Origin of the sequence: Coleofasciculus sp. C1-SOL-03, from assembly GCF_040220555.1 — a bacterium.
GTDB lineage: Bacteria > Cyanobacteriota > Cyanobacteriia > Cyanobacteriales > Coleofasciculaceae > Coleofasciculus.
In genome coordinates, this window is record NZ_JAVJUO010000107.1 from 1 (window position 1) to 57671 (window position 57671).

The following is a 57671-nucleotide window of genomic DNA, read 5'->3' on the forward strand; positions in this document are numbered from 1 at the left end:
CCTAAACGCAATTATCCCACGCTGAATTTAGCCTTATCCACATTTAGCCAGACTCATCTGGGTATTCTTTCCTCCCAATCTCCGTTACACCAGTGGGAACTGGTTGAAAGGGTGGAAGGATTATTCTTTACTCAATCGCCTCTACGGATTAATCGGCGGATTCTTTGTTATCTATTGAGTGAACCTTGCGTAGAGAAGGACTTGGCAGGTATCCTTTTGCCTATACCGCCTTCATCTTCCACTTCTCTCCCCCCTTCGCATCAACAAATTGCTGACAAACTTATCGCTACTTGGTCTAATCCTTTGGTAACTTATGACCATCCCGTTGTTCAGTTATGTGGGTCAGATATAGGGGCGAAGCAATCCATTGCTACTGTCGCCTGTAGCGCATTAGGCTGGAATCTTCAGATGATATCAGCCTCTGTTATTCCCTTTAATCCCAATGAACTGTATCAGTTGATGCAACGGTGTTTCCGGGAAACTTTATTAAACCACAGTTTCTTGTTCCTGAATGCTGATGAGATGACTCAAGGTGATCCTCGGCGAGAGTGGGCAATTGCTGAGTTTGTTGAACAATTAAAAGTGCCGTTAATTTTCAGCACCCAGGAACGACAACCCCAACATCAACGCCCGATGATTACCTTAGAGGTGGGTCAACTGAGCCATGCTGAACAACGAGATATCTGGAAATCCTATCTCGGTTCACTGACGACAGAACTGAATGGGCAAATTGATACCCTAGTCTCCCAATTTAATCTCAACGCCGCCGCGATTCAAGCCGCCTGTTTATCGTTGAATAGTAATGACTATACGCCTACACCAGTCGATGAACAGCCGGATAAGGAACAGAACAATAAAGAACCTGAAAAAACATCTTCATCCTCAACCCGCCGTCGCTCATCGAAAACCCAAAAATCTCAACCTAGAATAGATAATCCCTTATCTCCTCTGCAAACTCATTTATGGGATTTCTGTAAAGTTCAAGCGCGTCCCCGTTTAGATGATTTGGCGCAACGGATTGATGCTGTCGCGACTTGGGAAGAGTTGATTCTACCGGAACGGGAAAAAGCTACATTACATGAAATTTCGACTCATGTGCGACAACGAGCGAAGGTTTATCAAGAATGGGGATTCGCGGGAAAAGGAGGACGAGGATTAGGGATTAGCGCTCTTTTTTCCGGACCCAGTGGAACCGGAAAAACCATGGCGGCGGATGTATTAGCAAAGGAATTACGCCTTGACCTTTATCGGATTGATTTGAGTGCGGTGGTAAGTAAATATATTGGCGAAACGGAGAAGAATTTGCGGCGCATCTTTGATGCAGCAGAAACCAGTGGGGCAATTTTATTGTTTGATGAAGCGGATGCATTGTTTGGTAAACGAACGCAAGTGAAAGATTCTCATGATCGCCATGCAAATGTGGAAGTGAGTTACTTATTGCAACGGATGGAAGCCTATCAGGGATTAGCGATTTTGACGACAAATCTGCTCGATGCTTTAGATCAAGCGTTTATGCGTCGAATTAATTTTTCGGTGAAGTTTCCCTTTCCCAACGCCCCAGAACGAACCGAAATTTGGCAGCGCATTTTTCCCAAAGAGACGCCGACAAAGAAGTTAGATATGAAAAAGTTAGGTAAGCTGAATATGGCGGGGGGAAATATCCGTAATATTGCCTTAAATGCAGCGTTTATCGCGGCGGATGCGGGTGAACCTGTGATGATGAAACATATTTTACAAGCGACGAAAAGCGAATCTCTGAAGTTGGGAAAAATTTTAACGGATTCTGAAATCAGGGGCTGGGTTTAAGAAAGCCCTCAACTAAAGTTGGGGCTAAAAGCTTAAACCCGTTTAAACGGGTTCCAAGGTTTCCTTAGTAAGCTCGATTCTTACTTTAGCTTTGACGCGGAAATTGATGTCCTGGCTATGTAAGTCAACAATATTCAACCTAAAAGAATTAACTCCAAGCGGCGATGCACCCAGAATTCACCATCAGCGATATCCGAGTCATACGACTGTCGATGATTTGATGACGGCGCAGACAAAATGTCAAAAGACGTAATCAGCAGGCTCGGAAAAGTGAAGCAACGGGTCAATTGTAGGGGCGGGTTTAGGAACTAGCGCTAGCTTGTTACTAATCAATGAACAACAAAACCCGCCCTATTCAGAAATAACCTTTCAAAAAAATCTGCACTTGGTCAAAACCGGGGATGCTGGGTAGAATAAGTTACCCTTTTTTAAGGAGCGCATCAATTTTGATTACTGGACTTTTCACGGGCAATGGGTTGGCAAAGCTCACGGTTACTCTGTTTAACATCGGGATTATGATTCAGATAATCTCGCAGCCAATTACAACTTTTGGCTAACAGTTCCTCCAAATCTAAATTCCAAACAATTGCGGTATTACCTTCAGTCCCAACAGCTAAGGCTTGACCATCCTGACTCCAACTGACACTGGTGACACGCCCCTCCTCAGCTTTCCAGGTTTTCACTAAAGTATCATCGAGTCGCCAAATTTGTACCCGATTATCCCAGCTTGTGGTTGCCAGAATATTTCCCAGGGGACTAAACTCAACCCGTGCCACACTATCCGTAGACCCTTTCAGGGTGGTTTGCAGTTCACCCTGACGATTCCAGAGTTTTACCGTATTGTCATAACTGGCTGAGGCTAATAATTGAGAGTCGGCGGAGAAGCTAACATCTAATACCCAATTGCTATGACCGTTTAAGGTTTTCAACAATTGTCCATTTACCGTCCAAAGTTTCACGGTTTGGTCATCACTAGCCGACGCTAAGACCTGACCATCGGGACTAAAACTTACCCCATTGACGCGGGATTGATGTCCTTTTAAGGTTTTAATTAGCACTCCATCCCTTGTCCACAGTTTAATCGTTTTATCTCGACTGGCGGAGACAAGAGTTTGTGAATCGGGACTAAAACTAACATCCAACACCCAATCTTGATGACCGTTTAACACCTTAATCAACTCTCCCTGGCGACTCCACAGCCGAATTGTACCATCTCGACTAGCTGAGGCAATCCGTTCCCCATCAGGACTAAAGCTAACACTATAAATCCGTTCGGTATGTCCCTTTAAACTGTGCAGGAGTTGACCCAGACGATCCCAAATTTTGACGGTTTTATCGTTACTTGCTGTGGCAATTCGTTCTCCATCAGGAGAAAAGGTGACATCTCGCACATCATCGTCATGCCCGCGTAAAATAAGCTGAGACTGTTGGCGCAGTTCCCAAAGTTTGATGGTTTTATCATAGCTGGCAGAGGCGAGAATGACGGGAGTGGCTACTGTGTTTTTGGTTTCTTTTGCCTGTGAAGTAGGGCTAAAGCTGACAGCCGTTACTCTGTCGCTGTGTCCTTTAAAGGTTTTCAGTAACTTACCCTCACGATTCCACAGCCTGACTGTATTATCAGCACTGGCGGCGGCAATTAACTGACTGTCAGCGCTGAAGGTAACGTTCAATACCCAGCGTTCCGGCTGGGAAAAGGTTTTGATTAACTGACCCTGAGTATCCCATAGTTTCACGGTGCGATCATCGCTAGCGGAGGCAATGAATTGACCATCTGGACTAAACGCCACACTGTTAACCTTTCCCTGATGTCCGGTGAGGGTTTGTTTCAGTTGACCCTCTTTTGTCCACAATTTAACGGTTTGATCGCCTCCGGCTGAGGCGACTATCTCTCCATTGGGACTAAAGCTAACCCACTGCGCTCCTTTTTTGTGAGCTGAAAGGGTATGAATTAACTCGCCATCCACTCGCCACAGTCGTACTGTACCATCTGCACCCGTGGAGGCTAAGTGTTCACCGTCAGGACTAAAGCTAACACTATAAACATGACCCTCATGCCCGGTTAATGTGCGAACCAGACTGCCATCCCGACGCCACAGTTTGACAGTGCCATCCCAACTACTCGAAGCAATCAGCCGACTATCTGGACTAAAGGAAACACGGGTAATGCTATCTTGATGCCCTTGTAAGGTAGTGACCAATGTACCATCAGGACGCCACAATTTTACCGTGCGATCGCGGCTGGCGGAGGCAATCAGTTCTCCATCGGGGGAAAAGCTGACATCCCAGACAATATCACTATGTCCTTCTAACCGATTTCGTTCGGTTACCGAGTCTATAGCTTGGGAAAGGGCAGCAATCACTTGCAGATGGGTATCGGGTTTAACCCCTACAGTAACCTGTTTAAGCTGTCTGGCGCCTCGGAGGGCTTCTAGCAGCGCATCAAACTCTTTTCCAGAAGCAAATAGGGCTTCTGAGGAAGCACTAATCGCCGCGAGTTGGGCATTAAATGTGAGAATCCCGGCGCGTCGGCGTTGCACCTCAGCCCGCCATCCTAACCCCCCAGCCGTCACCGCCAGAACTGCCATTGCTGTACCAACTGCGATCGCCCGGAGTCGCTGTTTACGAACTCGTAAGAGTTCCATCTGACTGTGCTTGAGCCGTGTCACCAATGTTTGCTTGCGGCGTTTTTTGTAATGGTGACGGATGGGGGCGACTAAGTAATCATGAACCAACTGATATCGATCCTCGGGTTCGTCGGGTAGGCGAAAGAGTAACCCTGAGCCGACTAAAATCTCCAAAATTAGGGAAAGTGGGGATGATGGATTGGCAATCGCGGCAGAGGAGGTATGTCCCATGTCCAAATCCTTGGTACCTGATTCCAACTCGGTTTGAGTTTTCAAAGGACGAGTCCCTCGGTCATCTGTCAGAGAAAATAAAACCTGCCATACTGTCTCTTCGTGCTCAGATCCACAATCGCTAATGGCGCTTAAAAGCCAACGTTCAACTAACGTGGCTTTAGGATTTGCACCTAGGGCTTGGTATTGCGCCAGAGTGGTAATCTTTTCTCGTTGTAGTTCCATTCCCACCACCTGCAATTCAATCAGCCGCACGCTTTCGGTGGGTGAGGCTAAATCGTGAACCAGGGCATCAATGAGAGCGTCGTCTAACTTAAACTGAGACCCCGAAGCCAGGGTAGAAATGACATTTTTGGCTTCTCGTGGGGAGAGATCCCCCAAGTGGTAACGAAGTTGCCGATCCAGAATATTGTTATTAATCGCGCTCAAATTGGTATAGCGTTCGCATTCGAGCAGATAATGTAGGTAATCTTCCCGCAGCGATAAAATCACTTTGACAAAGGGCAGATTGAGGCAATGTTCCAAAAATTCATAGAACTGGCGTCGCTGTTCTAGTTCTGTACAGACGAAAAAAAATTCTTCAAACTGATCGAAAATTAGCACGATCAGAACATTGTCATCCGTCGCCTGCTGTAACTGATTCACACAGGTTGCCAGTTGGCTCAAAGGTTGGGGATCTAACGCCGTATCCGATAAAGGATTAGGGGTACATCCTAATGCATCACTGAGTTGTCGAGAAAACTCTCCTCGCCAATCGCTGTAGACTTTTTGCACCACGGGGATTACCTCTCTGGCGCTAATCGTGCGACTCTCTAAGGCGGGGACTAATCCGGCGTGAATTAGGGAACTTTTACCCACCCCCGAAGACCCATGAATCACGGTTAATTTGTGATCATTGCGGCTTAAGCGTTCCAAGAGTCGATTCACATCCGGCAATCGCCCAGCCGCTGCTATTTCTAAGGGTGATAATTGGGCTTCATGTCGCCCAGAGAGTAAGGGCGCGGCACCGAGAAAGGTAAAAAAGCCATACTGTTGTTCTAGGGAGCGCTGTTGTTGCTTAAGTTCAAAGGCTCGTAGGTAGTCTTGGTGAGCGAAGTAGAGCGATCGCAGTTCTTGGAGAATGTCCAGGTAAAGTTGGGGAGATTGATGGGGGGCTTTTGGCAGTAACCCCTCTACCCTTAACGCCGCCTCTAAATCCGCGATCGCCGCCGTTGATTCCCCCAGTTGACGCTGGGCTTTGGCACGGATGAGTAAGTACCATCCCTGATGCTGAGGCTGACATAAGTGGGAGTGATCCAAAATATCTAACGCCGTTTGCACGAAGACTTTGGCATCCTCCCAGTTGGATTCTTCTAATGCCACCGCCGCCAAAAACCCATAAGCTTGCGGTAATTGAGGGGCATTGTCTTGGGTTTGAGACTGCGCTAATGACTGAAGTGCCAGGGCTTGTAAATCTGCCCAATTTTGTAGGTTTTGCAGGACTTCACCCAGTTGAATGGTTAAATGGGCAACCCAATCCAAGCGTCCCGCCTTGGTAAAGACGTCAATCCCTGCTTGCCAAAATTCTCTGGCTTTTTCCCAACTTCTATACTTGTGAGTTGGCTGTAATTGAGCTTGACGAGAATAACACCAACCCAGATGACACAGCAGTATCCCAATCCGTTCTTGCTGCTGTTCCGTGATACCTACAGTGATGCCTTCAGTATCAGGATTTGTCTGTTCTGCCCTCTGCCCTCTGTCCTCTGCCGTTCCCGGGGAGACAGCACAGCGAATCTGTTGCCAAACATCTAGACTCCGATGATACTGCTCCAAAGCTACCTCAACCAGGTCATGTTTAAAGGCATCTCTGGCTAAAATAAATTGCCATGTAGCATAGTCGGCAGGGTCTAGACTCACCCCACGCGCCTGCAAATCCCGTAAGGCGGATTCCAGTTCTTGACGACGCCGACATCCTGGCGATAACTTGAGCGCTTCATTGGACAAAAATTCACCCACACTTTTCTCTAAAAGCGTCGTAAATAGGTCTTCAGTGGTTTGCCGCCATAACTCCAACAACTCGGCTGTTGCCAGTTCAAACTTAATCGACGTAGCCGCCCAACTCTTAAAATCAGGAGCAAATCGGGCTAATTTGTGGAGTAATTCATCAGTCACCCATAAAACGATCGGGAAGGTAAAAATTTTGGGAAATTCGTCGCGTACCTGATTGGTAGAGATTAAGACTGGATCAATTGCCGTCACCGATTCCAGACCAAATACGAGCAGGGCAGATACATCCTCGGTCGCGATCGCCTCTAGGATAACCGAATATAAGGTTTGACTCGATTCTTGAAGCACCAACTGTTTCAAGGGGATTCCCGTCAGCCCTTGGAGTTGCTGCCACATCGGTTGTTTGCAGCACTGATAATTGCAGCGGACTAAAATCAGGGCAAATTGTCCTTCCGACAGGGTGATTGCCCGAGCCAGGGTAGATAGGGAACGCTCATTGGCTAAGACGATTTCTTCGGCTCTCTCTTTTTCTTTCTCCTTCATTCCTATCAAAATGTGACTACTCCTAGGTGGCTATCGTCGAGTAAGCTAGTGTTAATAAGGGATTTTCCATACAGAATCTAAAAAACAGAAAATCAACCAATAATACCTCTATTGGCTTCGGCGGCTGGATCTGGTTTTTGGATGACAGATCTTTTATTAAAGCGTATCTTTGATAAGATAAAAGCTATTTATTGAGAAATTCAACCCACTTGTAAGATAAAAACTTAGACGCAGATAATTTAACAATTTTCAATAGAATTAAACAGTGAGAGCAACTGATAAAAATCGTGACAAAATTTTATAGTAAATGTGATTGAGATCACTGATTTGTCCTTCGTCCTTTGCTCCCCCATCTCCCCATCTCCCCATCTCCCCATCTCCCCATCTCCCCATCTCCCCATCTCCCCATCTCCCCATCAAGCACTCTCAGTGGCGACAGATTTAAACCGAGGAGTTTCGGCTAAAGCGGGGTTGACTCCAAACCAGCGACCCAAGTCATCCCGGTATTCATAGACAAACATACTACGTAGCAGGGTTTGATATTCTTTTTCACCGCGAATGAACTGCTGTTGAACAACCTGAAAGAGTAACTGCCATTCTGTATCTTCAACCGCTAACGCCAGATCGTCCCGGTATCCCTTAATCACACTCTCTAAGCATTCGCGAGAAAAGGGTGGATCTTCTTGTTGCAGGCAGTTATACAGCAATCCCAACAAGTTACGGATGTGACCCCCACTAATCCGACAGATGCGATCTAGGGTTTCGGGACTGTCAAAAACCTCTGGAATTAAATTTAAGCGCTCTTCCGGCGGAACCTTAGGAAACGCTCGTGCTAAAACCAGTTGTCGGAGTAAAGCCATCCCTTGCGGAAACTCCCGCCCATCTCGATACCAGATTGGCACCATGGGTAACACTTTAGGAGCCACACCCCCGCCCAAGCGATTCTTCAGGGTTTCGTACTCGTTCGAGAACATCAAGGCTAAGGGGATAGTGTAAACCAGATGACAGCGTAAACGTCGCAATTGAGAGCCGCGATCGATAAACAGGTACTCAGGCTGCGATCGCCCCGCGTGAACCGGTCGGGGATCAACCCGATCCAAGTTGTCTACAATCACGACTAACCCTTGTTTCCCCCGTTGTTTGAGCTTTTTAATCGCAGGTTCTATAATTTCGGTATTAATCGCCTGTAAAATCCCTTGAGTACGAGGTTCTAGGTGCTGTCTGAGCTGTTCGCGCAATTGAGGACTATCTTTAGTTTTGGCAGTGACTTTGGCAATCCCGACAGACAGTTCAGCCGCGACATCCACATCGATAGGCGTCTGTAGGAAATCATTAATCTCGTTGAAGAGTTTGTTAAAGTATCGGGGTTGGAGACGAATCCCGATCGCTTCCAGATTTTCACTCACTGATCGGGCGATACTGAGCAAAATATCGCTAATATCAACATCTGCCATATCCAAGTCTTGAGAGGACTCGAAATAGACAACATGAAATTGTTCCGCCTCTAACTGAGCCTTCAAGCGAAACAATTCCGTAGACTTCCCGCAGCCAATATGTCCCGTGAAAAGCTGACAAGTGGGTTCATCCGGTGAAAGCCGTGCGATCGTGCGTCCTAAGGCTTCGATAATTTTGCCGCCCCGCACGGAAGAAAAATTAATATAGTACTGACGATCCTCTGGATTGCCCATGACTAGAGTTCTAGCTGGGTTACAGGCTTTGAAAAACGTAGGTAGATGCAATTTCATAAAGCAAGACTCTTGAGTCACCTGATTCAAGTAGAGCGTAAATCATTGACCGAACCCTTATACGTAGGGGTAATACCCCCTTTAGGGTTTAATGGCTCGAATCTAATCCCTTAGGTAGAGTAGAGGGTGAGGGGGTGAGGGGGTGATGGGGTGAGGGGGTGAGGGGAAGATGGGAGACAAAATTTCTATAGCCCATTACCCTATTGCCTATAGCCTATTGCCTGACGAATGACAAATAACGAACCAATGGTTAAATGGGAAAAGTAGGTTGGGTTGACCAACAAGCAAGCAAATCCAATAGGCTAACGTTATTTCATCCGGATTCTTTACTCTCCCGGCAAGGAAAAATAGGATGGTGGCATTAATATATTTTGAACCTCTAGCGGTAGTAGATGGCAAATATTGCATCAGTTTCCCAAGCCCAAATCAGCAATCGGCGACAACAGCTAAAACGTGCCCGCCGAGTTAAATTTTTTCAGGCGCTGTGGCGATCGCTTGTAGTGGGCGGTATGGCTAGCGGTTTGATTTGGGCAATTACCTTACCCGATTGGGTGATTCGCCAACCGGAACAGATTGACATTGAGGGGAATCAATTTCTCTCAACTCAGGCGATTCGATCGCTGCTCCCTTTATCCTATCCTCAATCCCTTTGGCGAGTGGAACCCCAAGCGATCGCAGAGTCTCTCGAAGATGCTGCACCCATTGCAGACGCCACAGTCACCCGTCAGCTTATGCCGCCTGGATTAACCATTCAAGTCCAAGAACGCCAACCTGTAGCGATCGCCCAAGGGCAAACTCAGACAACCTCAGAACCGGGCTTTTTGGATGAACGAGGCGTCTGGATGCCCCAGAGTAGCTATCGTTCTCTCAAAGCCAATGTCGAGTTACCCACGCTGCAAGTGCGGGGTCAGAATGAACACTATCGTCCATACTGGTCGCAAGTGTATCCGGTTGTCCACCACTCTCCCGTCAAAGTCCTAGAGATTGATTGGCGCAACCCAGCCAATTTAATCTTGAAAACCGAATTAGGAAATGTGCATTTAGGACCTGATACTTCCCAATTGGCGGAACAACTGGCAGTTTTGGATCGCATGAGACAATTACCCACTCAGCTTCAACCTAGTCAAATCGCCTATATTGATCTCAAAAACCCAGACCGTCCGGTGATTCAGATGAAGATGGCAAGTGAAACCCCTAAACCGGATCATGACTAACCATGGCGGTAATAGTGGTATAAAAGAAAATTCAGCTCAAGAGTCTTCACAACAAACCGGGGTGTTCGTTGGTTTTTCAATCGACTTACCCTATAGTTGACTCAGATTGTTACATATAACTGATAAAGTTGATTATCAACCCTGACCTATTCCAATGACGCTTAATAGTAAACTAGGGCTTGTCCATCAAAGCTCTCCGATAACGCTGAATACCGATCTTTCAGTTGGAGCGGAGAATACCCATCCCTTCAGCAACTCTGGGTTGCAGTTTAGTCAACCCCATGATTATGATTCCAAAGGGATTCCCAGGGAAGACGCGAGGAGCGACAACATTTTGCCAGGTAATGTTGCCAGAATTAAAGTTGTTGGTGTTGGTGGTGGCGGTGGCAATGCCGTCAACCGGATGATTGCCAGTGAAGTGGCTGGGATCGAGTTTTGGTCAATTAATACCGATTCTCAAGCCCTTTCCCAAAACTCCGCCGCCAAACGCTTGCAGGTGGGTCAGAAGTTGACACGGGGACTCGGTGCGGGGGGAAATCCCGCCATTGGTCAAAAAGCAGCAGAAGAATCTCGTGATGAAATTGCCCAAGCCCTAGCGGAGTCTGATTTGGTTTTCATTACAGCCGGGATGGGCGGCGGTACAGGAACAGGGGCTGCACCGATTGTGGCAGAAATCGCCAAAGAACTCGGCGCGTTAACGGTGGGCGTAGTCACTCGTCCGTTTACCTTTGAAGGACGCCGCCGCACCTCTCAAGCCGAGGAAGGAATTGCGGCGCTGCAAAGTCGCGTCGATACTTTGATCGTGATTCCCAATAATAAGCTGTTGTCGGTGATTTCTGAACAAACACCCGTTCAAGATGCGTTTCGGGTTGCTGATGATATCCTGCGTCAGGGTGTGCAGGGCATCTCAGACATTATCACCGTTCCAGGGTTAGTGAATGTCGATTTTGCTGACGTGCGAGCCGTGATGGCAGACGCGGGTTCAGCGTTAATGGGAATTGGTGTGGGTTCCGGTAAATCTCGCGCTAGAGAAGCGGCGGTGGCGGCGATTTCCTCGCCCCTACTGGAGTCTTCGGTGGAAGGCGCTAGAGGAGTCGTTTTTAATATTACTGGGGGTAGTGATCTGACGCTACACGAAGTTAATGCGGCGGCGGAAACCATTTACGAGGTGGTTGATCCCAACGCCAATATCATTTTTGGGGCTGTGATTGATGACCGACTGCAAGGTGAGATTAGAATTACGGTGATTGCTACGGGATTTAGTGGTGAAGCGCCACCGCCCCCACCCGCGAATGAAGTCCCCCGTTATACCCGACCGATCCCGCCGAAACCGAATCCGCCCACCCCTGCACCCGAACCGAAAAGCCGACCGGGGCTAGATATTCCCGAATTTTTGCAACGGCGTCGTTTTCCTAGAAGCTAGTAGGAGCTGGGGAAGCTGGGGAAGCAGGGGGAGCTGGGGAAGCTGGGGAAGCAGGGGAAGCTGGGGAAGCAGGGGGAGCTGGGGGAGCAGAGGAGTTAACTCAAAACGCTTGCTGTTAACTGTTAACTGTTAATTGTTAACTGACAAAACTGATGCGAGTACCAGTAGCGCTGACAATAGCCGGATCAGATAGTGGAGGTGGGGCGGGAATTCAGGCAGATCTGAAAACCTATGCCTTTCACCAGGTTCATGGTACAAGTGTCCTGACTTGTGTCACTGCCCAGAATACCCAAGGGGTCAACCGAGTTGATGCCTTACCTGTTGCTGCTGTTGTTGCCCAAATTGAGGCAGTGGTGCGCGATATAGGGACTCAGGCGACAAAAACAGGCATGTTACTCAATGCCGAGATTATTAATGCAGTGGTGTCTCAGGTGAAGGGGTTCAATCTTGAGCCGCTTGTGGTTGATCCGGTGATGGTATCGCGCAGTGGAGACCAACTGATTGATGACCAGGCGGTAACGTCTTTACGAGAGGGCTTGATTCCTTTGGCAACGATAGTGACACCTAACCGTTATGAAGCTCAATTACTTAGCGGTTTAGAGATTCATACCCTTGATGATATGCGATCGGCTGCCCAACGGATTTATCAACTGGGAGCAAACGCTGTCTTAGTTAAGGGCGGTGCAATGAGGGGTGATCTGTGTGGGGTCGATGTCTGGTTTGATGGTTCCCAGTTCTACACCCTGAAAACAACGTTGATTGAAACCAAGAATAATCATGGCACAGGCTGTACACTCAGTAGTGCGATCGCGGCGAATTTGGCGTTGGGACAGACCCCATTCACCGCCGTGCAACGGGCAAAGGAGTATGTAACAACAGCCCTGCAACACGCTCTCGATATTGGTCAAGGATATGGATCTGTGGGGCATTTTTTCCCATTATTGCCCGCTTGATCACCGGAAATGGCAAAAAGATGGGGTTAATGTTAAATAGCATTGAACTCTTCTCGAAAGAGGCGAATAGTGTAAGATAGGCGTCGTATAATTAATGCCACAGTTATGGAGCTAGGAGATCAGCGGCAGGATGGTGACAACTCTACCTAGATCGTTCACGACCCCACCCATGCTCATCTCATAAACAAGGTATCCAGCCGCGAATTCAATGAATTCTAATTCCCCAATTAATCCTTCTATGCAAAATCCGCCAACCGACCGTTATACCCCGTCAACCGCTGCCAATACTTATTGCCCGTCAGTGCCAATCTCTGTATACCGGGAACTGGCGGCTGAGTTACAAGCCGCCCAAGCGATGTTGGATTCTCTCAATGGTCAAAATAAGCAGTTGGTCAAACAAAACCAAAAATTGCGCCAAGAAGTGGAAAAAGTGCTGCAATCAACCCAACATCTTCAGCAGGTTGTGGATTCATTGACACCTGTTACTAGGGGGGAAATGCCTCGCCGCCAATCGATTCCCTCAGAACCCCATCCCACCCCGTCAATCCCTAAATCCCCTAAATCAGCTCCCTCTAGGGTAGGGGTTGAGGTTCCCCCTCCTCATCCCCAGTTAGACCCCCTTTCCTCGCCTTACAGAGAAAGTTTCGTCATTGAACAGGAAGACTCTCGTTCCCGGCGTACATCCGCCTCTGAGGGTCACAGGGAGGTCAATGGTTGGTTTTTAGTCTTAGCCATTGTGTTGATTGTACTCAGTGCCTTTGGTGCAGGTTTTCTGATTGTGCGACCCTTGTTAAATGACAATCGCTAATTGTCCAATGACGAATGACGTAGCTTGCTTCTTGTCAAGAGCGAGTACGACAAAGGACAAATGACATAAGACGAATGACGAACTAAAGATTCGTAGAAATTGCCTGAACTGGACAAGTGGGGATACACTGCTCACAGACAATACACCGCGATCGCGTAAAGTTGAGTCGAAAGTCATCGGGGTTCAGGGTTAAGGCTTCTGTGGGACACACACCTGTACATAATCCACAATCGACACAACTGGTCTCATCAATCAAGATTTCGCGGTCAATCAGGGATACATTGATATCGTGCGATCGCATCCACTCAATGGCAGCATCAAGCTGATCGATATCTCCCGACAGTTCTACCACCAGTTTGCCGATTTGATTGGGGGCGACTTGGGCGCGGATAATATTGGCGGCAACATTGAAATCCTTTGCCAGTCGGTAGGTTATGGGCATTTGGACAGTGCGTTTGGGAAAGGTTAGAGTTAGCCGTTTTTTCATGGTCTTGTTAGCCTATGGACAGTATCGTTTTGATAAAAATTGATCAGTTGTACGTTAAATTGCGTTAAATATGACTGCGAATTCCCCAGACTCCGGATCTCCATCTCCCCAGACACCTCAGGCAAGTCTTAGCGATCGACTGAGAAATTTTATAATTGCCCTAGTCGCCATCATTCTGGGCGTTGCCCTATTCTTAGGATTACAAACAGAGACGGGTTCAGCTTCTCTTGATGCCCAAGCCGAGGAATCCACACCTCTAGAAGTGGCACTGAATAATGGCAAGCCCACCTTAATGGAGTTCTATGCTAACTGGTGTACGACTTGTCAAGCCATGGCGCAAGACTTGGGAGAATTGAAGCAACAGTACACCGACTCGGTCAATTTTGTGATGCTGAATGTGGATAACAGCAAGTGGTTACCCGAAATTCTCAACTATCGAGTCGATGGTATCCCCCATTTTGTGTTTTTAGACACCCAAGGCGAAGCCATAGCCCAAACGATTGGGGAACAACCTCGCCCGGTTCTGGAGGCGAACTTAGAAGCCTTGGTTGCTGACCTACCTTTACCTTATACTCAAGGCGATGGACAAGTTTCTACATTTAAAGCGCCTGTGTCATCGTCAAAGTCATCTCCGGATGATCCTCGCAGTCATGGGAGTCAAGTTAAGTAGTCGGACAAAAGAAAACGGCACGCTCATTAAGTTTTGTAAATAAACCCCAAACCCTTACAAATGACATAAGACAAATGACGTAGCTTGCTTCTCGCTTGCGCGAGTTCTCTACCGTTAACTTTAATTGTGTCCACCTACTTAGTAAAGTTTTCGTTACAGAGTTTTGGAGGTAGAGGCTTCACTCCATTATCTTGGATATGGGAGAGCTACTAGGCTACTAGGAGGATAAGAATGGCAGATCAACACTCTCCAGCCAATTACACCAGCGCTGACTTCGAGAAGGCGGCACTCAGCCGCTTCCGTTCGCTTATATCTTTTCTACCCAAAAATTGTAAGTTATTTCGAGAACTGTGGAATCGTTCCACAGTATTATGCTTAGACTTTGAAAATTGCCCTAATGGTATTGATCAGGTTATGGGTCAATCTTTTTTACTACTACTCGTCGCCCATTACTTAGGATTAGCTGACTCTGTCCTTTTCCGCAGAGGCAAAAAGGTAATGGGATGGATGACCATGATGACCTAGTACAAGAAGGCAGAAGTCCGAAGGCAGATGGCAGAAGGCTATAAGGAACATAATGTAGCTGCTTTTAATCCGCTTGTTAACTGGTTAGTATTTGAAGCCGCGCTGCACTAGGGCATCAATTAAATAATCCCAGTTAGGCTGTCACGCTGTTGATTGGCAAGTCAAACGTCATGTAAAAACGTGGCAGGTTACGTCGAACAAACTATTATTTTTGTGTAGCCAAAGTTACGATTGTTTGGTTTAGTTTAATTTATGTAAGCGGTGGGTTAGAGATTAAGGTCAAGATGTTAAAGTAAAAAGATGTATGGTGCAAAAAAGCTCCAAGGCGAGAACCTCTAAATCTGTAACGATTGCTACTGTCCTGCCTCTGAGTTTGATGAAGCATATACTTGAGTTATTTCTTCCGTAGTTTTATGTCGCTGATACTTTGGTCAATAACGTTACTGATTGCCGTAATAGCCGTATACCTCAGCATTAAAGTTACTGAAGAAATAGAACGAGTTGCTGCTGTACTCACTGCCTTAATCTGTCTGGTCTTCTGCTTGTTTTTTGCGCCGTTGCCGATAAAAATAGCCATTCTACTCCTTCTCCTCATGAGTCTAAACTATACGGTTAACTTAATTAGCCGATATATTTCATCGGACTCTGATTAAGTAGTCGGACGTATACTCAATCTGGGTCACTTACGCCTGTTTGGGTTGGGACAAGGCAGAGGGTAGACGAGAAAGGCTGCCTATCTCGAAAAATCTTAAATTTTCCTGACATTATCACCCTATACTGTTAATGATAATATTGATGTGACGTAAATCAGGTTAAACGTTGAGGAGAAATCATGAATAAGAAGAATCTGCTTCGCAATATTCTCATCGGTACTGGTGTGGCTGCGGTTGGTGGTATTGGCACGAAAATGGCGGTTGATTATTTACGCAACCGAGACCAAGAAGAAGTGGTTGATGAAAGTCAAGAAGAAGCAGAACCTACCTCTGAAGAAGAAGTTGCTTATGCGACAGTTGCCACGGATTCGGTACAAAGTTTCCTTGATGCTAGCTTTGGTGATGAAGGTCGTTATACCCCCACTCGTCCGCCTAAGGTTTTTGAGTATCAGGGACAACAGTATATGGTGATTTGGGCTTACGACAATCAGAAAGATAAAAATCAAATGTTGGCATTTGCTTACACTGATGAAGGGCGGAAAATGATTGCTAGTGTGGGGTATACAGCAGACACAACAGATTATAATGTTAACCTGGAAGACACCCCCTTCTGTGTTGATGTAAATGGAGAACAAGTGACATCAGGACAAGGTGAAACCTCTGGCGCTGAAGAGGTGGACTTTGTTTTAGCATAAGCTGAAGTAAATGGGGTTGAATATTACCCATTGTGGTAGGATGAGGTGGTTTAAACAACCACCTTATTTTAATTTGTCGTTATTTGAGCAATCGAATGACCAGCGATTTGCAACCAACCTTAAATGTACAAGCGGCTATTGAACAGCGTCGTGCGGCGCGTTCCTTTCGCCCAGATGCGATTCCGGAGGCTATTCTAGCAGAAATCTTTCGCTTAGGCGTGCGATCGCCCTCCGGTTATAACCTGCAACCCTGGCGGTTTGTAGTGGTGCGGGAAGCGGCGAATCGGGAAAAACTCAAAGCCTGCGCTTTTAATCAACGTCAGGTTGGGGAAGCCCCCGTGGTATTAATTTGTTGTGGCGATCGCCGCATCAACCAGAAGGAGTATATTGAGTCTGTGATTCAATTGGGACAAGCCGCAGGTGCAATGAATGACGCCTATGCTGATACACTGCGATCGGCGATTCCGCAGTTATTTGAAAATAAACCCTGCTTTGACTCCCTAGAAGCTTGGACAAATCGCCATACGATGTTAGCTGTGGCGCATTTAATGATTGTGGCAAAAAGCTTTGGTGTCGATACCTGTCCCATGGAAGGATTTGCTAGCGCACAAGTGAAGGAAGCGTTTAATATTCCGGCAGATGTGGATGTTTGCTGTTTGTTGGCGATGGGATATGCGGCTGAACCGTTTAAACAATACGGCGGACGCTTTGATGTAGATCAGGTGTTTTATCAAGAAAGTTTTGGCGAATCCTAAGTGGTTATAGTCGGTGCGGTTAAATACTTGTTTTCAGGTAAAGAGTAGACGATAAGACAGCAACAATGGATATAACAATTCAGTCTCAATCACTTCCGATTCAAGGGGCAACCATTCATTATCGAGACGCCGGAAATCCGACATCTTCTTCAGTCTTATTTTTGCATGGTGCCAGTTTTAGTTCCCAGACCTGGCAAGACATTGGCAGTTTAAAATTCTTGGCAGAAAAGGGGTATCGGGCGGTGGCGATTGATTTGCCCGGTTATGGTCAATCGCAGGAAATAGCTGACTCCCCTGAAGCGTTTTTACGAGAATTTATTGAGAAATTAAACCTGCAAAATCCGATTATCGTCTCTCCTTCCATGAGTGGCAAGTATAGCCTGCCATTTATTGCCAAGTATCCAGAACTCTTAAACGGATTGGTCGCTGTTGCACCTGTGGGGATTTCTCAATTGAGTTCCCAATTACAAGGAATAGAACTCCCTATCCTAGCGATTTGGGGAAGTGATGATCAAATTGTACCCATCGCAGAAGCTGATAAATTACTGCAAGCCATGCCCAATGGTCAAAAAGTTATTTTAGCCGATGCGGGTCATGCATGTTACATGAATAAAACAGATGAGTTTCACGAACATTTGCTTGAGTTTATTCGTTTTAATGGTTAAAAAATAATTAGTGTTTAATTATTCTCTGTAAATCAATGCTCATTGTCAATAAATTACTCGATATTGAAACCGAGCCAGGAATTAGCATTCGTAATGTGACGCCTGACATTGAAAATTTTTTGGCAACAACCTCTATTTACAATGGGCAAATCCTTATCTTTTCCCGCCACACAACTACAGCCTTAGCAATCAATGAAAATGAACAACGATTGTTAGAGGATATTAAGGTTTATCTGAGAAAATTAGCCCCAGAATCCGACCGCTATTTACATAATGATTTACACCTGAGAGATGTGCCAGACGATGAGCCAATGAATGCTCATTCGCACCTGATGGCAATGACCCTGAGTACCAGTGAGGTGATTCCGATTGTTGATGGCAAGTTGGCACTAGGAACCTGGCAATCGGTCTTATTTTTCGATTTAGATGGTCCGCGAAAACGGACGCTGTTCGTGCAAATTGCTGGGGAGAAGGGATGATATCATGTCCGTCCAAACAGTCATTATTCCCTTGTACCTTGCAACCTTCCTCCTTCCCTTGGAGCCCTGGATCTTTCTGCCCTCTGCCTTGTCTCAACCGATAGTGTAAGTATTCCACCGGACATGATATGAGAGTGTTGAGGGTTGACGCTTCCCTTGGTTCGAGGGCATTGTTTTGACGTGGGGAAATGGTATTGTAGAGACGCGACCTGTCGTGTCTCTACTCTCAGAAGGAAAACCTATGCTGACTGAACTACAAAAGCGCAAACTGACGAAACTTTTCAGTATGCACGATGCTAAATTTGATGGGGCTTTAGCTTATCACGATTTTGAAAATATTATAAAAAAGTTAGCCGCTTTAAGGCACTGGGGTTCACGTTCTCCTCGGTATCAGATTTTGCTGAATAACTGTAATCGTACCTGGGAAGAGTTGAAGCGAGATGCCGATATAACTCACAATAAAAAAGTGAGCTTAGAAGAATGGTTAGCCTATTATTCGATTATTTTAAATGATGAGGAGAAATATATGCACAATATCCATTTTTTTATGGAACTGGTTTTCGAGGTATTTGATAAAGATGGCGATGGTAAAATCAGCCAATCGGAGTGGGCGGGGCTTTTAAGTGTTTACAATGTTTCGCCTGTTTATGCGCCACGAGTCTTTCCTAAATTAGATACTAATCAGGATGGTTTTTTAACGAAAGAGGAAGTCCTGCAACTCATTCGTGAGTTTTTCTACAGTGATAATCCAGAAGCGCCCGCTAACGAAATGTTTGGACCGTATTGATGTAGAGGTGCAGGGGGCTTTATTAGGCGAGGGAGCAGTGTAGATACGTGCCATGGCACGTCTGGGAACAGAGGAGCTGAACAAAAATTTTCGAGTCCAGACTCCACACTTCAACTTGAAGTGCGGAGTCGGGGTTGGATATAATCGTACAGTCATTAGGGTGCGTTAGCGCTAGCGTAACACACCGTTATCTTGGTTGAATAAGATTGATAATATTGCCATACTTTGGAGCTACAGATAGATGGTGCGTTCCAGATCCCGTGCAAATACCAAGGTCACAGTTTATTCCTCAACTATCGAGATGCACTGGCAAGGATTGAACCCGATCGCCAACTTTATCTGGCGGTGCGAGTGCCAGTTTATGAAAGTTTTTTCCAGCGACGCTTCATTACAGCGGCAGTTGAGCGGTATCAAATACAATTGGTGATTTACGATGTGAAACAGGAGGTCATTGTTCAATGGCTGTAGAGCAATATCGCCAGTATATCCAACATCTTCTCTCAGAACGGGCTGAGCGTGCAGCGCGGCAAAGCGTCAGTTTACGGATTTTGGTACAGGTGACGCAATCGCGAATTAATCCACTCCTTACTCATTGTCAAAAAGTTGGTTTGAGTAAAAAGCAACCCGACTAAACCGCGTCCAAGTTGAAACCTGGAGAATCAATCAGACCCCTTCTACTACTCCCTATTCCCACTCCGATTGACTGAACATTGGGGCGCAATATACCACGCCCCACCCCGATTTCCACTCAAATCACACGCTTCAATTGGACCGGCACCATTTGATTCGACATAAATTCCTTGTCCCTGATTCCGATTAATCTGACATTGCCAAATCTTGGCATTACCCCCTTTTTTTATCGTGACGCCGATTCCTCCATTTCCACCAATATTGCAGGCGGCTAAGGTTACTTGACAATCAGAACCAATAAATACTCCATCCTGCTGCATTCTCTGAATTTTACAGTGCTGTAGTGTAGGATGACTGCCTTTGAGAAGGTAAACGCCTGTTTGATGCTCAAATAGGGTACAGTGTTCGATTAATCCCTGACCATTCTGACTCACTAAAATCCCATACATTGCCCCGCCTTGGATCTGACAATGGCGGATTTGCGGATTCGCGATCGCGCCGTGAATATAGATACAGGCAATCCCATTGGATATAATTGTACAGTCTTCTAGACTGCATTGCCCTTGCGGTATATCAATGGCATAGGGCTTCAGCAATGGTTCACCAATTAAACGCCCCATTCCATTTGCCTGTTGTACATTAAACCAATCTTGATGGCGCAGGGTTAATCCCCGAATCACGGCTTGTTCGGTCTGAATTTGCAGGCAAGGTTGGTATCGACTTTCGATAATAATATCCTCGGGCTGTCCCTGTCCAACAATCTCCACGTCCTGATCAAGGATTAAACTTTCCTGATAGAAACCGGGACGCACGACAATGCGCGTTTGGGGTTCCGCCTGTTTAATCGCATCCCGGATACGTCGATAATTCGCCTCACCCAGTTTAGCGACAACAATTTCAGTTTTAACCGGGAGTAAGGATGGGGTTTTAGACAGGGATAAAGACGATGGATTCGTCACCATCTCTAAGTCATGGAGAACCTCTGTCGCCGATTGATAACGCTGCTTGGTCGCACCGTGCAGCATTTTATCTAAAATACACCCTAACCGTTCGCTAATCGGAGTTTTCAGCAGGTCACGCCATATCCAAACGCCGTCATCGAAGGAATACAAATCAAAGGGATCGGTTTGGGTTAACAGGTGAATACAAGTGACACCCAAACTATAGATATCGCTGGCAAATACGGCTTTTCCGGCGGCTTGTTCCGGGGCGGTATATCCAGCACTGCCAATTACGGTTCCGGTTACAGAAAGAGCAGTTCTAGGGGAAAACTTAGAGGCACCAAAATCCACCAGTACCAATTTAGGCGCAGCAACCGTGGTAGGAATTTGAGTGAGTTGAGATGATGCACAAGGAAGACGTTGAATAATATTGTCGGGTTTAATATCTCGGTGAATCACCTGTTGATTGTGGATAAATTGTAAGAGGGGTAGTAAATCCTGTAACAGGTCAATAATTTGAGACTCACTAAAGCGACCGTATTGAGCCAGTTTTTCGGCTAAGGTTTTTCCCTGAATAAACTCTTGGACTAAATAGTGACACCCCTCTGTTTCAAAATGCGCCAATAGTTCTGGAATTTGGGGATGTTTGCCTAATTCATCCAGGCGCATGGCTTCTTGTTCAAAGAGTTCTGCTACTTTTTGTTGGTTTTGACTACCGTGAATGTGAGGAAACACCTGTTTAATCACACAATGGGGTTTCGAGGGTTTATATTCATCCACTGCCAAGAAGGTTCGACCAAACCCCCCTTGACCAATTTGGCGAATAGGTGTATAGCGATCGCCTAGTCGTAATTTTGCCCCACAGCTTTGACAAACCTTAGCCCCATTCTGGTTTTGGGGAGACTGACAGGTAAGGTTAATGCAGTAACTCATTGGTCAAGGGAACAGGGAACAGGGAACAGGGAACAGGGAAGCTCTCCGTAGCCTCGTCGCCTTGTTTCCAGGCTTGAGAAGGGAATGCTTTTAGGGAGGCTCTGCCTTTCATAGTAGCGCTGGGGATCGCTCTTTGAATACTTCCGGTTAAAGCTTTATGAAGGAAAGTCCGCGACAAAATCCGCGATCGCACTACGATACAATTAAACAAGTCCATTCAAAATCTAAACAAAATAGGATGGCTGAACTCAAACTTAGGTCAAACGATCCCGATTCCCTCAGACAAATTATTCAAAGTGCTTTGTCTGAAAGATTACAGAGTATTAATGCAGGAATCAAAAAAACACAAGAACGTCTTCAAGCATTTGAAACCAAATATCAATTATCGACAGAGGAGTTTATCGCCCAATCTAATAATGATGAATTAGCTCATAGTTTTGACTTTGATGAATGGATTGGAGAATCTCGAATGTTAACCCACCTACAACAAAGCAAAGAGTCAAACCCATGATACCCAATCCTGTATACATAACCCTATTCTGTACAGATTATAGAGACGTTGCATGCAACGTCTCTACAGGGTATTGGCAGTCAGAAAACCTGTTGCTGTTGTTCGCCTATACGGGTCTGCGTGGCAACATCAGTTAATCATCAAACCCACCCTGAAAAACAACTACCGTACCGTTTTAAGACTGTCAATTTTCCGCATAAATAGGTCACTGAAAATACTAATTACAGGACGCTTGCGGACTTTAATATTGGCGCTGATTGACATCCCCGATTGTAATGGAACCTCTTTGCCGTTGACAGATATAGTTTGTCGGTTCATGCGAATTTCGGCTGGGAAACGATAGAACGGGTAAACCTCATTAGGCGGTAAAGCATCCGACCCAATCTGGACTAACTCGCCTTTGACATCGCCAAATTCGCTATAGGGAAACGAATCAACTCGGACATCCACGGGCATTCCTTCGTTGACAAAACCAATGTCCTGGTTGGTGATATAAACTTTAGCGATAAGTGTGTCATTTGGGACAATTTTCACCACAGGCTCACTGGTGTTTGCCACAAATTCAGGACTAGCTTGCAGGTCAAATACTATGCCGCCTTCAGGTGCCTGTAATTCCTGATTGGTTAACGTTACCTGGATTTGGCTGAGTTGACTCTCGATTTCTTGGAGACGTTTTTGGTTTTCAACAATAATTTTGGTGAGTTGGCTGTCAATTTCGGCAATCCGTTGTTCGTTTTGGGCAATTTGCGTTCGCAGTTCTTCTTCCGATAACGCCATGGTGTTTTGTTTGCGTTCCTGGGCTTGCTGAATCGCTTTCTCTAACCGTTCCTGTTCTTTCTGGAGACGGGCTACTTCAGCGGCGCTGCTGTCGGTGTCTTGTTTCTGACGCAGATACTGGAGTTCCCCAAATGCGCCTTCTCGCCATAGCTTCTCTAGGCGCTCAGTAATTTGTCGGTTAAACTCTAATACTTGTACAGCATCGGCAAGTTGGATTTGGGTTTGAGTCAGTTGGCGGTTGAGTTGTTCGACTTCTAAATCGGCTGCCGCGACACGAGTGTTATACTCGTTTTGGCTTGCCTGTAAGCGTTGCCGTTGTGCCAAGCTTAGACCCGTGGGATTTCCGGTGAGTTGGGCTTGATAGAACCTATTTTCTGCGACTAACGCTGCCCGATTTTTGGTGAGTGAGGCAATTTGGGGAGGGAGTTTTTCCGGTAGATTTTCCGGATCAATGGTAGTGGCTTTGCCCGCCATCTGAGCCTGATAAAATTGATTTTCTTGGATTAAAGCAGCACGAATTTGCTGGAGGGATTTAAATTGAGCTTGAGCCGCTGTTTGGTCAAAGGTGAGTAGAGTATCGCCTTTTTCGACGCGATCGCCTTCTTCAATCTCCACCGATTTAACCACCCCACCTTGAGGGGCTTGGACTTCTTTGACGGCGGCTTTGGGTTCGAGTTTGCCTTGGGCGGGAATGGCTTCTTCAATTTTCGCCAAACACGCCCACCCGACGCTGAGGGTTGTTACCCCAATAATCGCTACCACAATCATGCGGGGCCACAGGGGAGATTGTTGCAGGATAACGGGTTGATCAAATTCCGGGGGATGCGTTGTCCGCCGAGTGGTTCCGGCTTTGGTTGCAGTTTTCACCGACTGGGCGGGCGATCGCGTGGCAAGGGGTTGGCTGGATGATCCGTTGCGTTGATTCATGATATAATTAGTCCTTCGTCCTTCGTCATTCGTCAGTTGTCAGTTGTCAGTTGTCATTCGTTATTTGCTTACTGGCTACCAACATAAGCATGATGAATGACCATCAAAGTTGAGCGTCTTGCTGTTGATAGAGGCAGTAGTAGCGCCCTTGCAGTGCCATCAGTTCGTCATGAGTTCCTTGTTCAACGACTGACCCTTTATCCATCATTAAAATGACATCGCTGTTGCGAATGGTACTTAAACGGTGGGTAATGAAAAAGACGGTGCGTCCTTTGAAAGCTTCAATTAAATTTAAACAAACTTGCCGTTCAGTGTCATAGTCGAGGGCGCTAGTGGCTTCGTCGAGAATTAAGAGTCGCGGATTTTGTAGTACCGTGCGGGCAATGGCAATCCGCTGGCGTTGTCCCCCAGATAGGGCTGATCCCCGTTCCCCGACTCTTGTATTGTAACCACTGGACAACCCCATGATAAAGTCATGGGCGGCAGCGACTTTGGCGGCTTCGATGATTTCCTCAGCGCTAGCCTCGGGATTGGTCAGGGCAATATTATCTTGTACTGTACCATCAAACAGCAGACTATCTTGGGGTACAATCCCGACCTGACGGCGCAAGGAATAGAGTTCAACTTTGGAGATATCGTAGTTGTCAATCAGAATTCTGCCGGAATCGACATCATAGAGGCGGGGTAATAGTTTCATTAACGTACTCTTACCCGAACCGCTTTGACCGACGATCCCGACAAATACGCCAGCCGGAAAATGCAGGTTAATATTGGTTAATTGCCACGGACCACTGGTGCCAAAACGGAAGGAAAGATTTTCATATTCCACCTCCCCTTTAATCGCAGGCATAGGAATATTTAAGCGATCTGCCTCATCCGCTTCTTGAGGGCTATCCACAATATCACTTAACCGTTCCAAGGATAGCGCCGTTTCTTGGAAATTCTGCCACAGTTGGGCTAATCGGAGTAAGGGACTGGTAACATAGCCGGAAATAATTCGGAAGGCGATTAATTGCCCTAGGGTTAATTGCCCATCTAACACCAAATAAGCCCCCACCCACAGCACCAACAACGCCGAGAGTTTATTCAAGAAATTACTCGTCGAACCCGCCGTTGTAGAGGTTAGCACCGTCTTGAACCCGGCTGATACATACCGGGCATAGCGTTCTTGCCATTGCCAGCGCGATCGCAACTCGATGTTTTGCGCTTTGACGGTTTGAATCCCAGACATGACTTCGACTAAATAGGATTGAGTCTGGGCGTTCCGTTCGGCTTTAGTTCGCAGTTGGCGACGGACAATCGGTGAAACAATGACGGTTAACAACACAAACAGGGGAATAATCGCCAAGGAGACAATGGTTAGCACCCAGCTATAAATAAACATGACCACGATGTACAACACGGAAAACACCGCATCTAACACCACCGTCAATGCCGTTCCCGTGAGAAACTGCCGGATATTTTCCAACTCATTAATTCGACTCGCCAGTTCCCCCACTGGACGCCGTTCAAAATAGCGCAGCGGTAAGCGGACTAAGTGGTCAATAATCTCCGACCCCAGATGCATGTCAATCCGGTTCGTCGTATCCACAAATAAATACGTCCGGAAACTGGTTAATAGTGCCTCAAAAACGGCAATGATCACCAGAAACAACCCCAGCACATGCAGCGTATCAATACTGTTCTGCACAATTACCTTATCGATGATCACCTGAATCATCAACGGATTCGCCAGTCCAAATAGCTGCACAAAAAACGAGGCGATAAACACCAAAATTAAGACGCGGCGATAGCGTACCAGCGACGGCAGAAACCACTGCAAACCAAACCGTTGCTTCGGCGTATGTTTCGTCCGTTGTACCAGTAACACTGGAATCGCTTCCGGTGACTGTCCGTCTTCGGTTTTCGGTAAACTATCCAGTAAATCAGCAGGTTTGCGGCGGACAATCCCCAGTTCTGGCACGCCCAGCAGCAATTCCCGTGGCTTGGCTTCATAGAGAACGGCAAAGCCTTCATACCAAGGAACCAGGGCGGGGGTTTGTAGGCGACTAATCGATTGGGGCGGTACATTTACCAATTGGGCATGTAAGCCGATTAAATCCGCCACCGCCCCACACAGGGGCAACGACAGTCCCCCAGTTCGCTGCATCTGTTCATTAAGTACCCGACGAATCACATCCCGGCGAAAGGGCATTTCTAAATGCTTACTCAGCATTTGGAAACAGGCGAGGGTACCATCGAGGAGTCCTTTCCCTCGGACATGGGGATATTTGCGACGTTGGTCAGGGGTTTGATCGACGTCCTCGGTGGCTTCTGGCGGTTTATCGGGGGCATAGGGGATACTATCGTTGCCATCGGTATCATCCAGCCAGGGGTCATCGTCGGTGGTGAGGGGGGTTTGTTCACCAACCACTGTAACTGGGGTGACAGGGGGTTCAGTTTCACCTTCCCCGACTAAATCCGATTCGCGAAACCCGACAATCCGGGCGGGGGTAGATCCTTGGATGTCCAATCCCTGAGAAATTGCCTCTGGCGTCAGCCGACTTCCCACGGGAAAATCTTTGACGACACTCCCGCCACTGACAAACCACACCCGATCCGGTGTCAGGAGTTCCGTGGCGTCAGTCATGGGATAGAGGTAACGCACCTCGGCATCTTGGTAAGCGTTTTTTGCCAGTTCTTTGAGATTCATAATCCCACTGGCTTGGCGCACCAACTCCGCGCCGATTAACTCGAAGGCTTCGATGACACTGCACTGGTTTTGGAACGCGGCGGTAGCGGTGGGTTCCTGTGCCATCAACGATAAAAACTGACCCGTGGGGATGGTTAAGCAGACCGATTCCGTCGATGCGATCGCGGTTTCACAAGGGATACCCCGCATTAGACTCACCCAACCCAGAATTGCACCCGGTTTCAGCAAGTCCAGGGTGACGGGTTTTTGAGTGGTTTGTTCGTAACTCAAAAGCCGCGCCTTTCCCTCATAGAGAATCGAGATCTGAGAGGGCATTTTTTCTCGCATCAGGATCGGTTGACCCATGCGATAGCGCAGCAGTTGACTTTTTTCCGCCAACTTGGTTAGGGTCGAAGCGTCAAGTTGATTGAAGGGAACGATATCTGCCAGAAAATCCTGAATCGTTGTCTTTGTGTAGGTCATGGGCAGCCTCAGGGAATAGCATTGTAGAGACGTAGCATGCTACGTCTTGACAGGGTTTAGGATTGAACAGGTGTACCTAAGGATATCTGTTGTTGCAGTTGCTCTTTTAACCAGGTGGTAAACATTTCATCCAGGAGTCGCTGACGCATGGCATCATCTAGTTGTACGGGTAAAAATTTTTCTAGACGAATGACGATAAACCAGTCCCCCAAGCGGGTAGGGGGTAAAAGTTGACCGGGTTGGCTAACGGTTAACATTTGCGCCAAGGTGGGGTGGGGTGTACTCAGTTCCACGGGTCCGACTAATCCGCCCGTTTGCGCCTCTGGTCCTTGGGAATAATCCCGGGCGAGTTCATTAAATGACTGTTCTCCTTCTTGGATACGAAAATAGAGTTCTTGAGCAATCGCCGCCTCCTTTGTCCGAATCAGGGAATAAATCACCCGATCTAACCGTCCTTTGCGCTTGAGGAAATAGGATTCAATCTTATGTCCCCAAGTCGCCTGTTTAAATTTTTCCAGCTTCAGTCCCCGAACCGCTAATTCTTCAACTTGTTCTAAGCTTAAGTCTTGGCGATCGCGCCACGCTTGACGCTCTTGTTCGGTACTGAGTTGATTCTTAGCATAGAACTGTTCGCAGGCAGCATTTTTTTCATCGTCGGTACAATCTATGGTGGCAATGGCTTGATCAATAATGATTTCTCGCAATAACTGAGGGAGTAATTGATATTTGGCTAACAGGGGAATTACTTCTTCAGCCGTGATGGTTTGGTCGCCAACCTTTAAAATGGCAGTCATCGTGGTGAGAAGCCTCTCAAGGTAGTGTTTTCAATAGCTTATCGACCCAGTGATTTCCAAGATAACATCTTGGTTCAACTCCGCGTTATACTCCAGCACCAATATTAATTGAAAGTTTATGAAAGTTAAGATTTTTCCTTGGGGCGAGGATTTTGTTAATTTTTTTGTTCAACGGTAATAATTCGTCATTGGTCATTCGTCCTACTCGCTCCCGAAAAGAAGCAAGCGACGTCCTTCCTCAGGCTGGGAAGCTCCTTAACATTTCTTAGTACAGTGTACAAACTTTAGGGCGACAGCGATACAAGTGTGAATATCAGCATTGGTTTTAATCGCTCCCGGTGTAATATGAGTCGCACAGGCGAAATACCCGCGATCGCGCAATGCCTGAATCAGATGCTCTCGTTTGGGGATATCCAAACGCCCTCGGCGTCCAATTTCCGCCAAGGTATAAAAGTAGGGCGGGAAATCAGCTTCGGCTTCCATGAGGCTGAGGAGTTGTACCCGTTTTGACCAGTGCCACTGTTGAGCTAATCCCTGCATCTGTCTTAACCAAGATTGATTATGCAACAGTCCCAGCCACAGTGGACCACTCAGGGTCAGGGATTTTTGGTCATGAGGACAAGCTACACGCCCTAACTGACGCCAGGACACAGTTTGATAATTCCCACAGTGATGACAATAACCCAGAAATCCGTAATTTTGCAGCGTCAACGCCTGGGTTTTGACCAAACGCACCATCAGGCGATAGGTTTGACCCGTAAACAGGGAGAAAATCGGCTCAATCCCCAAACCCTTGGCGATGGCGTGCTGCTGGAGTTTGCCAATCACCAATCGCAATCCTTGTTCCTGGGCGGCGGGATGGTTGCGGGGATACGCCCCATAAATCCCCAAACTGCTTTCTGACGCATGACCTGTTAGTTTACGCCCATCGGTACTGGTGAGATAGAGAAGTCCCCCTAGTTTCAGCGCCCAGAGGCTGGTATCTAGATAGGGGGTAGGGGAACCAAAGCAATCCACATCGATGAAATCGTAGTAATCTCGGCGGTTATAGCACTCAAAAAAGACCTGATTGGCATCGAGATGGGTCAGGGTAGCTGTATGGCTAGCGATCGCGTCGGCTAAATTGTGCTGTAAAATCGGCTTAAGCTCTGGGTTTGCCTCATTCACCCAGATCCAATCCGCTTGACTCTCCCACCGATAGCGTAGGGAACGCACCCCACAGCCACTCATGGCATCAATCACTCGCAAGCCACCGACTTGAGACTGATAAATTGCCGCCGCTAAAACCCCTAAATCTCGCACCACTTGGGTTGAAGGGCGATAGAATGCATTACCAGTTTTAAATGTGGCTTTGCCTTCAGTCTGTTCGGTCAAATTGCGGTTCATTGTTCTACTTATAGCATTACGGGCATACGTTAGGACATTACTCTGTTGCCTATTGCCTATTCCCTATTGCCTTTTCACCTAATTTTATTGTCCTAACCTCAATGCGTAGTGCTATATACCGTAGGGTGGGCATTGCCCACCAGAATAGGAGAAGCGCTGGGAATTACGTCATAATTTGCTGTGCCACTTTTTTAACTTCGAGACTTAAAGGATGATTGGGAAAGCGGATACAAAAGACATCACCGCTAGCCAGTTGAATCATCTCTTCCGATAAGGGTAAAATCCCTGCCACTTTAGCTTGATAGGTTGTTGTCATATCTTGCTCTAATGCCTTAAAATCGAGGGCTTCATGGGCTTTATTCACCATCAACAATAGCTTAGGCACTTGCAACTTACGCGCCACATCAACGGTGACAGCCGTTCCTTGAAAGTCCTGACGGTCTGGACGTAGAATAATTAACAATATGTCAGAGATGGTAATAGATAATAGCGTTTCTTCGTTCAAACCGGGGTGAGTATCAATAAAGAGATAGTCTAGCTTTAAGGCTTGAATTAAGTCCTCAAACCCATCAATCAGCATATTCACATCGTACCCTTCCCGCAAAATCCGGGTAATCTCTCCCATGCGAATACTGGACGGAATCAGATAGATTTTACTATTGATTTTGCGGTTTTCTCCCAGGATAGAACTGACATCATACGCCGCATCTTCGATTTGACAACGCCCCCATAAATAATCATTCAGGGCGTTTTTCATCTTGTTCTCATCGAAGCCGAACAGAACGTGAATCCCTGGAGACTGGATATCGGTATCAACAATACCGACTCGATACCCAGCTTTCGCCACAGTTGCGGCTAGATTAGCCGTGGTGTTAGATTTGCCTGTGCCACCCCGGAAGGAGTGAATCGACACAATTTCCGACATTTTATACCTCTAGGATGTCGATTTGTTTTGAGTGGAGTTGGGAAATAAATTTCCGCAGTAAAGTTTAAGTCAGCTTTAGGTGACTGACTAATGTTCAAGGTTGAAGTCTTTCTTACGGGGTTGTCGTAGGTGATGCAAGCGCTGATGGCGCTAAAGCGCAACTACGAACCCAGTTTATGTTAGTGACATTTATCTTAACTCGACTGATTCACACTTTAGTCCGGTCAGTTAAAATTTCGTATCCATCGGCGGTCACCAATACAGTATGCTCAAACTGAGCAGATAGGGCATTATCCACGGTTACGGCTGTCCAACGGTCTGATAAGATACGGGTAAACTTGGAACCTGCATTGATAATCGGTTCAATCGCTAGGGTCATCCCTTCCCGTAACTTGACATTGGGCATTTGCCGGGTGCGGAAGTGAAATACAGAGGGTTCTTCATGTAGATTGCGTCCCACGCCATGACCGGTGAAATCTTCCACCACACAAAAATCATTGGCGTTCACATGGTCTTCAATCGCCCCCGCAATGTCAAGTAGATAGTTCCCGGCTTTCACTTGTTCGATTCCTTTATATAGCGCGGCTTCTGCGACTTCTAGTAACTTGGCGGCGTTGGGTTTAACATTACCCACAGCGATGGTGATACAGGAGTCGCCATGGAAGCCTTCATAGTAAGCCCCGGTGTCAACTTTCAGCAAATCCCCTGCCCGAATTACCTTTTTCCGATTGGGAATTCCATGAACCACTTCGTTATTGAGACAGGAACAGATGGAAGCCGGGAAGCCGTGGTATCCTTTAAAACTGGGCGTTGCTCCCATTTCGCGGATGCGTTTTTCGGCATAAGCATCCAAATCCGCCGTCGTCATTCCCGGTTGAACCTGTTCGGCAATTTCTTTGAGAACGGTGGCGACTATTTTAGACGCCTGCCGCATAATGGTAAGTTCAGACCCAGATTTAATTTCGATGCCCCGACGTTGTTTTTTCGGGCGAGAGGGCTGGGCAGGTTTGGAAAGCAAGTTACTGAGAATATTCATGTAAATAATGAAAGCGAGAATGGATTAGAACCAACGACAAAGTTTTATCTTATCATTGATTAGGCTAACTCCGAGTCTGTGTTAGCAATCCAAAAGCTGTCCCTTCCCAGCAAAACCGTTGCGACTCCGTTGGTGTCCTCATTTCCAATTGTGGTGATAATCATGGTTCAATTCTTACAAAAATCAATAACTTTCGCTGAATTTATCCAATGGAAGCCAGCAAATAAACGCTATGAACTGCATGATGGAGTCATTATTGAACAAGTGGTTAGCAGTAATTGGCGGGATGATTACTACAAAAAATATGGGGAGTACGAAGGAATAGGAATTCCTGAATACTGGATCGTCGATTATTTGGGTCTGGGCGGTCGTAAATTTATTGGTAATCCGAAACAACCAACGGTTTCTATTTATGTTTTAGTCGAGGGAGAATACCAAGTTAGTCAATTTCGAGGGGATGACTGCCTCCAATCAGTTGCTTTTCCTAACTTACAGTTAACCGCTGAACAAATATTTCAATCGGTTAGTTGTTAAAAATTCTGGATCTTCGAGAGTAATTATGATGAAACAGATCAAACATTTCGGGAATAGGGAATAGGCAATGGGCAATGGTCGAAGGGTCGAGGTGTTCCCCATTCCCATTTTGTACTATTATTTCATCCTACTCAGTCTAGAAGAACCAAAGTTCTCCTGTGGATGGCAGTTGAAGTGGGAGTCGCGTTGACGCGATCGCGTCCATCCATCCCTATAGTGCAGCACAGCGAAAACTAAGCTACCATAAACCCATGACATACTGATTTTAACATTTCAGGGAACAGAACTCCTCTCAATCCCAAAACTTATAAAAAAGGACAGATAACCATGGCAACCGTTCAATCTACCCCCCCTAAATACAACGGCTTATACTGTCAATCTCCCGACGGCAAATCCCTGGTTTTCCCCCTCAAGCATACCGAGGTTGAGGCGAAAATTGCCGGAAACCTGTCACGAGTTGAGGTGACTCAGCGATTTGAGAACCCCTTTACCCAACCCTTAGAAGCCGTCTATGTCTTCCCCTTACCCGATGAAGCCGCCGTGGATGACATGGAAATTAAAATCGGCGATCGCACAATTAAAGGAATCATTAAAAAACGTGAAGAAGCCCAACAAATATACGACCAAGCCAAACAAGAAGGGCGCACCGCCGGATTACTGGAACAAGAACGCGCTAATATCTTTACTCAATCCCTGGCTAATATCAAACCCGGTGAACAAATTGATGTCACGATTCGCTACACCGATAGCTTAAACTTTGAACAAGGGGACTATGAATTCCTATTCCCCATGGTCGTGGGACCTCGATATATCCCCGGTACAACCATTGATGAGAGTGACGATACCGATGAAGTCCCCGACGCCTCCCGCATTACACCCCCCATCGTACCCGAAGGACTGCGATCGGCACACGATATCGGCGTTACAGTAGAAATTGATGCAGGTGTACCGATTCAAAATGTCCATTCCCCTTCTCATCAGTTGCAGATAGAAACTCAGGGAGAAATTGTCCGGGTGCAACTGGGCGGTGATGATACGATTCCCAATAAAGACTTAATCCTCAGATATCAAGTCGCCGGAGACAATACCCAAGCCACCGTCTTAACCCAAGCTGATCAACGCGGCGGACATTTTGCCCTTTATTTTATCCCCGCTTTAGACTATCGTCCCGATGAAATTTTTCCCAAAGATGTGGTATTTCTCATGGACACCTCTGGTTCCCAAAAAGGCGCACCGTTGCACAAATGTCAAGAACTGATGCGGCGCTTTATTAATGGGTTAAATCCTGACGATACATTCACGATTCTTGACTTTTCTAATACCGTTCGCCATCTCTCCCAAACCCCTCTGGCTAATACACCGGAAAATCGGGAATTAGCCATCAATTATATTAATCAATTACACGCCAGTGGTAGGACAGAAATGCTCAGTGGAATTCGGGCGGCGATTAATGTTCCTGCACCAGAAGGGCGGTTACGGAGTGTCGTTTTACTCAGTGATGGATATATTGGCAATGAGAGTCGTATTTTAGCTGAAGTCCAGCAGGAACTTCAACCCGGAAATCGGTTATATAGTTTTGGGGCGGGAAGTTCAGTTAATCGGTTTTTACTGAATCGTATTGCTGAAGTTGGACGCGGAATTTGCCGGATTATTCGTCATGATGAACCGACGGAAAAAGTCGTTGAAAAGTTTTTCCGCTCAATTAATAATCCCGTGTTAACCACCATTGAACTCAACTGGAATGGAAGCGGAGAAACCCCGGAAATTTATCCCGCAATCGCCCCCGATTTATTTGCCCAACAACCCTTAGTGCTATTTGGACGAAAGCGCGATCGCATGGCGGGTGATTTACAGATTAATGGGACTACCGCCAGGGGGGAACGCTATCAAAAAACATTTCACCTCAATTTTAGTGAAACCGGAAATCCAGCCATTGCTCAATTATGGGGACGGGCGCGGATTAAAGACTTGATGAATCAAAGGGTGACTTATGAAACTAAATCGGGAGTTGAGGCAGTAAGCGATACGGCATTAACCTATCAGTTATTGTGTCAATATACCGCATTTGTTGCCGTTAGTGATGATGTGCGGGTAGAACCGGGAAGCCAATCCGTTTCCATGAATGTTCCTGTGGAAATGGCAGAAGATGTTAGTTATCGAGGTGTTTTTGGTAAAGCAGCACCTCGTTCAATATCACTTCATTCAAGACGACAAGCCTATTCCGCCAGTGCGCCAGGTGATGACAGTCTTTCTATTTACGCTGGTGGAGTATTCCAGGAATGTGGTGGTATGTCTTCGATGAAAGCAGATGAGGAGAAAAACCTAGATGTACCGACATCTTCATTCAAAGCAATGGCCAGTAAAGGTATCGATCCCGTTCGGAAAAAGTTAGGTCAAAAGCCTTCGTCTCCAGCCGCCAATAATATCCACTTAGAAGTAGTTAGCATCACTGGATTGCAGCAAAGTGACACCCTTTCATTGACCCAATATTTGCAACAAATAAATTTACCCGCTAATTTGAGTGGTGAAATCGTCTTCGAGTTTACGCTAAGCAAAGGGCGTGTGGGGCGGATTATGTTAGATGAGGAGGCTTCAACCTTGAAAACAGCAAACGTGATTGAGTTAATTAAGCGAAGTTTGATCAAGTGGCGTCCTTCTCAATCGGTTAATAGCACTGTGGTGTTAAGGCTACGAATTCAGTCGTAGGATTTAGCCGAATCAAACAGCCAACTGTAGGGGCGGGTTTCACGACTATCTTTTCGGTTGCACCCAGATGTAACTAAACCCGCCCAGACCGTCCATGTTTGGTCTATACAATAGTTTGTATACTTCCTGTGAAAAGTCAGATCAGTACCTTGTCCCTTTGATAAACACAATCCCTTATGAATCGAACAATCACTGAAACGATTGCAGCTGAACTTCAACTTTTTCAAACGGTCAATCAAAAAGAGAATTTTATCTTTATTATCGGTGCTTTACTGACTAAAGTCATCAGTCTTCAGAAAGCAGCCGAAGTCATGGAAATGGAACCCGAAATGATTTTGCAACTTTTTGAATTAATGGGTATTGAATTTTCCTATTTGTCAGATGATGATATCTCTATAGAGAGGAATTGGTGACTGGTGTGAACATTGTTTTTAACTCCTCACCCTTAATTTTTCTGGCTCGTCTAGAGGTTTTAGATAAATTGGCTGAATATCCAGACAATTTTTATCTGCCTAAATCTGTAGCTGATGAAATAGAAGCTAAACAAGATCAGCCGAGAGCTGATATCGCTAGCCTTATTGATTCCGGACAGATAGAAGTGCGAGAAGTAACCTTACTGTCTCTAGCAACGAGTTTAAATAAACGTTTAGGCAAAGGAGAGTCAGACGCGATTGCTCTTAGCATTCAACTCCAAGCCGATTATACAATCTTGGATGACTTGGTTGCTCGCAGAGAAGCTATGAGGTTGGGATTGAATATTAAAGGAACGCTTGCTGTCATTAAAAAACTAAGAGATGAAGGTAAAATAACTATAGATAATTTAGATGATCTATATCAAAAGTTAGTAGAAGTTAAGTTTCGGGTCAAGCGCAAAATTTTCAATGATGTTTTTGCTAGCTGATACTTAACCAAGATCAGATATATATACTAACTCACATCTGTTGCGCTGTGAGCCAGTCTTTGATCTCATCGCCAGCACTTTCCGGTTTGAGATACAGAGTACACTCACGAATTACCTCTTCTTCAGCGAAGCCTTTTTGCTGACACCAAACACGAATAGCAGCATTGCTTAATCTGCATCGCAATTAATGTTCCCATGACCGTTTTACCTAGTCCAGTCGAAGCGACTAGCATTGAGCCTCCGTACTGACGAATTTGACGTAGGGATTGAGCGATCATGTCGCGCTGGTAGGGAAGTGGCTGTTTACTGTAGCTTGTCTGGATTGGCTTAAGCTGTTCCAAAGCCAGGATAGTTTTTAGGTAAATATCCCACGGTTCCACTAATCTCTGCCAGCGTTTTAGTGCCTCTAGTAATGACTGTGTAATATCAGCCGCATTTGCAAAGTAGTAATCAAATTTTTGAATAAAATTAGCAACTTGAGATTCAACGAAGCGATGTAATTCCTCAATTATCACCGAATCCATCTGAACTCCGTGCTTATTTTCATAGTCTAAGACCCAGCCCTCAATTACAGACGGTGCATACAATCCTCCTGACTCAATTTGATTCAAAAACCCATATCCAGTTGTATTGGCAGAAGCATTGATGGCAGTATGATGATCGACAATTCTAAAGCAAATTGAGTATTATTCCAACTGTAAAAATTTATCCAACGCCATCACCATCGCGGGGGGCCAACGGCGGATATTTTCCACCCAATCGATGTCTTTATAGCGCTGATCTAACCCAATAGCAGCCACCCAGTTACTCTCGGCTTCTCCCTGATTCCCATTCACCCATAAGGCGGCGGTGAGTGCGGCGCGGACATCGGGAAATTGGGGATATTTGCGGATTAGTTTGCGGAATTCCAGGATTGCTTCTTTCTTCTTGCCAATTTGATAAAGGGCGAGGGCGTGGTTTGCCCGGGCAAAGGCAAAATCCGGGGATAAATCAATGGCTTTCTGGTAATTCGCGATCGCGACTTCCCATTCTCCCTTTCCGGCGTTAGCGTTTCCCAGGTTATTGTACGCCATCGCGTCATCGGGGTTAATCTGCAATACCTGCCGATAATCGGCGATCGCCTTTTGCCATTCTCCTTTTCCTTCATAAGCTGTCCCCCGGTTCAAATAGGGATCAGGGGCGTCGGGCGCTAACTGAATCGATTGATTAAAATCTGCGATCGCTTCGTCTAATTTATGCTGACTGACTCTGACATTGCCCCGATTACTCCAGCCTACGGGATTATTGGGCAATAGTTCAATCAGTTGTGTCCAATACGTTTCAGCCGTGGCAAACTCACCCAGTTGTGTCGCCGTAAACGCTTTTTGCCGCAATTCATTAAGCTGCTCAATCTGAGCCTGGGTTAAATCAGGGATTTGGGCTTGTGCCATCACTGATGGCGTTATCCACCATCCAGAGCATACCAGCACTAGCACTGTACCGAATAAACTGACAATCCAACGTTTCATGAGAATGTTCAAATCACAGAGGCTATTGATCACTGTACAAGCAATCGGCTTTCTCAGCTTCCAGACGTGCCATGGCACGTCTCTACACCCATAGCACCCACACTCCCACTCCCGTTCACTCTATTTTTACGGATTTCTCACACAGTCTTCACACACACAGCACTGAAACCAGTCGTCGCCTCTGTAAAAAGGAACATACCCAAATAAATTGATAGTCTTTCTCAACAAACTGATTAGCTTAAGACTATTCCCCGGAGGGGCATTGGGTAAATTGAATTGAGAAAATGCGAATGAGTTATCAAGAAATCCGCTGGTGGACAATCGCTGTTTTAGAGATTGCAATACTGGTGAGTTCGCCGTTCTTAATCCGTATATTTTATCACTTGCCGTAATCTGCAATAACAAGAACCCATTGAAGTTCAGCATTTATACTACTGTGTGGACATGCCAAACCACTTTTGGTACAACTCTTGGTATGTCCCATCTTCCATCAACTGCAATAATGCCAAATTGATGGCTTCCCGCCAGAGGCTCCCTTCCGGTAGCGCAATCCCATAATTTTGTTGTTGAAATGTCGGCTCAATCAACTTAACCTTGCCTTGCCCTGCCGAGGCAGCATAATTCTGTAGGGCAGGTGCATCATAAACCACAGCATCCACTCGTTCATCCTCTAGGGCTTGATAAGCCTCTGGCAAGGTGTTAAACAAAATGGATGCTACTCGATGATCCTGTAGATACTCTTGAGCCGCACTTTTCTCCACTGTCGCTACTCGCACATGATGTAAATCCGCAGGCGTTGCGATCGCGCCGCGCAATCCTTGTAATGTGAAGCTGGTGGTAATGCTGGCGGTGAAGTAGGCAAAGATGAAATAGCCTGCACACATCCAAAATAAAGCAAATAACCGTCCTAATGCCTTTTTTGGGGTTTTATCCCCATAACCCACGGTTGTCACAGTTACCGCCGCCCACCAGAAGGCTTCCCAGATACCGGGTAGGTAAGATTGGGGAAACTCCTCGTTATGCTGGCGTTCCACGAACCAAATAACATGAGCCGCGATCAATAAACAGAGGACAAAAAATCCTATTGCATAATAAAGGGCTGGCGTCAACAGAATTCTCAAAATCCCTTGCACAAAAGTACCCAAAAGGCTACGGTTTTGAGCAGAGACCATAATTTGCAACCCCGATTCAAAATAGGGGTGGGAAAAATCGATCACTTCTTCCCGTTCAGAGGTAATCGTCACCCCTGCGATCGCCACATCAGCCGTCCCTTGTTCTATTTCCGCTAAGAGTTGACCAATGGTATCTACGCCCTGCAATTGGTAGCTTACCCCCATTTGTTCGGCAAGCTTGTCCCACAGTTCGATACTAAATCCCCTGTAGTTGCCATTTTCTTCAATCACGAATGGCTCAAACACCTTAGTAATCACTCGTAAGCTTGAGGATGAGGATGTGTCGTTAGGATTGGGCGATCGCTCTGTTGGGGAGTTTGTCAAAGACACAACCGCGCCCTGATCCCCGTTGGCTAGCACCATCCTCATCGTTGCTGATGGATGTAGTTGACTCGTGCTAAGACAAGAAAACACTAGCCAAACAACTAGCGCTGTGAGACAACTCAAAACCCAGTAACCAACGGTTTTAAGATTCACGACGAACGAACGGTATGACCATAAACATGCCATTCAACGAATTTTAGATTTTAGCATTATGAAGTCACTAAAATCTAAAACCTATTGTTCACCCGTGCCGTTAGCTTACCAGCTTTATCCCGATTACATTAGCATCCATTAGATAGACTTTACTCAACTTTGCCCCTCTCAAGTCCGCACCTCTGAGGTTAACTCGGCTCAATTTGACTCCCCTCAAATCAGTACCTCTTAAATCAGCATCGGTTAAATCGGCACCCTTAAGGTCTGCATGTCTCAAATCTGCACCCCTGAGATCAGCACCGATTAAATCAGCCGCTAGCAATTCAGCCCTCCTGAGTTGAGCGCGGGTCAACTTGGCGTAGCTGAGGTTGGCTAAACTGAGGTCAGCACCATTCAGATTAGCGCCCTGTAGGTCTGCTTCACTTAAGTCAGCACCACTCAGGTCTGTCCTTTCCAGGATAGCTCCCCGCAGGTTAGCCGCCGTTAGATCCTTACCACTGAGGTCTTTTCCACTTAGATTAATCTTCATCGGCTTTTCCATGATTTTGTTATACAGGCTTGTCTTTAATTGTTATTCATCCCTAGGGATATATTTCATCAGCCATCTGTCGCAAATGGCTTCAGTAAAATTGCTGAATATTTTGAATCTGGGGGAATTGGGTGGCTGAAGACGCGGGATTTTTAATTAATGAAATTTTAAGGATAAGTCAACCCAACTTAAGCACAAAACTCGATTTTGGTCTACCAGGCAAGGGTTAGCCGATTTTACGTAGGAAGCGTTTTTGACCGAAAACCTAATCCCCGCAGAGGTGGCTTCCTCCTTTGGAAGAGTGCGAAAACTTTTCGGTCATAGTTAAATTAATTCCTCTTAATTAACTTCAAACTACATTTGCGTAACAGTTACGTAAATGTAGTTTTTTTGTCCAAAGTCCAAGAAGACCATATCTTATCCTGTAAAATCTCCTGATCAAGAGGGTCTGCTGAATATCAAAACTCAAAACGTTCCTTTCCCGTCCCCTGATGCACCGTTTTCACCCATTTTAATCGCTTGGGACGCACGGACATGCGAGCGGTTGTGGCTGCCATCACCAGCATCCAATGCAGCATATACAGAACACCCCGTACTGTTTGCAAGACATTGAGCAATAGATTGCCAATTGTCAACGGTTCATCCCGTTGAATCCGACGCAATCCGGTAAACATGGCAATGAACGACAGCGTAAGCGTTAATCCGGTAATCGGACTATACAAAGGTAAACGAGAGCGAAGCATTGCCATTAAAAAATCCGGTATGGCTGCCGTTGGCAATAGGTACTGAATCATTAAAAATGAGAATAAATCGATGGTTTTGCTCCAACCCAGACGATTGCTGGCAATTAAACGCCAGTAGTCTAAATAACGCTGATATCCCCCTTCCGCCCAACGACTCCGCTGATGCCAGAGGGAGAGGGCGCGAGTCACACCTTCCTCATCCACCGCTGGGAATTCCAGGAAACGAATATCCCATCGATCCAGATGCAGGCGTATGGTTAAATCCAGATCATCGGTAATCGTTTGCTCATTCCAGCCGCCACAGCGTTCCAATGCTGCACGGCGCACAAACTGACCATTTCCCCGCAGTTCACCAATCCCACCGAGGGCAGTCCGTTGCTGTTGGAAATAGCTATCCAGTGCCATTTCTGCCATCTGTCCTTTTGTCCAGAAATTCAGGGGCGCATTCGCGATCGCTTTTCGCACTTGTACCGCGCCGACTCTCGACTGGTTAAAGATGGGTAGCACTCGCCGCAGCAGATCTGTAGTCACATGGGCATCGGCATCAAAGACACCAATAACGTCCCCTTTCGTCAACGGTAAGACCTGATTCAACGCCCCAGATTTACCGCCTGTGGCGCTAGCATCGCGATGAAATACGTTTAACTGATTGTATTCTGCCGCCAATTGATCTAAAAGGATTGGGGTTTTATCCGTACTGTGATCGTTAATTACCCAAAGTTCGCAGCGTTCCTGGGGATAATCTAAGTTACACAGCATCCTCACCAAGTTCTGAATTACCGCCTCTTCATTTTTAGCCGCCACCAGTAAGGACACATACGGAAAATCAGCCGGATTCTCTCCCTGTAAAGGTTTCGGCACTCGGATCGGTCGCGCCACTAATACCCGTATCGCCTGAATCCCTAACAGTGCGGTTAAACCAAAGACTAACCAATACCCCCAGGACAGCAGATGCAGAGTGATCGTCCCTCCCCAAATCAGGGTTAGCGCCAACGCCGCTTTGCGTCGTCGCCCTTCGAGTCCCTGAAAGAAAAAGTCGCTCTCAAAATCATCTTCAGACCACTCAGACAGCAGAGAGCTAAGGGAATCAAGCTCACTGCTATGATTATTCTCTGTCCAGGAGTTCTCTGGCATACGCTCCTTGATTTCTCCACCCACGCAAATTGTATCTAATTGTAACTTAAATCGTTAATTTTTTTATACTTTGAGGAGAATACTCTAGTATTTTAACGTTTGCTCGTTCTGCATGGCTGAGGATATAGGGTTTGTATGGTGATATCGTTTCTGAGTACAGCAGCATGGGGACTAGGTTCTGTCCTGTGGGTAGAACTAATCCGCGACTTCTATCACGTCTTGTCCCATCATTGGACACCGTTATATCGGTTGCATGTTTGGCATCATCGGGTATTCAAACCGGATTTAACCCCGGCTAGTGAACAAATTTATCGCCAAGCCCATTGGTACAATGATTTACCCGAATCCCTGGTGATGTTGCTGTTTAGCTTGGGGTTGTGGGGAATTGCTTATATCTGGAGTGAACCCCACCATCCGGCGTTAGCGGGTGTCCTCTATACGTTAAGCTTTTTAGGAAGTGCGATCGCGCGAGGGAGTGGACTCTCTGGTGCCGATGAACTAACCGATTTAACCCATCGTCCGGGACCATTCTTTCGTCCCCCCTCAAACTGGACCGTCAATCGCCCCTATCATTGGCGACATCACTTTGATAACCAAAAGGCGTATTATTGTGGCACATTGACCTTCGTCGATAAACTTATGGGTACTGCACTATCCCTGAAAGGTAAAACGGTAGCCGTTACTGGGGCGTCTGGCACATTGGGGCGATCGCTATTGTATCAGTTGCACCAGCGCGGGGCTAAAGTTATCGGGTTAACCTCGAAGTCAGACCCAATTATTTTAACCGCAGCGGGTGAACCGTTATCCGTGAAAACGATTACCTGGCAAGTGGGACAAGAATCTGAGATTGCGGCTGAGTTAGAATCGATTGATATATTGATCCTCAATCATGGGATTAACGTCCATGGAGAAAGAACCGCTGACGCGATCGCCAAATCTTACGAGGTGAATACATTCTCTAGTTGGCGGTTATTAGAATTATTTTTGCAGACGGTTCGCACCAATCAAGATATAGCCCGCAAGGAAGTCTGGATCAATACCTCCGAAGCCGAAGTTAGTCCCGCCGTCAGTCCTCTGTATGAATTAAGCAAACGGGCTTTAGGGGATTTAGTCACATTACGCCGTCTCGATGCGCCTTGTGTCATCCGCAAACTGATTTTAGGACCGTTTAAGAGTAATTTGAATCCCATTGGTGTCATGTCTGCGGATTGGGTGGCAAAACAAATTGTTAATTTAGCGGTGCGAGATGTCCGGAATATTATTGTCACGATTAATCCGCTAACGTTTTTGGCATTTCCGATTAAAGAGTTCTTTGTCAGTTTATATTTCCGACTCTTTAGTCACAAAGCGTCAGAATTATAAATTTATGATTTCCCTTTAATCGTAACCCTCCTTAATCCCCCGGTGCTTTGGGGAGAAATGTTACCTCCTTCCTCCCGGTTTCCTCCTTCTTTCCGATTCCCTCCCCTTGATAAGGGGAGGGTTAGGGTGGGGTTAATCAGGGTAGTGTCGTGGCACACCTAAAATGGTAGATTAGAATTGTAGGGGCGCATGGCGTGCGCCCGATTTCACCGCCAAATCTATTCCACAATTTTAGCTGTGTCAGTCCAGTAGTGGCGTGGCACACCTTATTTGATGAATTAACCATTAGCCCCGAAACCGTAGGGGCGCATGGCGTGCGCCCGATTCAATGGTCAAATCTAATCCACCATTTTAGTTGGGTTGGTGCGTTACGCTATCGCTAACGCACCCTACCTCAAACCCTTACCTATCTTCATGAAATCTTCACAATAACGCCAAAATCCTGCTGGTTTGATGAAGATTCGATGAAGCTAATGTATCACGTTGATCATGGATTTACAGCCGAACGATGTTAATTCCGTGAATGGCGGGCGGTTGAAACAGGCGCTGGCATTTTGTGCATAAGGCTCTCAGTTCTGGGAAATATAACAATCTAGGATACAATCCTGTCAGAGGGAAATCCCGTATTTTTACCTAAACCTCAGGTGCATCCCATGATTGCCGTGCAAAACTCAGTCTATGAGTATCAAGTTGGGGGGTGTCTCCCTATTGATGCTCCTACCTACGTGGTTCGACAAGCTGACAATCAACTCTACGAAGCGCTGAAAGCTGGCGAGTTCTGTTATGTCCTCAACTCCCGCCAGATGGGGAAGTCTAGCCTACGGGTTCGCACAATGCAGCGCCTGAAGCAGGTGGGGATTGCCTGTGCTGCGGTTGATCTGACCGCGATCGGATGCCAAAATATTACCCTAGAACAGTGGTATGCGGGTATTGTCTACACCTTGGCTGGCAGCTTTGATCTCATGGATGCCAGTGAACTAGAAACGTGGTGGTCTACGCGCAAACATCTCTCGATTGTACAACGGTTTGGCACATTTTTTGATGAGGTATTACTTCAATCAATCCCGCAAAACTTAGTCATCTTTTTCGATGAAATCGATAACGTTCTCCGCTTAAAATTTCCGGTGGATGACTTTTTCGCCGCGATCAAATCATGCTACAATCAGCGAGCCACGAATCCTAACTATCAACGCCTCACCTTTGCTCTGCTTGGCGTCGCTACACCATCTGATCTGATTCAAGATAAATACTGCACCCCATTCAATATTGGTCAGGCAATTGAACTTTCGGGGTTTCAGCTCAAAGATATTCAACCCTTAGCCGAGGGATTTGCCGGAAAAGTTAGTCATCCCGATGTAATTCTTCAAGAAATTTTAGCCTGGACAGGAGGTCAACCGTTTCTCACCCAAAAACTGTGTAAATTAGTCAGTCACTCTATTGAGAAACAAAGATATTCTCCTAAAACTAAGGAAACCTGGCAAGCTAATCCATTCAAAAAAATTTTTCTGGGACTAAATGGTAAAGCTAAAGTCTCAGCTTGGATTGAACACCTGATTCAAACCCAAGTCATTGAAAATTGGGAAGCCTTTGATGAACCCGAACATTTAAGAACAATCCGCAATCGCTTGCTCAAATGTGGGCAGCGTCATCCGGAAATTATTTATATCTACCAGCAAATTTTACAAGATGGACAAATTACGGCGAATGACAGTCGTCCCCAAATGGAATTGCGGTTGACTGGATTAGTGGTCAAGCAGAATAGTCAACTACAAGTTTATAATCCGATTTACCAGTCTGTCTTTAGTGAACAGTGGGTGCAGCAGATTCTTCCTAGTCTACCTCAACCTGTTTCCTTCGCGAAACAAAATCACGAGGGAGAGCTTGACTTAGACACCCTAGCCGAACGTCTCTATAAACACCTAATAGACTGCTTACAACGGGAATCTCCGGAGCAAATGATTGAGCGTTTCCATCAGTTGTTTATCCATGGGATCGACTATTCAGACCAAAAAATTTTAGATATACTCTACAGAATTACCGCCTCTAGACGAGCGGATCAAGAGTTTAAATATATCATTTATCGCTGCTGTCACATTCTGGTGAACCGTTGGCAAATGACGCCGAAAGAACATGTAGCGATCAACAAGTTGCTGGATTTGTTCCAAATTAGCCACCAGCCCACCACTAGCCGTTTGCGACAACTCGTACAAACCTTTATCAATTCAGAAGAATATCGAGCATTAGAACGTCTAAGGGTAGTGGTAGATGAGCCAACATCTACAGAAAAGTCTTCTAAATGGGAACGGAAGAAATTAGCTGAGTTAATTGGGCGATATCCATTCTTATTTTCCTATTGTCTATTGAGTCAAGACTGTTCCGAGGAAGCTCAGCAAACCATCCAAAAACTGCAAGCGGAAAAACAGCAACAGTTGGAAGATGAACTGTGGCAGTATGCAACCTATCTAGTCAAGGGAAGCGTATCCCCTACTAGAATGAGGAAGCCGTTGGTAAAGAATCCTACTCTATTGGATGATGAAGAATTGCATCTGGCACTGCGGCAGTTTGGCGGAAAAGCCAAGAATTCCTTTGCCTACTGTGAGGCACAAAATTTTCTACATCGCACATTGAAAACGCCTTCGTATTCTCTCTTTAAAGACAATTTATATCAGTATATCATTGCATCAATTGATCCGAGCTATGGACAACATTACTTTTATGGATTGTTAAATAAACACCTGGCTAATACGCTAACTGAATATAATCAGAATAAACTGGATAAGTTCCTGATCAAGAAAACATGCAGCCAGTTGTTTAATTTACTCATCGTCGAAAGTCCAGAAAAACCAGAACATTATTGGTTTGATGATTTAGTGGTTAATCTGGGTTCGTTACAAATGACAGTTTTGTTGCTTAAACTGGTTTTGTTATCTCCATCCGAAATTCGCCCCGACCTGGAAAAACGCATGGCTATTTTATTCAATCACTATGAATCAAAACCGATGGGAGATATCCCCTCTCTGGTTAAATCCATGGAAAATTTGAATGTTGCTTTTGTGGTCAATTTTGGCTTCAGAGATTTTTCATTGCTTAATAAGTATTGAATGTAAATTTACTGTTTATTGACAAATAACCAATGACTAAGTAGGTTGGTGGAAATAAACTTAACTAGATTAAGTTATGGAAACAAGTCTCAAACCCTTATTCCTGTTCCCTGTTCCCTATTCCCTGTTCCCTAATCTCCACCACTAACTTTAATTGTGTCCACCTACTTAATCACTATAACCGTCTACAAAGAATCCAACGCAACTCTAACGGCGGTCTTCCCTGGTTTAAGGGAAACACATTGTACCCCAAACACCAATTAATAAACCAACTGGTGGGGGGCCACGCTATTTCTGGTAAATGTTCGCGTTCGTACTCTAACACAGACTCATCGGACACTAATTCTATCGGCAATCGTTCCATCGCTTTGGCTAATTGTTTGCGGGTAAACAGACAAGACCATTTAGCTTGGGAAACTTGTTGGGTGACGGGATCAGGTTCATAGTCGTCAACTGTCAAAAACATACTAAACAGTAACAGTCCTCCCGAACAAAGAACATCGCAAACTTTGGCTAATAATAATCGCAGTTGTTCCTCATCCCGAATATGAGACGCCACAACTTCAGCCAGAACCACTAACCGATAATAGGCGGGTCGTAACCTGATTTCGCGACTGAAAATATCACCAAGAATTACCCTGACAGGTAAATTAGATCCTTGGACAATGGTTTGTAATTGATTCGCAAAGACTGGCGCTAACTCAACTGCATCAACTGGATGACCCAGTTTCGCTAAGGGGAGAGTATTGCGACCCGCCGCCGCACCAATATCTAACACTGGAACGTGAGCAGGTTCTCCCAATTGTGCTGCAATTGCCATCAGTTTCGCATCGGGGTGCGACCCAAATAGAGGCGGTTCTCGTTCATTTACCCATTGTTGATAGGTGTCCGAAACAGATTCACTCTGTAGGGAAAAGTTAAACTTGAACCGTTGTTCAGGGGGTGCAGTTAGGTCGTATTGAATCACCAATAGGGAACGAGGCGATTGTTCAAATCCTTCTTCAAGTTTCAGTGTCAAGTTGTGAGACAAGCGACTGGCGGCTTCTTCACCCAATGTCTGGTTAATGGTTTGCAGTAGCGCAGCTATCTGATGCAGGTAATAGTTTCGCAGCGCGGGTACGCAGGGGAGTTTGAGTTGACCACGAGTCAAAAACTGGCGTTGTAGCTGGTGGATATGTTCTTCTCGGATGCTAGGGGGTTGATTGTTGATGGTTGATTGTTCAGGATTCATTGTTTCTTGTCAGTTGATTACACAGGTTATCCCAAATACTGTTCAATTAAAATTGTGGGAGAGATTTGACGATTTAATGGGCGCACCATTGGTGTCAACTTAAGGCTTGAAACCTTTATTTAATCAGAGATCCCCCCTAGCCCCCCTTCAAAAGGGGGGAACCAGAAATTAATCAAAGTCCCCCTTTTTAAGGGGGATTTAGGGGGATCTAAGCTTTGAGCGCTAGTCATACAAAGTCTTAAGTTGATACGAATGCACGTCGGTGCGCCCCTACAATTCTAATCAACTAATTAAGCTGCGCCACGCCAGTAGGTTGGGTTTCGACTTCGCTCAACCCAACGACTTCGCTCAACCCAACGAAATCTAAGCTGAAGTTCCCCCAGCCAAAAAATCAAAACTGCCTCACCGTGCGGCTTTGCGCGATTTTTTAGCCGCCGTACATGAGTACAATCGCTGAAACCTTGATGTAGCGTGGGTTTCCACCGATCTCTTGTCTATTGCAAAAATAGCGCGTTGGCGGAGCCTGTTCCGAAGGAACGTATCGCGCTATTTTTGCAAGTGCTACATGGGTACGATTTTTGAGGGGTTTGAGCGATCAAACCATTACTGTATAAGGCTTTAGCCCGGGTAGAGTACATCTGTATGGGGGGAACTTCAGCTTAATCGGAAGCACAAATCAGATGAGGTGGACTGACGATTAAAACCAAAATAGTCTTGTACGGCGTTGGATTTCGACTTCGCTCAACCCAACCGACAATTTCTTGAATTAAATGGCAGTTTCGTTTAACTAATTCTCATGAATCGTTTAATCTTACCTAAAATAACCCCTTCTTTAGTTGTCCACATTGGCATAGTGATTACCCAGTTTTTTCTATTCTCCTCCGCCCTATCAATTGTCTTGTTGGGTCAATCTTCGACCATGAATTTTAATAGCTGGACAACGGAGGAAAATCGGGCTGAAGTGAAGACCAAATCACCGATTCCTTCTCCCTCTGATCCGCGATCTGCTGGTCTAATTTACAGTTTAGCCTTAACCGCCGCGATTTGCAGTTCCTGGGTAATTCCAGAGGTGGCTTTAGCAATGAGCGATCGCGTGACATCTTTACACTCTACTCCTAACCAGGATACCTCTCGAATCTCTCCCGATCAACTGATTCCCGAAGACAGTAACACCGATACTCAAGATGAACCCAACAGCACTCAGGATATGAATATGAAAATGCTCAGATTTAGTCAACAATTTAGGCAAATTTTAGGACAGCAGATGCTGGAAGACAGCCTTCATCGCCAGCAAACGTTTATCCGTAAAACAATTGATACAATCAACGCCCAAAATGAGCAGTTAAATCAAGACTTGGAACGGGCAAAGACGTTACCCCTAGAGATTGTTAATCAGGTTCTTCAAGCGGAAGCGGTGCAATATATTCCCAATTTGGATGACTATATTGAGCAAGAAATACTCAAGCGCAACAATCAGGACTAAATGGCAAATTGTCGTGGTGTGATACAGCAAAAATCATGGAATAGATTTTGCTATTTAATTGGGCGCACATCAGTCATTGGTGTCAACTTAAGCCAAAACCCCCTCACCCCCAACCCCTCTCCCACCGGGGGAGAGGGGAGCAAGTACGCCCTGACTCAAATCCGTTGACCCAAAATCCATCGCAGTTCCACCACTGATTTTTCCGTTGAAGGAACTAATATATTGCCCCCTGTTGCCCAGTTGCAAAATTGCTCGCTTAAGGTTCCCGTCTCTGGTGATTGATGTTCGCGTTCATAGTCTAAAAAAGATTCATTAGAAATGAGTTGAAGGGGTAATCCTTCCATCGCACTCGCTAAGTCTTGTTGCGTAAAGAAAGAAGACCAGTGGAGTTGAGAAAGCTGTCGAGTTAACGGATCAGGTTCGTAATCGTCTTGACATAGAAAAATAGCAAACAGTAAGAGTCCTCCTGAACAGAGAACATCGCACATTTTGACTAAAAATAATCGCAGTTGCTCAACATCTCGACAATGAGCAGCAATGACTTCTACACCGATCGCGAAACGATAATGCGCTAGAGGCATTCTCACCAGTGGATCAAGGATATCACCCACGGTCACGTTAACTGAACCAGTTGAGGCGGCATTTTTTAACCGTTCAACAAAGGTTGGGGACAACTCTAACGCATCGACTGAATAACCCTGTCTGGCTAAAGGAAGGGTATGGCGACCTATTTGGGCACCGACATCTAATACTGTTACTGTTGTCGGGTCTTCAAACTGTGCCGCCACTTGCATCACTTTCGCGTTTGGCTCAGATCCAAACAACAAAGGCTGTCGGGAGTCAACCCATTTCTGATATTCCTCGACAACTGATGCAGCCAGTATTGATGTTTTGAACTTGTATCCCTCATTTGTCGGCTGGGAGGTTTCGTACTTCAGACGCAATCTACTATGGGGAGAAATCCGAAATCCCTCGACCAGATTCTTGGCAATCATTGGACCCACTTGCTGCAATTGTTCCTGGCTAAACCGAGAATCAATTGCCTGAAACAGCGCCCCTATCCGCCAGATATAATAGTCTGTCAAGGCTGGGATACAAGGCATGACCATTTCGCCATTTGCCAATACCGATTGAACAAAATCATCAAACAGGGTTTTCTGAAGAATGCCAGGATCGGTGACAATAGGCGGTGGTGGATTCTGGGAGGGTGGGTTGTCAGAGGTGATCATTGCTCATCGGTGCTGGTAGAAGAAGGCAGAGGTTAGACGGTTGGTGGGCAATGCCCACCCTACGGTAGATCAAGGGTTTCTGCGATCTGAAAATGCTGATTAGCCTAGTGCTAACAGTTAGAAGCTGTGTTGCACTCAGTTGTTTTTCTCTACCACCTAACACCGTTTTGGCGTAAAAATGTCCGAATCTTTAACAATTTTTAATCACCCAGGACTTGAGGAGTTCATTCACTTGGTCGGGAACCTCATCATGGGGACAATGACCCGCTTGGAGATAGTATTCTGTCAGTTGGGGATAATACTGACGGAACTTTGCTCCCCGTTCTTTAGCATTCATCCAGGGATCACCTTCTCCCCACAAGAGTAAGAGGGGACAGCGTAATTGGGAAAGCAGTACATCGATTTTTTCCCCTTGGGGCGATTTGAAGACAGAGGCGAAGACTTTATGCGCTCCGCGATCGCAGGAGGGACGATAGATATCGTCTACCAGTTGGTCGGTAATGGCGCTGTGATCTAGATAGACTTGCTTGAGGGTTCTGCGAATGATCGCCCGTCGCCGCAGGTATTGAAACAGAAGGAAACTCGCCCAAGGTTGCAATAAGAGCGATCGCGTCAGGTTCTTAAATCCCTTTCGCCCTGAATTCGCGGACTCTGGAACCTTCGTCTCGGTAAACGGACCGGCACTATTGAGTAACACCACTCCCGCCGCAGAATCAGGACGTTGCGCCGCCACACATAGCGCACAATAGCCGCCTAAGGAGTTCCCTGCCAATACTACAGGCTGACCAATCACCTGGGTGATAAAATCATGCAACTGATCGCGCCACAACTCCCCACTATATTGCCAGTCCGGTTTAGCGGATCGTCCAAATCCCAATAGGTCAATTGCCCAAACTTCAAACTCCTGTTGGAGTTCAGCCATATTCTTGCGCCAGTGATCCGTCGATGCACCAAATCCATGGATCAGTAACAGAGGGGGATGTTGCGATCGCCCTTCACCCGCTTTGACGTAGTAAATGGACTGTCCTCGCCATTGCCAATAGATGCCAGGAATAGTAGCCGTTGCTGCAACGGGGGTCGCCTGCATGGTTCTCGATAATGTTAAGTAACGTTAACTAATCTTAATATAGCGTAAGCGTTAAGGAATAGGATCACCATGTAAAGGTGTAGGGGCGGGTTTCACTACTATCTCTTTGGTTGCACCCAGATGCAACTAAACCCGCCCCGATACACAGGTTTCGTGATTTCTCGTGAAAAGTCAGGAATTACCCAAGCGTTAACTGCTGGTGTTTTTGAGAATCAGTGGATATTTGCACATCAACCTTCTCCGTCGATTTTTTCAACGCCGCTAACTGAGGAATGGCGGTGCGACTCATCTGGTAATATTCTGCATATCGCTCAATCCCGATACAGCAAACGCCTACAGCTTCGGCGGCGGCGACTGTCGAACCTGAACCCATAAAGGGGTCAATTAGAATACCTTCGCCTAAGGGTAAAACAGCATGAACAAGTTGGCGTAAAAACGACTGAGGTTTTAAACTGGGGTGATTTGCAATCTCCCGTTCTTGACGCGGAGTTCGTTCACTGAAAATAACATCATTAAATGGATTTCCGTCCGGTGTTCGTCGTAAGCCTCCCGTTTGAAATTCTCGCAAACAGTCACTCACTTTCATTCCGGATGGGATAGGTTTTCGCAGAATTCCCCACGGTTCATAACATCCTCTGGGCATAGATGATACATGAGGAAATTCCTGTTCAGCATTTTTCGGGCGATCGCCGCCGCGCAGTGTTCTCACTAAACGAATTAATTCACCGCGAAATTCTAACCCACCTTCAACGAGTGCCGAAAAGACTAATTGAGACAGAAAAGCATTACTGGCAACAAATACATGACCCCCAGGACGTAGTACACGCACGACTAATTTTGCCCACTCAACAAAGAAACATTTCAACGTGGTTCGTTCCTTCTGAGTTAGTGCTGTAAATCTGGGCAAAGGTGAGCGTTGATGTCCATCATAAGACGGCGGAATTCTCCAAATCCCTCCTTGACCATTGCTTCTTTTCTTAATTTGTTCAATGTCATATTCTTTTACACCATAAGGTGGATCAGTTACGACTCCATGAATGCTATTTTTCGGTATCTGCGCCAACCAATCGAAGCAGTCTGCATGTAAAATGAGGGAGCCACCTATGGTTTCTGAATTGTAGTTTAACGCCAGGGAATGCATTATTTTACGTTATTTATTTATACATCAAGACTATGATAATTGTGGAATTGAGTCAACGTTTTTGCATTTCAATAATTACCCCACCCTGTAACTCATAGCGGCATTCAGAGATTTCTGGTAGCTGGGATGAATATACCAGCCAAGTTTAATTATCTAGACATTATACCGGATAACCAGCCTATTATAGAAAAGACTCTCTTGTAAGTTAAGGAGAAGCAATCATGCAAATCACGATCGAACTTCCTGACGACATCGCCAATCAACTACAACTACAACCTGCAAACATATCCCGCCGAATTTTAGAACTTATCGTAGCTGATAACTATCGCCAAGGACACATTGGAGCCGCCCAAGTCCGCCAGATGCTCAACTTCTCATCCCGGTGGGAAACTTATGAATTTCTCAAGCGTGAAAAAGCCTACTTGCCTTACACAGAAGATGATTTAGAGCAGGATTCACAAGCGATTCGTAATGTGTTAGCCCAAGAATGATTATTGTCTCCAATACTTCCCCACTCAACTACCTCATCTTGATTGGTTACATCAATCTTTTGCCCGAATTGTTTCAAAAGTTGTTAGATAAACACTCCTATTTTTGAGATAAAAAGCTATAGAAAAAGAGCGCGGCTTTGAGAGAACTTCAGGTAAAATGTGACAATATATATTATTTTACGTCATATAGTCACACAGTAAGACTATGAGGATGGTGGGATTGAGTCAACATTCGGCTATCTCTACTCGCCAAACTGGGTGATTGCGATCATACTTGTTAAGGAATATAAAAAAAAGCTAAAGTAGGGAACTGTATCCCAGCCACTATTTTTTTGTAAACACTAGAACGAGAGGGAGATTCTAGCCGTGCCTGTGGAAACGATTGAGAAGCGTTCAACATCAACCGTTCGGAAACCCGCACCTCGCTATCGTGTTTTGCTTCACAATGATGATTTCAACGCGATGGAATTTGTGGTGCAAGTCTTGCTACAGACAGTACCGAGTTTGACTCAGCCGCAAGCGGTCAATATTATGATGGAAGCCCACAACTCCGGAATTGCTTTAGTCATCACCTGCGCTTTGGAACATGCCGAGTTCTACTGCGAAACGTTGAAGAATCACGGCTTAACCAGTACGATTGAACCGGATGAATAGGGAGACGTAAGTCCTGAACAGTTTAAGACAAAACCTCCCGAAATTAGCTCAATACCCAGCACCTGTGCGGCTGGGTTTGTTTGTTGTTACCTTAGGGTTATTTTGGTTACCGTTAGCCGCGCCAATCTACCTTTTGGTCGATGACTCAAATCTAGTCACCATTCTAACGATGGCGCTATTGTTTGGGGAGTTTTTAGGGCTACTACAAGTTTGGGGACGCTTTGTTTATGGAGAACCTCAACTGTTAAAGCAGTATGGGTTATACGTGTCTCGGCGCAATGGAATAGATTTGCTCAATGGGTTAAGTATTGGTTTATTATTTACCTTAAGTTTGTTTGCGCTAGAGGGGGGATTAGGCTGGCTGAATTTTCAACCTCCTCCGGAACAATGGCGGCGGATTATTGGAGAAGGATTGGTTAGCGCCCTGGGTATTGGCTTGGCTGAAGAGTTAGTCTTTCGGGGTTGGTTATTGGATGAGTTGGAACGAGACTATTCTCCGAAATTATCTCTTTGGGCAGATGCGCTCATTTTTGCCACACTGCATTTTCTCAAACCCCTCGCAGAAATTATTCGCACATTACCGGGATTTCCAGGATTAGTGCTGTTGGGATTAACCTTAGTTTGGGCAAAACGAGGACAAGGGCGTTTGGGTTTACCCATTGGGTTACATGCAGGGTTAGTTTGGGGCTATTACCTGATTAATGTGGGACAATTAGTGCAGTATTCGGGTCAAGTGTCCCCTTGGATAACCGGAGTAGATAGTAACCCGATCGCGGGAGTCATGGGGTTAGCCTTCTTGATGGTGCTGGCTTTGGGGATCAGGGCGCGGGCTGTGAATTAAGCGATCGCGCCCTTGTTTATCCTTTCCTATACCTATCGATGAATCATTCGTCTAGATCATCATCCTCCTCATCCTCATAATCATTATCATCCACACCCATCAGTTCAGAGATTTCCTCTTCATCATCGTCGATATCGCTTTCGCTCGGATCACGCGCCAGCAGACGATTCGTTGTTTCTAACCACTCTAAAACTGAGGTTTCACGGGGAACGGAAATGACTGGAGCCAGTTGCTCACGAGATTCTTCACGCAAAGAAGGGTTATACATAAAAAACGTCAGTAAGTCGATAAAAATGATACCATATTTAACGGTGGATTGTCAGGACGACAGATGGTTAGCAAAGCCACGTTACTAGAAGCGATCGCGGGAAAAAATCGGGGGCTGTTGGCAACGGACACTGAAAAAACAGCAATTTTGGCAGCCGTTGCCCAATTAGAAGACCGCAACCCTACGCCACGTCCACTGGAAGCACAGGACTTGCTGGAAGGCAATTGGCGATTACTCTACACAACCAGTAGTGATTTATTAAACTTGGGTCGGTTTCCCCTGTGGCAATTGGGTCAAATCTACCAATGTGTTCGCACCGCCGACGCGAAAATTTATAACATTGCTGAAGTGTCCAGCTTACCTTATTTAGAGGGAATTATCAGTGTAGGAGCGCGGTTTGAACCCGTTTCCGAACGCCGCGTTAATGTCAATTTTGATCGGTCGGTTGTGGGATTACAACGCTTAATTAACTATAAATCTCCGACTAACTTTATCCAGCAAATTGAAACGGGTAAAAAATTTAAGGCGCTTGATTTTAACATTGAAAGTCGAGAGCAACGGGGCTGGTTGGAGATTACCTATCTCGACGAAAATCTGCGGATTGGACGCGGGAATAAAGAGAGTGTATTTGTCCTCACTAAACCATGAATGCTGACCAATCGACAGTTTCCCTAACTCGCTTATCTCAAGGACAACTCAATCTGTTAGAAACCTGTCCGCGTAAGTTTCAACATATCTATGTGGATCAGTTCGGAAGTCCTGTTTCACCGGATCAACAAGAACGCCTGACGTGGGGAAGTGACTTTCACCTGTTGATGCAACAACGAGAACTCGGATTACCGATAGACTCGTTGCTGAAGGATAATCCCCAACTTAATCATTGGGTGACGGCGCTAATGGATGCAGCCCCAGAGGTATTTGCCCGCCAGTCTCACACCTTTCGGGAGGCTGAACATTGTCGCACGTTAACGATGCAAGGCTATTTACTCACGGTTATTTACGACTTATTTATTGAAGACGAAAAAAGCGCCCAGATTCTCGACTGGAAAACCTATCCTCTACCGAGGAATCGTCATTGGTTAGCTAAAGACTGGCAAACACGCTTATACCGATATGTTTTGCTTCAAACCAGTGATTATTTGCCGGAGCAGATTTCAATGACGTACTGGTTTGTTAAGTCTCAACCCCGTCCCCAATGTTTTACGTTTCCCTACGATAGAGTACAACATGAAAAAACGAGAGCGGATTTAACAGAGTTGCTGACTCGGCTATCCGGATGGTTACACCGCTATCAACATGATCATATCCCGTTTCCCCAAGTGCCAATATCGGCGGGTAAATGCGATAGCTGTAGCTTTGCTGTGCGCTGTCAGCGAACAGGAGAACGTGAGGTTGGTGATGGTGATTTATTTCCCAATTTGGCTGATATTGAGGAAGTATCGATTTAAAGGGAACAGGGAACAGGGAACAGGGAACAGGGAATAGGGAACAGGGAATAGGCAATAGGCAATAGGCAATAGAAATTTTGTCTCCCATCTCCTCTGCTGCACCCGCGCACCTCTGCACCTCCGCACCCCGACTCCGCTACATCAACGGTGATTCCGGATAGTCATTCGTTTATTAGTAGGTATAAACATAAAGCCCCCTAACTTGACGAAGTATTGGGGTTGAAGACTAGCGGAACTAACGAGGATCTAATGGTGCAAGATCTAATGGGTTAAACGATTGTAATCACTCTCTTGAAGAAATAAATGAGTATTTCATCTCGTACAAATAATTACTAAACCAGGCTTCAGCTTCTACCTATTTGTATCCAGCTCTAATTGTTATAGAGGCTGGAATCAAGCTGTTTGTAAATCGGTAAGGATTATAACTTCAATGATTACAACCAATATTTGGCTGGTCTTTAGTGTTTACCTGATTTATGTGCTAATTAGTATCCCCCTCTTTTTTATGACATCGGGAGGCTGGATGTCAATTTTTTTCTATATTGCATTTGGGGGATTGTTCTACATCACGACGACAATCTTTTTGTTTTTTAGTGCGACGGCTCGGACAGCCAGGAGACGCACCAAGGTAAAAGTAAAGGGAAACTTTTTACCGAGGATCATTGGACTACAAACCTTTGTGATTCTCTTTAACTACGGTAGCTGTGGCGATACGATCTGCTACCAAGGGTTTTTGCCCAATCTTTTGGAGGAAGCGAGTTTTCCGGTAATGTTTACACCGCCATTTGTGGTGGTTTTACTTGCCCTTCTGTTGTACTTGGCGTTTTTGTCGATGTTTTTATTGGATGTTGCTTAAGGGAACAGGGAAGCTGGGGAAGCCATGTAGAGACGTGCCATGGCGCGTCTGGAAGCTGGGGGAGATGGGGGAGATGGGGGAAAAACTAAAGCTAAAGGTATAATTCTATGGAGGTCATCTAAAGACAAGATGAGATGAAACTAGGAATCGGACAGTTGACGAATAGCTTACTGTCTTTATTCCTGAAGTCAAACTGTCCATTATGTGATCGCGCGACGGATGCTGAACTTTGCCAATACTGTCAGCGTCAGTTACAGCGCTGTCAACTCAAGCATCCGAGTCAATTTTGGCAAGGGGAGTTACCTGTGTTTGTTTGGGGACATTATGGCGGCACATTGAAACGGGCGATCGCGGCGCTAAAATATGAGAATCATACCCAGATAGCCCGTCCCTTGGGATTCTGGTTGGGTGAGGCTTGGCTAAAATCGACGGCGGCGCAGCAGCGGAAAAAGTTAACGGTGATTCCGATTCCGATTCACCCCAGTAAGCGACAACAGCGGGGGTTTAATCAAGCTGAACTGCTTGCTGAGAGTTTTTGTCAATTTACAGGGTATCATTATCAGCCTCACGGTTTAGAACGGGTACGCGAGACTCAAGCCCAATTTGGCTTATCCGCAAACGAGCGATCGCAAAATCTCACCGATGCGTTTGCTGTGGGTAAGCGTTTTGGCAAACGTTCACATCATTCACCCGTACTGATTTTAGACGATATTTACACCACAGGCGCAACCGCCCGTTCCGCCACAGAAGTGTTACGCCAGCAAGGAATTACGGTTTATGGTATCGTTGCGATCGCCTCGTCTAAACAGGGACGATAGACGAGATGGGGAAGATGGGTTTGTAGTAGGCACTTTAGTGCCTGTACTGTTTCTTCAGATACGGACAGTGTAATTTCATACATAGCCAAATTCAAATTCAAATTCAACCTTCTCTCATTGTAGTTGTCGGGTAGACAGTCGATTTGTAGGGGCGCACGGCGTGCGCCCTTAACGTTGTGCGCCCTTAACGTTGTGCGCCCTATATAGCACTACGCACACACGTTAGGACATAAGTTTATCCCAAAAGGCAACAGGCAACAGGCAACAGGAAAAATGTCCTAACCTGCCTTGGTAAGGCTATAAAGTTGTGCGCCCTATAACGTTGTGCGTTCTATAACCTTGTGCGTTCTATAACCTTGTGCGCTCTTTAACGCTGTGTGTCTTTCATATCGAGGTTGATGGGCGCATATTGGGATTTATCACCGCACACTAGGGAATGGGCGCAAGACAAGGCGCCCCTACGAGCCGGGTGGTTTCATTAGCATCAGCCGTAGGGTGGGCATTGCCCACCAGACTTAAGTTGTAGGTTGGGTTTCGACTTCCCAAGAACCCAACGGAATCTAGGGCTAAAGTTCCCTTACTACATTTGAGTCAATTTGTTAACAAAATTGATTAAATGTGACATTGAGTTAAACTCTGTTGAGAGTCGCTTTTTTGAGTTGTTTTTCCCGGTAGCCGTACCGATCAAACTTGGCAGCACCAAGACTTATTTGCTTTTGGCAAGTGGGTGAAAATTGGATTTATTTCCAGTACCGCCGCTACCCCTGAGTTTGCTCAACAGAAGCAGGGATATGTGCTGGAAGGGGAGATTACCGCTATGGAAACCCATTTTAGCGACACCTCCCAAGCACCGATAATTATTCGCGGTTATGATGTCTCCCATCGCCTGCACCG

52 protein-coding genes (1 of these 52 running past the window's edge) are annotated in these 57671 nt (G+C 46.0%); 32 read left to right on the plus strand and 20 right to left on the minus strand.

Annotated elements, in window-relative coordinates:
- The coding region (locus tag RIE73_RS17330) for an ATP-binding protein (protein ID WP_446402361.1) at positions 1–1806 on the plus strand (1806 nt) is incomplete at its 5' end.
- 440 nt (positions 1807–2246) lie between these two features.
- On the opposite strand, the gene RIE73_RS17335 is transcribed toward RIE73_RS17330, so the two are convergent.
- Both RIE73_RS17335 and RIE73_RS17340 read right to left on the minus strand, forming a co-directional pair.
- On the minus strand, positions 2247–7190 hold the full coding sequence (locus tag RIE73_RS17335) for a WD40 domain-containing protein (RefSeq protein WP_446402362.1): 4944 nt from the start codon (positions 7188–7190) through the stop codon (positions 2247–2249).
- A 416-nt stretch (positions 7191–7606) separates the two neighbouring features.
- Positions 7607–8935: a P-loop NTPase fold protein gene (locus RIE73_RS17340; protein WP_446402363.1), complete on the minus strand. Its 1329-nt coding sequence runs from the start codon at positions 8933–8935 to the stop codon at positions 7607–7609.
- Positions 8936–9327: 392 nt separating this feature from the next.
- Between RIE73_RS17340 and RIE73_RS17345 the strand changes: the two genes are divergently transcribed.
- The 4 genes from RIE73_RS17345 to RIE73_RS17360 all read left to right on the plus strand — a co-directional run bounded on the left by RIE73_RS17345 (position 9328) and on the right by RIE73_RS17360 (position 13333).
- Positions 9328–10149, plus strand: a complete 822-nt coding sequence (locus RIE73_RS17345; protein ID WP_446402364.1) for a cell division protein FtsQ/DivIB — start codon at positions 9328–9330, stop codon at positions 10147–10149.
- A 154-nt stretch (positions 10150–10303) separates the two neighbouring features.
- Entirely contained in the window at positions 10304–11572 is a 1269-nt protein-coding gene (gene ftsZ, locus RIE73_RS17350) for a cell division protein FtsZ (RefSeq protein ID WP_446402365.1), read from the plus strand.
- Between the two features lie 152 nt (positions 11573–11724).
- Positions 11725–12525 (plus strand): bifunctional hydroxymethylpyrimidine kinase/phosphomethylpyrimidine kinase, encoded by an 801-nt coding sequence (gene thiD / locus RIE73_RS17355; RefSeq protein ID WP_446402366.1) that lies wholly within the window; start codon positions 11725–11727, stop codon positions 12523–12525.
- Between the two features lie 208 nt (positions 12526–12733).
- The gene (locus RIE73_RS17360) at positions 12734–13333 is read left to right on the plus strand and encodes a hypothetical protein (protein WP_446402367.1); all 600 of its coding nucleotides are present in this window, start codon (positions 12734–12736) and stop codon (positions 13331–13333) included.
- A gap of 82 nt (positions 13334–13415) precedes the next feature.
- Here RIE73_RS17360 and RIE73_RS17365 read toward each other — a convergent pair whose 3' ends face one another.
- A complete protein-coding gene (locus RIE73_RS17365; protein ID WP_446402368.1) occupies positions 13416–13820 on the minus strand; it encodes an NIL domain-containing protein in 405 nt (134 codons plus the stop codon).
- 70 nt (positions 13821–13890) lie between these two features.
- Between RIE73_RS17365 and RIE73_RS17370 the strand changes: the two genes are divergently transcribed.
- The 10 genes from RIE73_RS17370 (at position 13891) to RIE73_RS17415 (ending at position 19681) form a co-directional block, all read left to right on the plus strand.
- On the plus strand, positions 13891–14490 hold the full coding sequence (locus RIE73_RS17370; RefSeq protein ID WP_446402369.1) for a thioredoxin family protein: 600 nt from the start codon (positions 13891–13893) through the stop codon (positions 14488–14490).
- 231 nt (positions 14491–14721) lie between these two features.
- Positions 14722–15015: a hypothetical protein gene (locus RIE73_RS17375; RefSeq protein WP_446402370.1), complete on the plus strand. Its 294-nt coding sequence runs from the start codon at positions 14722–14724 to the stop codon at positions 15013–15015.
- 413 nt (positions 15016–15428) lie between these two features.
- Positions 15429–15668 (plus strand): hypothetical protein, encoded by a 240-nt coding sequence (locus RIE73_RS17380; RefSeq protein WP_446402371.1) that lies wholly within the window; start codon positions 15429–15431, stop codon positions 15666–15668.
- A gap of 179 nt (positions 15669–15847) precedes the next feature.
- Positions 15848–16363 (plus strand): hypothetical protein, encoded by a 516-nt coding sequence (locus RIE73_RS17385; RefSeq protein WP_446402372.1) that lies wholly within the window; start codon positions 15848–15850, stop codon positions 16361–16363.
- A gap of 95 nt (positions 16364–16458) precedes the next feature.
- A complete protein-coding gene (locus RIE73_RS17390; protein ID WP_446402373.1) occupies positions 16459–17118 on the plus strand; it encodes a nitroreductase family protein in 660 nt (219 codons plus the stop codon).
- Between the two features lie 65 nt (positions 17119–17183).
- Complete coding sequence (locus tag RIE73_RS17395) at positions 17184–17783, plus strand: alpha/beta fold hydrolase (protein ID WP_446402374.1); 600 nt, start codon at positions 17184–17186, stop codon at positions 17781–17783.
- Between the two features lie 35 nt (positions 17784–17818).
- A complete protein-coding gene (locus RIE73_RS17400; RefSeq protein WP_446402375.1) occupies positions 17819–18262 on the plus strand; it encodes a secondary thiamine-phosphate synthase enzyme YjbQ in 444 nt (147 codons plus the stop codon).
- A gap of 241 nt (positions 18263–18503) precedes the next feature.
- Positions 18504–19049, plus strand: a complete 546-nt coding sequence (locus RIE73_RS17405) for an EF-hand domain-containing protein (RefSeq protein WP_446402376.1) — start codon at positions 18504–18506, stop codon at positions 19047–19049.
- A 225-nt stretch (positions 19050–19274) separates the two neighbouring features.
- Complete coding sequence (locus tag RIE73_RS17410) at positions 19275–19517, plus strand: element excision factor XisH family protein (RefSeq protein WP_446402377.1); 243 nt, start codon at positions 19275–19277, stop codon at positions 19515–19517.
- Positions 19508–19681 (plus strand): hypothetical protein, encoded by a 174-nt coding sequence (locus RIE73_RS17415; protein ID WP_446402378.1) that lies wholly within the window; start codon positions 19508–19510, stop codon positions 19679–19681. Before RIE73_RS17410 ends, RIE73_RS17415 begins: the two co-directional genes overlap by 10 nt.
- Positions 19682–19726: 45 nt before the next feature.
- On the opposite strand, the gene RIE73_RS17420 is transcribed toward RIE73_RS17415, so the two are convergent.
- Positions 19727–21553 (minus strand): right-handed parallel beta-helix repeat-containing protein, encoded by a 1827-nt coding sequence (locus tag RIE73_RS17420; RefSeq protein ID WP_446402379.1) that lies wholly within the window; start codon positions 21551–21553, stop codon positions 19727–19729.
- Between the two features lie 238 nt (positions 21554–21791).
- Between RIE73_RS17420 and RIE73_RS17425 the strand changes: the two genes are divergently transcribed.
- Positions 21792–22064, plus strand: coding sequence for a hypothetical protein (locus RIE73_RS17425; RefSeq protein ID WP_446402380.1), 273 nt, complete (start codon positions 21792–21794; stop codon positions 22062–22064).
- A gap of 162 nt (positions 22065–22226) precedes the next feature.
- Here the strand turns inward: RIE73_RS17425 and RIE73_RS17430 are convergent, their stop codons facing one another.
- The 6 genes from RIE73_RS17430 to map all read right to left on the minus strand — a co-directional run bounded on the left by RIE73_RS17430 (position 22227) and on the right by map (position 31063).
- Positions 22227–23768, minus strand: a complete 1542-nt coding sequence (locus RIE73_RS17430; protein ID WP_446402381.1) for an HlyD family efflux transporter periplasmic adaptor subunit — start codon at positions 23766–23768, stop codon at positions 22227–22229.
- Positions 23769–23871: 103 nt separating this feature from the next.
- A complete protein-coding gene (locus tag RIE73_RS17435; RefSeq protein WP_446402382.1) occupies positions 23872–26922 on the minus strand; it encodes a peptidase domain-containing ABC transporter in 3051 nt (1016 codons plus the stop codon).
- A 56-nt stretch (positions 26923–26978) separates the two neighbouring features.
- Positions 26979–27716, minus strand: a complete 738-nt coding sequence (locus RIE73_RS17440; RefSeq protein WP_446402383.1) for a peptidylprolyl isomerase — start codon at positions 27714–27716, stop codon at positions 26979–26981.
- Between the two features lie 255 nt (positions 27717–27971).
- Positions 27972–29102: a tRNA (guanine-N1)-methyltransferase gene (locus RIE73_RS17445; RefSeq protein ID WP_446402384.1), complete on the minus strand. Its 1131-nt coding sequence runs from the start codon at positions 29100–29102 to the stop codon at positions 27972–27974.
- Between the two features lie 163 nt (positions 29103–29265).
- Complete coding sequence (locus tag RIE73_RS17450; protein ID WP_446402385.1) at positions 29266–30027, minus strand: MinD/ParA family ATP-binding protein; 762 nt, start codon at positions 30025–30027, stop codon at positions 29266–29268.
- 208 nt (positions 30028–30235) lie between these two features.
- Positions 30236–31063: a type I methionyl aminopeptidase gene (gene map, locus RIE73_RS17455; RefSeq protein ID WP_446402386.1), complete on the minus strand. Its 828-nt coding sequence runs from the start codon at positions 31061–31063 to the stop codon at positions 30236–30238.
- A gap of 162 nt (positions 31064–31225) precedes the next feature.
- On the opposite strand from map, the gene RIE73_RS17460 reads away from it, so the two are divergent.
- The 4 genes from RIE73_RS17460 to RIE73_RS17475 all read left to right on the plus strand — a co-directional run bounded on the left by RIE73_RS17460 (position 31226) and on the right by RIE73_RS17475 (position 35204).
- Entirely contained in the window at positions 31226–31597 is a 372-nt protein-coding gene (locus RIE73_RS17460; RefSeq protein ID WP_446402387.1) for a Uma2 family endonuclease, read from the plus strand.
- A 327-nt stretch (positions 31598–31924) separates the two neighbouring features.
- Positions 31925–34303 (plus strand): VIT domain-containing protein, encoded by a 2379-nt coding sequence (locus RIE73_RS17465; protein WP_446402388.1) that lies wholly within the window; start codon positions 31925–31927, stop codon positions 34301–34303.
- Positions 34304–34479: 176 nt separating this feature from the next.
- On the plus strand, positions 34480–34716 hold the full coding sequence (locus RIE73_RS17470; protein ID WP_446402389.1) for a hypothetical protein: 237 nt from the start codon (positions 34480–34482) through the stop codon (positions 34714–34716).
- 5 nt (positions 34717–34721) lie between these two features.
- On the plus strand, positions 34722–35204 hold the full coding sequence (locus RIE73_RS17475; RefSeq protein WP_446402417.1) for a DUF3368 domain-containing protein: 483 nt from the start codon (positions 34722–34724) through the stop codon (positions 35202–35204).
- A 122-nt stretch (positions 35205–35326) separates the two neighbouring features.
- Here RIE73_RS17475 and RIE73_RS17480 read toward each other — a convergent pair whose 3' ends face one another.
- The 5 genes from RIE73_RS17480 to RIE73_RS17500 all read right to left on the minus strand — a co-directional run bounded on the left by RIE73_RS17480 (position 35327) and on the right by RIE73_RS17500 (position 40767).
- On the minus strand, positions 35327–35815 hold the full coding sequence (locus RIE73_RS17480) for a hypothetical protein (RefSeq protein ID WP_446402390.1): 489 nt from the start codon (positions 35813–35815) through the stop codon (positions 35327–35329).
- 75 nt (positions 35816–35890) lie between these two features.
- Positions 35891–36712, minus strand: a complete 822-nt coding sequence (locus tag RIE73_RS17485) for a tetratricopeptide repeat protein (RefSeq protein WP_446402391.1) — start codon at positions 36710–36712, stop codon at positions 35891–35893.
- A gap of 431 nt (positions 36713–37143) precedes the next feature.
- Positions 37144–38247 (minus strand): transporter substrate-binding domain-containing protein, encoded by a 1104-nt coding sequence (locus tag RIE73_RS17490; protein WP_446402392.1) that lies wholly within the window; start codon positions 38245–38247, stop codon positions 37144–37146.
- A 214-nt stretch (positions 38248–38461) separates the two neighbouring features.
- Positions 38462–38890, minus strand: a complete 429-nt coding sequence (locus RIE73_RS17495; protein ID WP_446402393.1) for a pentapeptide repeat-containing protein — start codon at positions 38888–38890, stop codon at positions 38462–38464.
- A 458-nt stretch (positions 38891–39348) separates the two neighbouring features.
- Positions 39349–40767: a glycosyltransferase gene (locus RIE73_RS17500; protein WP_446402394.1), complete on the minus strand. Its 1419-nt coding sequence runs from the start codon at positions 40765–40767 to the stop codon at positions 39349–39351.
- Positions 40768–40902: 135 nt separating this feature from the next.
- Between RIE73_RS17500 and RIE73_RS17505 the strand changes: the two genes are divergently transcribed.
- From RIE73_RS17505 to RIE73_RS17515, 3 genes are all read left to right on the plus strand, one after another.
- On the plus strand, positions 40903–42129 hold the full coding sequence (locus tag RIE73_RS17505) for a bifunctional sterol desaturase/short chain dehydrogenase (RefSeq protein ID WP_446402395.1): 1227 nt from the start codon (positions 40903–40905) through the stop codon (positions 42127–42129).
- Positions 42130–42323: 194 nt separating this feature from the next.
- Entirely contained in the window at positions 42324–42512 is a 189-nt protein-coding gene (locus RIE73_RS17510; RefSeq protein ID WP_446402396.1) for a hypothetical protein, read from the plus strand.
- A gap of 270 nt (positions 42513–42782) precedes the next feature.
- Positions 42783–45230, plus strand: coding sequence for an AAA-like domain-containing protein (locus tag RIE73_RS17515; RefSeq protein ID WP_446402397.1), 2448 nt, complete (start codon positions 42783–42785; stop codon positions 45228–45230).
- A 175-nt stretch (positions 45231–45405) separates the two neighbouring features.
- On the opposite strand, the gene RIE73_RS17520 is transcribed toward RIE73_RS17515, so the two are convergent.
- Complete coding sequence (locus tag RIE73_RS17520; RefSeq protein WP_446402398.1) at positions 45406–46461, minus strand: class I SAM-dependent methyltransferase; 1056 nt, start codon at positions 46459–46461, stop codon at positions 45406–45408.
- Between the two features lie 796 nt (positions 46462–47257).
- Here RIE73_RS17520 and RIE73_RS17525 point away from each other — a divergent pair.
- Positions 47258–47944 carry a hypothetical protein gene (locus tag RIE73_RS17525; protein ID WP_446402399.1) on the plus strand — a complete coding sequence of 229 codons (687 nt, stop codon included), beginning with the start codon at positions 47258–47260 and terminating at the stop codon, positions 47942–47944.
- A gap of 155 nt (positions 47945–48099) precedes the next feature.
- Here RIE73_RS17525 and RIE73_RS17530 read toward each other — a convergent pair whose 3' ends face one another.
- From RIE73_RS17530 to RIE73_RS17540, 3 genes are all read right to left on the minus strand, one after another.
- The gene (locus tag RIE73_RS17530) at positions 48100–49173 is read right to left on the minus strand and encodes a class I SAM-dependent methyltransferase (RefSeq protein WP_446402400.1); all 1074 of its coding nucleotides are present in this window, start codon (positions 49171–49173) and stop codon (positions 48100–48102) included.
- A gap of 190 nt (positions 49174–49363) precedes the next feature.
- Complete coding sequence (locus RIE73_RS17535) at positions 49364–50260, minus strand: alpha/beta fold hydrolase (RefSeq protein WP_446395893.1); 897 nt, start codon at positions 50258–50260, stop codon at positions 49364–49366.
- Positions 50261–50438: 178 nt separating this feature from the next.
- Entirely contained in the window at positions 50439–51401 is a 963-nt protein-coding gene (locus RIE73_RS17540) for a DNA-methyltransferase (RefSeq protein WP_446402401.1), read from the minus strand.
- 221 nt (positions 51402–51622) lie between these two features.
- On the opposite strand from RIE73_RS17540, the gene RIE73_RS17545 reads away from it, so the two are divergent.
- The 3 genes from RIE73_RS17545 to RIE73_RS17555 all read left to right on the plus strand — a co-directional run bounded on the left by RIE73_RS17545 (position 51623) and on the right by RIE73_RS17555 (position 53387).
- Complete coding sequence (locus RIE73_RS17545; protein ID WP_446402402.1) at positions 51623–51892, plus strand: UPF0175 family protein; 270 nt, start codon at positions 51623–51625, stop codon at positions 51890–51892.
- 366 nt (positions 51893–52258) lie between these two features.
- On the plus strand, positions 52259–52546 hold the full coding sequence (gene clpS / locus RIE73_RS17550; RefSeq protein ID WP_446402403.1) for an ATP-dependent Clp protease adapter ClpS: 288 nt from the start codon (positions 52259–52261) through the stop codon (positions 52544–52546).
- A 70-nt stretch (positions 52547–52616) separates the two neighbouring features.
- Entirely contained in the window at positions 52617–53387 is a 771-nt protein-coding gene (locus tag RIE73_RS17555; protein WP_446402418.1) for a CPBP family intramembrane glutamic endopeptidase, read from the plus strand.
- 43 nt (positions 53388–53430) lie between these two features.
- Here RIE73_RS17555 and RIE73_RS17560 read toward each other — a convergent pair whose 3' ends face one another.
- Positions 53431–53655: a DUF3134 family protein gene (locus RIE73_RS17560; protein ID WP_446402404.1), complete on the minus strand. Its 225-nt coding sequence runs from the start codon at positions 53653–53655 to the stop codon at positions 53431–53433.
- A gap of 63 nt (positions 53656–53718) precedes the next feature.
- Between RIE73_RS17560 and RIE73_RS17565 the strand changes: the two genes are divergently transcribed.
- The 5 genes from RIE73_RS17565 to RIE73_RS17585 all read left to right on the plus strand — a co-directional run.
- Positions 53719–54303: a PAP/fibrillin family protein gene (locus RIE73_RS17565; RefSeq protein ID WP_446402405.1), complete on the plus strand. Its 585-nt coding sequence runs from the start codon at positions 53719–53721 to the stop codon at positions 54301–54303.
- Positions 54300–55103: a PD-(D/E)XK nuclease family protein gene (locus RIE73_RS17570; protein WP_446402406.1), complete on the plus strand. Its 804-nt coding sequence runs from the start codon at positions 54300–54302 to the stop codon at positions 55101–55103. The genes RIE73_RS17565 and RIE73_RS17570 overlap by 4 nt, the downstream gene beginning before the upstream one ends.
- Before the next feature lie 430 nt (positions 55104–55533).
- Complete coding sequence (locus RIE73_RS17575; protein ID WP_446402407.1) at positions 55534–55959, plus strand: hypothetical protein; 426 nt, start codon at positions 55534–55536, stop codon at positions 55957–55959.
- Positions 55960–56093: 134 nt separating this feature from the next.
- A complete protein-coding gene (locus RIE73_RS17580) occupies positions 56094–56777 on the plus strand; it encodes a ComF family protein (protein WP_446402408.1) in 684 nt (227 codons plus the stop codon).
- Between the two features lie 727 nt (positions 56778–57504).
- Positions 57505–57671 carry the 5' portion of a VgrG-related protein gene (locus RIE73_RS17585; protein WP_446402409.1) on the plus strand. It continues 1276 nt past the right edge of the window, so only the first 167 of its 1443 coding nucleotides appear in the window; the start codon lies at positions 57505–57507; its stop codon lies off the right edge, out of view.

Excerpts from the sequence above, each read along its gene's own strand:
- RIE73_RS17500 (WP_446402394.1), bottom strand. The coding sequence starts at position 40,767 with ATGCCAGAGAACTCCTGGACAGAGAATAATCATAGCAGTGAGCTTGAT.
- RIE73_RS17580 (WP_446402408.1), top strand. The coding sequence starts at position 56,094 with ATGAAACTAGGAATCGGACAGTTGACGAATAGCTTACTGTCTTTATTC.
- RIE73_RS17520 (WP_446402398.1), bottom strand. The coding sequence starts at position 46,461 with ATGAATCCTGAACAATCAACCATCAACAATCAACCCCCTAGCATCCGA.
- RIE73_RS17345 (WP_446402364.1), top strand. The coding sequence starts at position 9,328 with ATGGCAAATATTGCATCAGTTTCCCAAGCCCAAATCAGCAATCGGCGA.
- RIE73_RS17565 (WP_446402405.1), top strand. The coding sequence starts at position 53,719 with ATGGTTAGCAAAGCCACGTTACTAGAAGCGATCGCGGGAAAAAATCGG.
- RIE73_RS17385 (WP_446402372.1), top strand. The coding sequence starts at position 15,848 with ATGAATAAGAAGAATCTGCTTCGCAATATTCTCATCGGTACTGGTGTG.
- RIE73_RS17535 (WP_446395893.1), bottom strand. The coding sequence starts at position 50,260 with ATGCAGGCGACCCCCGTTGCAGCAACGGCTACTATTCCTGGCATCTAT.
- map (WP_446402386.1), bottom strand. The coding sequence starts at position 31,063 with ATGAATATTCTCAGTAACTTGCTTTCCAAACCTGCCCAGCCCTCTCGC.
- RIE73_RS17575 (WP_446402407.1), top strand. The coding sequence starts at position 55,534 with ATGATTACAACCAATATTTGGCTGGTCTTTAGTGTTTACCTGATTTAT.
- RIE73_RS17335 (WP_446402362.1), bottom strand. The coding sequence starts at position 7,190 with ATGAAGGAGAAAGAAAAAGAGAGAGCCGAAGAAATCGTCTTAGCCAAT.
- RIE73_RS17425 (WP_446402380.1), top strand. The coding sequence starts at position 21,792 with ATGGCTGAACTCAAACTTAGGTCAAACGATCCCGATTCCCTCAGACAA.
- RIE73_RS17460 (WP_446402387.1), top strand. The coding sequence starts at position 31,226 with ATGGTTCAATTCTTACAAAAATCAATAACTTTCGCTGAATTTATCCAA.
- RIE73_RS17430 (WP_446402381.1), bottom strand. The coding sequence starts at position 23,768 with ATGAATCAACGCAACGGATCATCCAGCCAACCCCTTGCCACGCGATCG.
- RIE73_RS17370 (WP_446402369.1), top strand. The coding sequence starts at position 13,891 with ATGACTGCGAATTCCCCAGACTCCGGATCTCCATCTCCCCAGACACCT.
- RIE73_RS17390 (WP_446402373.1), top strand. The coding sequence starts at position 16,459 with ATGACCAGCGATTTGCAACCAACCTTAAATGTACAAGCGGCTATTGAA.
- RIE73_RS17375 (WP_446402370.1), top strand. The coding sequence starts at position 14,722 with ATGGCAGATCAACACTCTCCAGCCAATTACACCAGCGCTGACTTCGAG.
- RIE73_RS17340 (WP_446402363.1), bottom strand. The coding sequence starts at position 8,935 with ATGAAATTGCATCTACCTACGTTTTTCAAAGCCTGTAACCCAGCTAGA.
- RIE73_RS17415 (WP_446402378.1), top strand. The coding sequence starts at position 19,508 with ATGGCTGTAGAGCAATATCGCCAGTATATCCAACATCTTCTCTCAGAA.
- RIE73_RS17365 (WP_446402368.1), bottom strand. The coding sequence starts at position 13,820 with ATGAAAAAACGGCTAACTCTAACCTTTCCCAAACGCACTGTCCAAATG.
- thiD (WP_446402366.1), top strand. The coding sequence starts at position 11,725 with ATGCGAGTACCAGTAGCGCTGACAATAGCCGGATCAGATAGTGGAGGT.
- RIE73_RS17540 (WP_446402401.1), bottom strand. The coding sequence starts at position 51,401 with ATGCATTCCCTGGCGTTAAACTACAATTCAGAAACCATAGGTGGCTCC.
- ftsZ (WP_446402365.1), top strand. The coding sequence starts at position 10,304 with ATGACGCTTAATAGTAAACTAGGGCTTGTCCATCAAAGCTCTCCGATA.
- RIE73_RS17560 (WP_446402404.1), bottom strand. The coding sequence starts at position 53,655 with ATGTATAACCCTTCTTTGCGTGAAGAATCTCGTGAGCAACTGGCTCCA.
- RIE73_RS17490 (WP_446402392.1), bottom strand. The coding sequence starts at position 38,247 with ATGGTGCTAGCCAACGGGGATCAGGGCGCGGTTGTGTCTTTGACAAAC.
- RIE73_RS17395 (WP_446402374.1), top strand. The coding sequence starts at position 17,184 with ATGGATATAACAATTCAGTCTCAATCACTTCCGATTCAAGGGGCAACC.
- RIE73_RS17545 (WP_446402402.1), top strand. The coding sequence starts at position 51,623 with ATGCAAATCACGATCGAACTTCCTGACGACATCGCCAATCAACTACAA.
- RIE73_RS17405 (WP_446402376.1), top strand. The coding sequence starts at position 18,504 with ATGCTGACTGAACTACAAAAGCGCAAACTGACGAAACTTTTCAGTATG.
- RIE73_RS17515 (WP_446402397.1), top strand. The coding sequence starts at position 42,783 with ATGATTGCCGTGCAAAACTCAGTCTATGAGTATCAAGTTGGGGGGTGT.
- RIE73_RS17440 (WP_446402383.1), bottom strand. The coding sequence starts at position 27,716 with ATGACTGCCATTTTAAAGGTTGGCGACCAAACCATCACGGCTGAAGAA.
- RIE73_RS17525 (WP_446402399.1), top strand. The coding sequence starts at position 47,258 with ATGAATCGTTTAATCTTACCTAAAATAACCCCTTCTTTAGTTGTCCAC.
- RIE73_RS17435 (WP_446402382.1), bottom strand. The coding sequence starts at position 26,922 with ATGACCTACACAAAGACAACGATTCAGGATTTTCTGGCAGATATCGTT.
- RIE73_RS17530 (WP_446402400.1), bottom strand. The coding sequence starts at position 49,173 with ATGATCACCTCTGACAACCCACCCTCCCAGAATCCACCACCGCCTATT.
- RIE73_RS17400 (WP_446402375.1), top strand. The coding sequence starts at position 17,819 with ATGCTCATTGTCAATAAATTACTCGATATTGAAACCGAGCCAGGAATT.
- RIE73_RS17505 (WP_446402395.1), top strand. The coding sequence starts at position 40,903 with ATGGTGATATCGTTTCTGAGTACAGCAGCATGGGGACTAGGTTCTGTC.
- RIE73_RS17495 (WP_446402393.1), bottom strand. The coding sequence starts at position 38,890 with ATGAAGATTAATCTAAGTGGAAAAGACCTCAGTGGTAAGGATCTAACG.
- RIE73_RS17420 (WP_446402379.1), bottom strand. The coding sequence starts at position 21,553 with ATGAGTTACTGCATTAACCTTACCTGTCAGTCTCCCCAAAACCAGAAT.
- RIE73_RS17470 (WP_446402389.1), top strand. The coding sequence starts at position 34,480 with ATGAATCGAACAATCACTGAAACGATTGCAGCTGAACTTCAACTTTTT.
- RIE73_RS17450 (WP_446402385.1), bottom strand. The coding sequence starts at position 30,027 with ATGTCGGAAATTGTGTCGATTCACTCCTTCCGGGGTGGCACAGGCAAA.
- RIE73_RS17570 (WP_446402406.1), top strand. The coding sequence starts at position 54,300 with ATGAATGCTGACCAATCGACAGTTTCCCTAACTCGCTTATCTCAAGGA.
- RIE73_RS17485 (WP_446402391.1), bottom strand. The coding sequence starts at position 36,712 with ATGAAACGTTGGATTGTCAGTTTATTCGGTACAGTGCTAGTGCTGGTA.
- RIE73_RS17360 (WP_446402367.1), top strand. The coding sequence starts at position 12,734 with ATGAATTCTAATTCCCCAATTAATCCTTCTATGCAAAATCCGCCAACC.
- RIE73_RS17445 (WP_446402384.1), bottom strand. The coding sequence starts at position 29,102 with ATGAACCGCAATTTGACCGAACAGACTGAAGGCAAAGCCACATTTAAA.
- RIE73_RS17465 (WP_446402388.1), top strand. The coding sequence starts at position 31,925 with ATGGCAACCGTTCAATCTACCCCCCCTAAATACAACGGCTTATACTGT.
- RIE73_RS17380 (WP_446402371.1), top strand. The coding sequence starts at position 15,429 with ATGTCGCTGATACTTTGGTCAATAACGTTACTGATTGCCGTAATAGCC.